This is a genomic window from Synechocystis sp. PCC 7509, from assembly GCF_000332075.2.
Lineage (GTDB): Bacteria > Cyanobacteriota > Cyanobacteriia > Cyanobacteriales > Chroococcidiopsidaceae > Aliterella.
Window position 1 is genome coordinate 2521478 of the sequence record NZ_ALVU02000001.1, and the last position, 57671, is coordinate 2579148.

Annotated in this window: 58 protein-coding genes and 1 tRNA gene (2 of these 59 running past the window's edge); 30 read left to right on the forward strand and 29 right to left on the reverse strand. The window is 41.5% G+C overall.

Going from position 1 to position 57671, the window contains the following annotated elements:
* The 4 genes from carB to mutT all read left to right on the forward strand — a co-directional run.
* Window positions 1-2134, forward strand: partial view of a carbamoyl-phosphate synthase large subunit gene (gene carB, locus SYN7509_RS0212630; RefSeq protein ID WP_009630498.1) — the 3' portion only. It extends 1148 nt beyond the left edge of the window; the window shows 2134 of its 3282 coding nt (coding positions 1149-3282); its start codon lies off the left edge, out of view; it ends in the stop codon at window positions 2132-2134.
* Between the two features lie 288 nt (window positions 2135-2422).
* Entirely contained in the window at window positions 2423-3382 is a 960-nt protein-coding gene (locus tag SYN7509_RS0212635; RefSeq protein WP_009630499.1) for an RNA polymerase sigma factor, RpoD/SigA family, read from the forward strand.
* 110 nt (window positions 3383-3492) lie between these two features.
* Window positions 3493-3882 (forward strand): DUF760 domain-containing protein, encoded by a 390-nt coding sequence (locus SYN7509_RS0212640; RefSeq protein WP_009630500.1) that lies wholly within the window; start codon window positions 3493-3495, stop codon window positions 3880-3882.
* A gap of 69 nt (window positions 3883-3951) precedes the next feature.
* Window positions 3952-4344 (forward strand): 8-oxo-dGTP diphosphatase MutT, encoded by a 393-nt coding sequence (gene mutT, locus SYN7509_RS0212645; protein ID WP_009630501.1) that lies wholly within the window; start codon window positions 3952-3954, stop codon window positions 4342-4344.
* Here mutT and SYN7509_RS0212650 read toward each other — a convergent pair.
* The 7 genes from SYN7509_RS0212650 to psbD form a co-directional block, all read right to left on the reverse strand.
* Window positions 4332-5516, reverse strand: a complete 1185-nt coding sequence (locus tag SYN7509_RS0212650) for a histidine kinase (RefSeq protein WP_009630502.1) — start codon at window positions 5514-5516, stop codon at window positions 4332-4334. The genes mutT and SYN7509_RS0212650 overlap by 13 nt on opposite strands.
* 222 nt (window positions 5517-5738) lie before the next feature.
* On the reverse strand, window positions 5739-6770 hold the full coding sequence (locus SYN7509_RS0212655; RefSeq protein ID WP_009630503.1) for a M42 family metallopeptidase: 1032 nt from the start codon (window positions 6768-6770) through the stop codon (window positions 5739-5741).
* A 19-nt stretch (window positions 6771-6789) separates the two neighbouring features.
* Window positions 6790-7725, reverse strand: a complete 936-nt coding sequence (locus tag SYN7509_RS0212660) for an SGNH/GDSL hydrolase family protein (protein ID WP_009630504.1) — start codon at window positions 7723-7725, stop codon at window positions 6790-6792.
* 79 nt (window positions 7726-7804) lie between these two features.
* Window positions 7805-9085 (reverse strand): S-layer homology domain-containing protein, encoded by a 1281-nt coding sequence (locus SYN7509_RS0212665; protein WP_009630505.1) that lies wholly within the window; start codon window positions 9083-9085, stop codon window positions 7805-7807.
* 305 nt (window positions 9086-9390) lie between these two features.
* Complete coding sequence (gene nblB / locus SYN7509_RS0212670) at window positions 9391-10053, reverse strand: phycobilisome degradation protein NblB (protein ID WP_009630506.1); 663 nt, start codon at window positions 10051-10053, stop codon at window positions 9391-9393.
* Between the two features lie 26 nt (window positions 10054-10079).
* Entirely contained in the window at window positions 10080-10544 is a 465-nt protein-coding gene (locus SYN7509_RS0212675) for a CBS domain-containing protein (RefSeq protein ID WP_009630507.1), read from the reverse strand.
* A gap of 710 nt (window positions 10545-11254) precedes the next feature.
* The gene (gene psbD, locus SYN7509_RS0212685; protein WP_028954285.1) at window positions 11255-12310 is read right to left on the reverse strand and encodes a photosystem II D2 protein (photosystem q(a) protein); all 1056 of its coding nucleotides are present in this window, start codon (window positions 12308-12310) and stop codon (window positions 11255-11257) included.
* 352 nt (window positions 12311-12662) lie between these two features.
* Between psbD and SYN7509_RS0212690 the strand changes: the two genes are divergently transcribed.
* Entirely contained in the window at window positions 12663-12938 is a 276-nt protein-coding gene (locus SYN7509_RS0212690; RefSeq protein WP_009630956.1) for a hypothetical protein, read from the forward strand.
* A gap of 14 nt (window positions 12939-12952) precedes the next feature.
* Window positions 12953-13630, forward strand: a complete 678-nt coding sequence (locus SYN7509_RS0212695) for an ABC transporter ATP-binding protein (RefSeq protein ID WP_009630957.1) — start codon at window positions 12953-12955, stop codon at window positions 13628-13630.
* A 48-nt stretch (window positions 13631-13678) separates the two neighbouring features.
* Here SYN7509_RS0212695 and SYN7509_RS0212700 read toward each other — a convergent pair whose 3' ends face one another.
* The gene (locus tag SYN7509_RS0212700; RefSeq protein WP_009630958.1) at window positions 13679-14026 is read right to left on the reverse strand and encodes a hypothetical protein; all 348 of its coding nucleotides are present in this window, start codon (window positions 14024-14026) and stop codon (window positions 13679-13681) included.
* A 213-nt stretch (window positions 14027-14239) separates the two neighbouring features.
* On the opposite strand from SYN7509_RS0212700, the gene SYN7509_RS0212705 reads away from it, so the two are divergent.
* The 6 genes from SYN7509_RS0212705 (at window position 14240) to cutA (ending at window position 18614) form a co-directional block, all read left to right on the forward strand.
* Window positions 14240-14788 carry an NYN domain-containing protein gene (locus SYN7509_RS0212705; protein ID WP_009630959.1) on the forward strand — a complete coding sequence of 183 codons (549 nt, stop codon included), beginning with the start codon at window positions 14240-14242 and terminating at the stop codon, window positions 14786-14788.
* A gap of 111 nt (window positions 14789-14899) precedes the next feature.
* A tRNA-Asn gene (locus SYN7509_RS0212710) sits at window positions 14900-14971 on the forward strand.
* Between the two features lie 479 nt (window positions 14972-15450).
* On the forward strand, window positions 15451-16110 hold the full coding sequence (locus SYN7509_RS0212720; protein ID WP_009630960.1) for an Npun_F0813 family protein: 660 nt from the start codon (window positions 15451-15453) through the stop codon (window positions 16108-16110).
* Window positions 16111-16279: 169 nt separating this feature from the next.
* Complete coding sequence (locus tag SYN7509_RS0212725; protein WP_009630961.1) at window positions 16280-17158, forward strand: hypothetical protein; 879 nt, start codon at window positions 16280-16282, stop codon at window positions 17156-17158.
* A 14-nt stretch (window positions 17159-17172) separates the two neighbouring features.
* A complete protein-coding gene (locus tag SYN7509_RS0212730) occupies window positions 17173-18234 on the forward strand; it encodes a hypothetical protein (RefSeq protein WP_009630962.1) in 1062 nt (353 codons plus the stop codon).
* A gap of 23 nt (window positions 18235-18257) precedes the next feature.
* The gene (gene cutA, locus SYN7509_RS0212735) at window positions 18258-18614 is read left to right on the forward strand and encodes a divalent-cation tolerance protein CutA (RefSeq protein WP_009630963.1); all 357 of its coding nucleotides are present in this window, start codon (window positions 18258-18260) and stop codon (window positions 18612-18614) included.
* 55 nt (window positions 18615-18669) lie between these two features.
* Here the strand turns inward: cutA and SYN7509_RS0212740 are convergent, their stop codons facing one another.
* Together SYN7509_RS0212740 and SYN7509_RS0212750 are read right to left on the reverse strand one after the other, a co-directional pair.
* The gene (locus tag SYN7509_RS0212740) at window positions 18670-18882 is read right to left on the reverse strand and encodes a DUF2839 domain-containing protein (protein ID WP_009630964.1); all 213 of its coding nucleotides are present in this window, start codon (window positions 18880-18882) and stop codon (window positions 18670-18672) included.
* 279 nt (window positions 18883-19161) lie between these two features.
* The gene (locus SYN7509_RS0212750; RefSeq protein ID WP_028954288.1) at window positions 19162-19428 is read right to left on the reverse strand and encodes a hypothetical protein; all 267 of its coding nucleotides are present in this window, start codon (window positions 19426-19428) and stop codon (window positions 19162-19164) included.
* A gap of 652 nt (window positions 19429-20080) precedes the next feature.
* Here SYN7509_RS0212750 and SYN7509_RS0212755 point away from each other — a divergent pair.
* Complete coding sequence (locus SYN7509_RS0212755) at window positions 20081-20338, forward strand: hypothetical protein (RefSeq protein ID WP_009630965.1); 258 nt, start codon at window positions 20081-20083, stop codon at window positions 20336-20338.
* A 254-nt stretch (window positions 20339-20592) separates the two neighbouring features.
* The gene (locus SYN7509_RS0212765) at window positions 20593-22170 is read left to right on the forward strand and encodes a response regulator transcription factor (RefSeq protein ID WP_009630967.1); all 1578 of its coding nucleotides are present in this window, start codon (window positions 20593-20595) and stop codon (window positions 22168-22170) included.
* Here the strand turns inward: SYN7509_RS0212765 and SYN7509_RS0212770 are convergent.
* The 3 genes from SYN7509_RS0212770 to cofH form a co-directional block, all read right to left on the reverse strand.
* Window positions 22167-23708 (reverse strand): family 10 glycosylhydrolase, encoded by a 1542-nt coding sequence (locus tag SYN7509_RS0212770; RefSeq protein WP_202807230.1) that lies wholly within the window; start codon window positions 23706-23708, stop codon window positions 22167-22169. The genes SYN7509_RS0212765 and SYN7509_RS0212770 overlap by 4 nt on opposite strands.
* A gap of 263 nt (window positions 23709-23971) precedes the next feature.
* Entirely contained in the window at window positions 23972-24373 is a 402-nt protein-coding gene (psb27, locus tag SYN7509_RS0212775) for a photosystem II protein Psb27 (protein WP_009630969.1), read from the reverse strand.
* A gap of 114 nt (window positions 24374-24487) precedes the next feature.
* On the reverse strand, window positions 24488-25654 hold the full coding sequence (cofH, locus tag SYN7509_RS0212780; protein WP_432205685.1) for a 7,8-didemethyl-8-hydroxy-5-deazariboflavin synthase subunit CofH: 1167 nt from the start codon (window positions 25652-25654) through the stop codon (window positions 24488-24490).
* 135 nt (window positions 25655-25789) lie between these two features.
* Here cofH and SYN7509_RS0212785 point away from each other — a divergent pair, with 135 nt between their 5' ends.
* Window positions 25790-27472 carry a glycosyltransferase family 39 protein gene (locus tag SYN7509_RS0212785; protein WP_009630971.1) on the forward strand — a complete coding sequence of 561 codons (1683 nt, stop codon included), beginning with the start codon at window positions 25790-25792 and terminating at the stop codon, window positions 27470-27472.
* A gap of 14 nt (window positions 27473-27486) precedes the next feature.
* Here SYN7509_RS0212785 and SYN7509_RS0212790 read toward each other — a convergent pair whose 3' ends face one another.
* Window positions 27487-28158 (reverse strand): DUF3318 domain-containing protein, encoded by a 672-nt coding sequence (locus tag SYN7509_RS0212790; protein ID WP_227501499.1) that lies wholly within the window; start codon window positions 28156-28158, stop codon window positions 27487-27489.
* Between the two features lie 194 nt (window positions 28159-28352).
* On the opposite strand from SYN7509_RS0212790, the gene SYN7509_RS0212795 reads away from it, so the two are divergent.
* Window positions 28353-30557, forward strand: coding sequence for a M48 family metalloprotease (locus tag SYN7509_RS0212795; protein WP_009630973.1), 2205 nt, complete (start codon window positions 28353-28355; stop codon window positions 30555-30557).
* Between the two features lie 503 nt (window positions 30558-31060).
* A complete protein-coding gene (locus tag SYN7509_RS0212800) occupies window positions 31061-31567 on the forward strand; it encodes an RNA recognition motif domain-containing protein (RefSeq protein WP_009630974.1) in 507 nt (168 codons plus the stop codon).
* 72 nt (window positions 31568-31639) lie between these two features.
* Here the strand turns inward: SYN7509_RS0212800 and SYN7509_RS0212805 are convergent, their stop codons facing one another.
* Complete coding sequence (locus SYN7509_RS0212805) at window positions 31640-32035, reverse strand: hypothetical protein (protein ID WP_009630975.1); 396 nt, start codon at window positions 32033-32035, stop codon at window positions 31640-31642.
* A 440-nt stretch (window positions 32036-32475) separates the two neighbouring features.
* On the opposite strand from SYN7509_RS0212805, the gene SYN7509_RS0212810 reads away from it, so the two are divergent.
* Complete coding sequence (locus SYN7509_RS0212810; protein ID WP_009630976.1) at window positions 32476-33762, forward strand: glycosyltransferase family 4 protein; 1287 nt, start codon at window positions 32476-32478, stop codon at window positions 33760-33762.
* 292 nt (window positions 33763-34054) lie between these two features.
* On the opposite strand, the gene SYN7509_RS0212815 is transcribed toward SYN7509_RS0212810, so the two are convergent.
* Window positions 34055-34555 (reverse strand): DUF3850 domain-containing protein, encoded by a 501-nt coding sequence (locus SYN7509_RS0212815; protein WP_009630977.1) that lies wholly within the window; start codon window positions 34553-34555, stop codon window positions 34055-34057.
* Window positions 34545-35660 carry a GNAT family N-acetyltransferase gene (locus SYN7509_RS0212820; RefSeq protein ID WP_028954291.1) on the reverse strand — a complete coding sequence of 372 codons (1116 nt, stop codon included), beginning with the start codon at window positions 35658-35660 and terminating at the stop codon, window positions 34545-34547. Before SYN7509_RS0212820 ends, SYN7509_RS0212815 begins: the two co-directional genes overlap by 11 nt.
* Before the next feature lie 76 nt (window positions 35661-35736).
* Between SYN7509_RS0212820 and SYN7509_RS0212825 the strand changes: the two genes are divergently transcribed.
* On the forward strand, window positions 35737-36921 hold the full coding sequence (locus SYN7509_RS0212825) for an RNA-guided endonuclease InsQ/TnpB family protein (RefSeq protein WP_028954175.1): 1185 nt from the start codon (window positions 35737-35739) through the stop codon (window positions 36919-36921).
* On the opposite strand, the gene SYN7509_RS0212830 is transcribed toward SYN7509_RS0212825, so the two are convergent.
* Window positions 36911-37402 (reverse strand): GIY-YIG nuclease family protein, encoded by a 492-nt coding sequence (locus SYN7509_RS0212830; protein ID WP_009632660.1) that lies wholly within the window; start codon window positions 37400-37402, stop codon window positions 36911-36913. The two genes, SYN7509_RS0212825 and SYN7509_RS0212830, sit on opposite strands and share 11 nt — an antisense overlap.
* A gap of 384 nt (window positions 37403-37786) precedes the next feature.
* Here SYN7509_RS0212830 and SYN7509_RS0212835 point away from each other — a divergent pair, with 384 nt between their 5' ends.
* The 3 genes from SYN7509_RS0212835 (at window position 37787) to SYN7509_RS0212845 (ending at window position 38892) form a co-directional block, all read left to right on the forward strand.
* Window positions 37787-38104 carry a hypothetical protein gene (locus tag SYN7509_RS0212835; protein ID WP_009632659.1) on the forward strand — a complete coding sequence of 106 codons (318 nt, stop codon included), beginning with the start codon at window positions 37787-37789 and terminating at the stop codon, window positions 38102-38104.
* A 65-nt stretch (window positions 38105-38169) separates the two neighbouring features.
* Entirely contained in the window at window positions 38170-38463 is a 294-nt protein-coding gene (locus SYN7509_RS0212840; protein WP_202807231.1) for an aspartyl protease, read from the forward strand.
* A gap of 33 nt (window positions 38464-38496) precedes the next feature.
* The gene (locus tag SYN7509_RS0212845; RefSeq protein ID WP_009632657.1) at window positions 38497-38892 is read left to right on the forward strand and encodes an ACT domain-containing protein; all 396 of its coding nucleotides are present in this window, start codon (window positions 38497-38499) and stop codon (window positions 38890-38892) included.
* A 45-nt stretch (window positions 38893-38937) separates the two neighbouring features.
* Here the strand turns inward: SYN7509_RS0212845 and SYN7509_RS30475 are convergent, their stop codons facing one another.
* Window positions 38938-39099: a hypothetical protein gene (locus SYN7509_RS30475; protein WP_009632656.1), complete on the reverse strand. Its 162-nt coding sequence runs from the start codon at window positions 39097-39099 to the stop codon at window positions 38938-38940.
* Window positions 39100-39137: 38 nt separating this feature from the next.
* Between SYN7509_RS30475 and SYN7509_RS0212855 the strand changes: the two genes are divergently transcribed.
* The 6 genes from SYN7509_RS0212855 (at window position 39138) to SYN7509_RS0212880 (ending at window position 44795) form a co-directional block, all read left to right on the forward strand.
* Window positions 39138-40190, forward strand: a complete 1053-nt coding sequence (locus SYN7509_RS0212855; RefSeq protein ID WP_009632655.1) for a dipeptide epimerase — start codon at window positions 39138-39140, stop codon at window positions 40188-40190.
* Window positions 40174-41214 carry a DUF1611 domain-containing protein gene (locus tag SYN7509_RS0212860; RefSeq protein ID WP_009632653.1) on the forward strand — a complete coding sequence of 347 codons (1041 nt, stop codon included), beginning with the start codon at window positions 40174-40176 and terminating at the stop codon, window positions 41212-41214. Before SYN7509_RS0212855 ends, SYN7509_RS0212860 begins: the two co-directional genes overlap by 17 nt.
* Window positions 41215-41268: 54 nt before the next feature.
* Window positions 41269-42465, forward strand: a complete 1197-nt coding sequence (locus SYN7509_RS0212865) for a 4-hydroxy-3-methylbut-2-enyl diphosphate reductase (RefSeq protein WP_009632652.1) — start codon at window positions 41269-41271, stop codon at window positions 42463-42465.
* A gap of 165 nt (window positions 42466-42630) precedes the next feature.
* Entirely contained in the window at window positions 42631-42855 is a 225-nt protein-coding gene (locus tag SYN7509_RS0212870) for a hypothetical protein (protein WP_009632651.1), read from the forward strand.
* 171 nt (window positions 42856-43026) lie between these two features.
* Complete coding sequence (argH, locus tag SYN7509_RS0212875; protein ID WP_009632650.1) at window positions 43027-44418, forward strand: argininosuccinate lyase; 1392 nt, start codon at window positions 43027-43029, stop codon at window positions 44416-44418.
* The gene (locus SYN7509_RS0212880; protein ID WP_009632649.1) at window positions 44415-44795 is read left to right on the forward strand and encodes a lysozyme inhibitor LprI family protein; all 381 of its coding nucleotides are present in this window, start codon (window positions 44415-44417) and stop codon (window positions 44793-44795) included. Before argH ends, SYN7509_RS0212880 begins: the two co-directional genes overlap by 4 nt.
* 63 nt (window positions 44796-44858) lie before the next feature.
* On the opposite strand, the gene SYN7509_RS30480 is transcribed toward SYN7509_RS0212880, so the two are convergent.
* Window positions 44859-45023 carry a hypothetical protein gene (locus SYN7509_RS30480; protein ID WP_009632648.1) on the reverse strand — a complete coding sequence of 55 codons (165 nt, stop codon included), beginning with the start codon at window positions 45021-45023 and terminating at the stop codon, window positions 44859-44861.
* A gap of 336 nt (window positions 45024-45359) precedes the next feature.
* Between SYN7509_RS30480 and SYN7509_RS0212890 the strand changes: the two genes are divergently transcribed.
* On the forward strand, window positions 45360-46364 hold the full coding sequence (locus SYN7509_RS0212890) for an aldo/keto reductase (RefSeq protein WP_009632647.1): 1005 nt from the start codon (window positions 45360-45362) through the stop codon (window positions 46362-46364).
* Between the two features lie 42 nt (window positions 46365-46406).
* Here the strand turns inward: SYN7509_RS0212890 and SYN7509_RS0212895 are convergent, their stop codons facing one another.
* From SYN7509_RS0212895 to SYN7509_RS0212930, 8 genes are all read right to left on the reverse strand, one after another.
* Entirely contained in the window at window positions 46407-47129 is a 723-nt protein-coding gene (locus tag SYN7509_RS0212895) for a glutathione peroxidase (protein ID WP_227501558.1), read from the reverse strand.
* Window positions 47130-47235: 106 nt separating this feature from the next.
* Window positions 47236-47886: a peptide-methionine (S)-S-oxide reductase MsrA gene (msrA, locus tag SYN7509_RS0212900; protein ID WP_009632645.1), complete on the reverse strand. Its 651-nt coding sequence runs from the start codon at window positions 47884-47886 to the stop codon at window positions 47236-47238.
* A gap of 175 nt (window positions 47887-48061) precedes the next feature.
* Window positions 48062-49960 (reverse strand): cation:proton antiporter, encoded by a 1899-nt coding sequence (locus SYN7509_RS0212905; RefSeq protein ID WP_009632644.1) that lies wholly within the window; start codon window positions 49958-49960, stop codon window positions 48062-48064.
* A 103-nt stretch (window positions 49961-50063) separates the two neighbouring features.
* Entirely contained in the window at window positions 50064-50726 is a 663-nt protein-coding gene (locus SYN7509_RS27655) for a hypothetical protein (protein ID WP_009632643.1), read from the reverse strand.
* 187 nt (window positions 50727-50913) lie between these two features.
* A complete protein-coding gene (locus SYN7509_RS0212915; protein ID WP_009632642.1) occupies window positions 50914-51897 on the reverse strand; it encodes an RNA polymerase sigma factor, RpoD/SigA family in 984 nt (327 codons plus the stop codon).
* Between the two features lie 386 nt (window positions 51898-52283).
* Window positions 52284-54005 (reverse strand): helicase HerA domain-containing protein, encoded by a 1722-nt coding sequence (locus SYN7509_RS0212920; RefSeq protein ID WP_009632641.1) that lies wholly within the window; start codon window positions 54003-54005, stop codon window positions 52284-52286.
* A 98-nt stretch (window positions 54006-54103) separates the two neighbouring features.
* Window positions 54104-54895 carry a glutathione S-transferase family protein gene (locus SYN7509_RS0212925; RefSeq protein WP_009632640.1) on the reverse strand — a complete coding sequence of 264 codons (792 nt, stop codon included), beginning with the start codon at window positions 54893-54895 and terminating at the stop codon, window positions 54104-54106.
* Between the two features lie 254 nt (window positions 54896-55149).
* A complete protein-coding gene (locus SYN7509_RS0212930) occupies window positions 55150-55428 on the reverse strand; it encodes a GlsB/YeaQ/YmgE family stress response membrane protein (RefSeq protein ID WP_009632639.1) in 279 nt (92 codons plus the stop codon).
* A 435-nt stretch (window positions 55429-55863) separates the two neighbouring features.
* Here SYN7509_RS0212930 and SYN7509_RS0212935 point away from each other — a divergent pair, with 435 nt between their 5' ends.
* A complete protein-coding gene (locus SYN7509_RS0212935; protein WP_009632638.1) occupies window positions 55864-56589 on the forward strand; it encodes a fasciclin domain-containing protein in 726 nt (241 codons plus the stop codon).
* 277 nt (window positions 56590-56866) lie between these two features.
* Here the strand turns inward: SYN7509_RS0212935 and SYN7509_RS0212940 are convergent, their stop codons facing one another.
* Window positions 56867-57671: the 3' end of an alpha/beta hydrolase gene (locus SYN7509_RS0212940; protein ID WP_009632637.1), read on the reverse strand. The gene runs 839 nt beyond the window's last position; only the last 805 of its 1644 coding nucleotides appear in the window; the start codon falls outside the window, past its right edge — the gene reads right to left on this strand; it ends in the stop codon at window positions 56867-56869.

Here is a 57671-nt window from a genome sequence, read left to right on the forward strand (position 1 = left end):
AGCAATGGCAATTGGACGCACCTTTAACGAGTCCTTTCAAAAAGCTTTGCGGAGTTTGGAAACTGGACGCGCTGGTTGGGGTTGCGATATTAAAGAAAAATTACCCAGTGGGGAGCATATTCGCCCGCAATTACGGACTCCTAACCCAGAGCGGATTTTTGCCGTGCGTCAAGCAATGCTCCTAGGAATGTCTGTACAGGAGATTTACGAACTAACAGGTATCGATCCTTGGTTTTTGGACAAGATGCAGATTTTGATCGAAACGGAAAAGTTTATCAAAAAAACGCCGTTAAATCAGTTGACTAAGGCGCAAATGTATAATGTTAAACGGGAAGGATTTAGCGATCGCCAAATAGCTTTTGCCACTAAAACCACTGAAGACGAAGTAAGAACTTATCGCAAGCAGTTGGGGGTTATTCCTGTTTATAAAACTGTAGATACTTGCGCGGCTGAATTTGAAGCTTTTACTCCTTACCATTACTCTACCTATGAGGAAGAATCGGAAGTTAGACCCACCGATAAGCCGAAAGTAATGATTTTAGGCGGTGGGCCAAATCGGATTGGACAGGGAATTGAGTTTGATTATTGTTGCTGTCACGCCAGTTACGCCCTTAAAGCGGCGGGATTTGAGACAATTATGGTCAACTCCAACCCCGAAACAGTATCAACAGATTACGATACAAGCGATCGCTTATATTTTGAGCCGCTAACTTTAGAAGATGTCCTCAATGTCATCGAAACAGAAAACCCCATCGGGATCATTGTCCAATTTGGCGGTCAAACTCCCTTAAAACTTGCTTTACCATTGCAAAGATACTTGGCTGCAAATAGTGACACCTTATCCACAACTAAAATTTGGGGAACTTCTCCCGACTCTATCGACACTGCCGAAGATCGGGAACGGTTTGATCAGATTCTTAACGAGCTAAATATTGCTCAACCAGCCAATGGTATCGCCCGTAATTTTGATGATGCTTTAATTGTGGCGGGAAAAATCGGTTATCCCGTAGTTGTGCGTCCTAGCTACGTTTTGGGAGGACGAGCAATGGAAATTGTTTACTCCGACGCAGACTTAGAGCGCTACATGGCTTATGCCGTAAAAGTAGAACCCGACCATCCGATTTTAATTGATAAGTTTTTAGAAAATGCTATTGAAGTCGATGTAGATGCGATCGCCGACCATACAGGAAAAGTTGTGATTGGCGGCATTATGGAACATATCGAGCAAGCTGGGATTCACTCCGGCGACTCGGCTTGTTCTTTACCTACAATCTCTTTGCCGACGGCGGTTTTAGACAAAATTCGTACCTGGACAACGCAACTAGCTAAAGCCTTAAATGTCATCGGTTTAATGAATATTCAGTTTGCGGTTGTCAACGCCCACAGCTACAACCCCCAAGTCTACATTATTGAGGCAAATCCCCGCGCTTCGCGGACTGTACCCTTTGTCTCAAAAACAACGGGCGTACCCTTAGCAAAACTCGCCTCCTTAGTCATGTCGGGTAAAACCTTAGAATCCCTCAACTTTACGAGCGAGCCTACCCCTACCCATATTGCTGTTAAAGAAGCCGTTTTACCCTTTAATAAGTTTCCAGGGACAGATACAATTTTAGGCCCAGAGATGCGCTCTACCGGGGAAGTAATGGGCATTGATAGCGATTTTGGACGGGCATTTGCTAAAGGCGAATTAGGCGCAGGACAGGTACTCCCATTAAGCGGAACGTTATTTGTCTCCATGAGCGATCGCGACAAAGTTTTAGTAGTTCCAGTCATCAAAGAATTTATCGAACTAGGCTTTCACATTTTAGCCACCGATGGAACGCGCCGTGTCTTGCAAGAGCATGGCTTAAAAGAAGTTGAATTAGTGCTAAAACTCCATGAAGGTCGCCCCCATGTCTTGGATGCGATGAAAAATCACAACATTCAACTGATTATCAATACGCCTTCAGGAGAAGAAGCTCAAACCGATGCTCGTTTAATTCGTCGCACTGCCATCACTTACAAAATTCCCATTATTACAACTATTGCCGGGGCTAAAGCTACGGCGGCGGCGATTCGCTCCATGCAAACTACACCTCTAGATGTCAAAGCATTACAAGACTACTTGCAACCTAATATTGCGGCAGCCGTCTAATTGCATAGGGGAGAATTAGTCAAGTTCTCCCCTGACCAAAAAGGAGTAGTCGTAAATCCTAAGAAATGTTACAATTATTAATATTGCCAAACCAATATACGAGTCAAACAAAAAAGCAACTTAATGTATAATTGACGCTCCCCCTATAGAAGTTTTCTGTTAAATGATAATTTATTTGTAATCGGAGTTGACAATAATACATAATTATTGTAATAAGACTGCAAAAAATTGAACTATAAAGCGCTCTCGTTTTCCTGCCAAGCCCATTAATAATAAAAAAGTAGCGTTATGAAGACCGCTCAGACTGCCACCGATCTAGTACGTACATACTTGCGTGAAATTGGTCGCGTACCCCTGCTAACCCACGAGCAGGAAATCTTATACGGAAAGCAAGTACAGCGTTTGAGCGCCTTACAAACAGTAAGAGAAGCGTTACTCGCTGAATATGGACAAGAACCAACTCCTGATGAATGGGCAAAAGCCAGCGATTTAGCAGATAGTGAAGAACTAGCAAAAATTATCGCCGCCGGAGAACTTGCCAAGCGCAAGATGGTAGAAGCTAATTTGCGTTTAGTCGTATCGGTTGCTAAGAAATATATTAAGCGCAATGTAGACTTGCTAGATTTAATCCAAGAAGGCACCATTGGTATGCAGCGTGGGGTAGAAAAATTTGACCCGACCAAAGGCTATAGGTTCTCAACCTATGCTTACTGGTGGATTCGCCAAGCCATCACTCGCGCGATCGCCGAAAAAGGGCGAACAATTCGTTTACCTATTCATATCACCGAAAAACTCAACAAAATTAAAAAGGCTCAACGCCAACTTTCCCAAAAACTAGGACGCGCACCTACAGCCGGAGAATTGGCGACAGAACTAGAATTAACTACTAAGCAAGTTAGAGAGTATTTAGAACGGGCGCGTTTACCACTATCTTTAGATTTGCGCGTGGGAGATAACCAAGACACTGAGCTTGGAGAATTGCTAGAAGATACCGGCGCATCTCCAGAGGAGTTTGTGATGCAATCTTCTTTGGCTACAGACTTAGATTTATTAATGGCAGATTTGACTCCCCAGCAACGGGAAGTATTAATCCTGCGTTTTGGTCTATCCGACGGACAAGCGCTAACTTTAGCTAAAATAGGCGATCGCTTAAATATTAGCCGCGAACGAGTTAGACAAATTGAGCGCGAAGCCTTGACCAAACTCCGCAAACGCAAAGCCGATATGGATCAATACTTAGCAAGCTAAAGCTAAAAGGAAGAAATTACACCCAAAGAAGGTTCGGTTTCATCTACTACATCTCCAAACACTGCCTGTTACATTAGTTAGCACAACAAATAAATCCTACAGTTCAAAAGATGGCGACCGCAGCCCAAAATCAAGCTAAGGAAGCCAAAACCAAACGGAGGTATCAAGTGAGCAATTCACCCAATCAAGTCTCAGAGTTTTTCAGTGGCGAATCAGAAAATAGCAATTTGCTATGGCATTACGTTCAATCTCTGAGTCCAGAAACCATTACTCAACTGTCTAAGCCTACTTCTGGTGATGTTTTCCAGGTGATGGAACGTAATATTGTGGGACTGTTGGGTGGCTTACCCTCCGAACACTTTGATGTCACCATCAGCACTAACCGGGAAAATTTGGGCAGGCTTTTAGCTTCAGCAATGATTAGCGGCTATTTTTTACGCAACGCCGAACAAAGAATGACCTTTGATAAAGCCTTGCAAGGTTCGGAAATTAGCGAATAGAACTGGTAAAGCTTAATCTAAATAAACAAGGACAGACAAATTTTTAGTCTGTCCTTATTTTTATAATTTATGAATCAAAAACTTATTGGTGTCGGTGTAATTTGGAACGATAGAGGACAGATTTTAATCGATCGCCGCCGCCAAACTGGGGTATTTGGAGGTTTTTGGGAGTTTCCAGGGGGCAAAATTGAACCAGGCGAGACGGTAGAAGAATGTATTAAACGCGAAATTTGGGAAGAATTAGGGATTTTAATTGCCGTTGGTCAGCACTTAATAACTATCGAACACACTTATTCTCACTTCCACGTTACTTTAATTGTCCATCACTGCCAACATCTAGACGGCACACCGCAACCCTTGGAGTGTGAGGAAATTCGCTGGGTGACATTAGAGGAAATAGATAAGTTTTCTTTTCCCGAAGCAAATTTTCAAATTATTGCTGCTTTGCGTCACGCCGGATAAATGGGAATTGTAAAGTGGAAGCAACTACCGCCTGTAGGTGGTGAATCTACCCAAATTTGTCCATAATGAGCATGAATAATGCCTTGACATAGAGATAACCCAATTCCGTAGCCATCAAGCGCTTGATCACGTTCTAAGCGCACGCGCTCCGCAAAAATGCGATCGCAATCTTCTGGCGGAATCCCAGGTCCATTATCGCAAATACTTACTTGGGCTTTTTGACTTGTGCGGTGTAGCACTGATAAGCGAATAGTGCCATTTTCTGGCGTGTACTTAATTGCGTTATCTAATAAATTGCTTAATACCTGGTGTAGCCTTTCACTATCGGCATAGACATAGGGTAAATCACTCGGCAAATCGGTTTCTATAGTTTGACTCTTGGCTAACGCGCGATCGCACTGATGACTTAAAACTTCATGGCAAAGCGCACTTATATCTAACTTAGCGGGTTCAATATGCAATTGAGCGCTCGTATCGCGAGCTACCTGCAATAATCCCGCAATCATGCGATCAATATTTTTAGTTTGATTGCGAGCTTGCTTAAACAACTGGGCGGCTAATTCCGGTTTGAGGCGAGGAATTTTGTTTTCTTGGGAGACTAAATAATTTGCTTCTAAAGTTTCAATTGCAATTGATACCGCCGTTAAAGGATTGCGGAGATCGTGAGCCAGCATAGCAATTACTCGATCTTTAAACTGTAACTGCTCAGTAAGTTTTTCTTGTTCTTGCTTTAAATGGAAAATTTCATCAGCAAGTTTTATTAGTTCAGCAGAATTACTCACAGAACGAATCGGTGATGAGGGTAAGTTGATATTATAGTCTTGGTCTAAAATTTTGGGAAGTTGGTCTACTTTTAAGTACGCTTCTGCCGATTGTTGCCAGCGCAGCCACCAAGTTTTTAATTGCGCGTCTAAATTGCTACCCGCTAAAACTTGCAAAGGTGTGGGGTGAATTTTGACCAAAGCCGGAGTTGCTACCAGTTTAAAATGCTCTACTAAATAAGGCTGTTCGCCCACATTAATAATTTGCAGTTCAAACGGGTAATTGGCTTGTAACTGTTTGAGATAGCAACAAATTTCCGACACTTGATTTCGCGCACTCGAACGTTCGTCAACAAACAGTAATAGTTGAAGTGGTAATTCGGAGTAGGTTGGTTGCGACGAAACCTGCATGCAAACTTTTTTCAGCACTGAAAACAGGCAACTTTTTGAGGGTGGGCGGAGGTATAAACTAACAATGTATTAGATTTACTTCTTTAATAAATTTAATATCAATTTAAGATTTTGCCTATAGGTAGAGTTTAATAATTTGGTTTAATTTCTGATATTTAGAGTTTTTTAAGTGCCAATAGCCACTTAGCGAAGGCTTTTGCAGCTACACGCCGTTAGTTAAAACTAAGGAGTTTCACAAAAAACTTGGAGTAAATGAGCGCAATTGGAAATTGCCCCCAAATGGGCAATCTCAAACCCGTGAGTATTTTGAGTAGGAAATGCCAAACACGCAGCACGGGCAACATGACCTAACTTCATGGCAATTGAGCCATCACTACCAAAGCCGCTAATCGTCGCTAGTTGTACGGGCATATTTAGCTGTTTGGCAGCTTGACGCAACTGAACGTTTAAGCCTTCGTCGTAGATGCCGTAACCATCTTGAGCCAAAATTACTGGATTTGATCCAGATTCAACAGGGTATTCAGGTGCTAGAGGGCAAATTTCTAAAGCAATTAAGGCATCTAGTTTTTGCTGTCCGCTAAAATAGAGCGCTCCAATTGCGCCGACTTCTTCTTTAGCAGAGGCGACTAAATAAGTATCATAGACGGGCTGAGTTAAGTTTTTTGCTAAAGCCAGCAATATAGCTAAGGAAGCTTTGTTGTCTAGGGTGTAACTTGCAATATAGTCTTTTAATCGGATTGGGCGTTTGCGGTGCTTGCCAACTACTACGCGCGTTCCAGGGCGTATACCAGCTAGTTCTAATTCTTCTAGTGTGCATTTAGTTTCAATCCAGGCATCTTCCCAACGTACCGCCGTATCTTCTTGCTGTACTTTTTGGGGCGATTCGTGGGAGACATGACGCGAACCAAAGCTAAGAATTCCGCTAATAGTGGCGTTATCTCCCAGCAAATCGACAACTCCTTCCCCATAAACCCAAGGAAAAGAGCCGCCTAATTTGCGCACAGAGACTTTACCATCAAATTCGATAGTTTTGGCGATCGCTCCTATTTCATCTTTATGAGCAGTAATAGCGACAGATCCAGCTTCTCGCCCTGGAAGGAAGGCAATAATATTATCTGCTTTGTCTTGCCAAACTTCTACCCCAATTTCGGCAAAGCGGCGTAGCAATAGCTGATTTATTTGCGTTTCTACGCCACTAGGGGAATGGTGCATTACCAGTTCTTCAATGGTAAGAAATAACTCGTCGTAGTTCAAAAAATTATTGCTCAAAAGACTAGCGGGTGATTGTTATTTTTTTAAATTTGCGTTGAGCCATTATTCCTATACCTAACACGCCAAAGGCTAGTATCCCAATTCCACTACTAGGTTCGGGAATTGGTTGAGAACTCAACCTTGTTAAAGCTAAATTACCAATTTGTTCGTGCGCCGCCGTTGTGGGGTGTAAATCATCCCAAAATAAGTATTCATTTGGGTTTTGACAACTAGGATCTGTTAAGCAAGCATCGGTTACATTTGTAAATCCAAATAAGTCGGGTTGAGCGATCGCGCTGGCAAATAACGAACTAACATCAACATCATAAATATCAATCCCATAACTTAAGCTCAAGCTATTAAGGACGGTATCCAAACCTGTATTATGAGCGTCAGTTAGAGCCGTAAAGCTGCTAGATAAAACACTACTATTTGTTGCTGGAAGTTGCCCCAAATCTGGTAAATTGAGAACTAAAAAATTCTCTGCTCCAGAGGCAGCAAGGGAAGTAATAGAACTTGCTAGATTACTTACAGGTACGCTAGGGTCAGTAATCCCCGCGCCAAGATAGTCATTAGAACCTGCCCAAACTACATAAAGTGCGTTCGGATCGGCAAAGGAATTAGTAGCTTGAAAATTAGTAATTTGCTGTTGTAGTCCAATTAAACCGGGGATAAATGTATTATCGCTGCCAGTAGTTGCACCAGCAAAAGCATAATTGGTTGTATTTGCGCCCAAGTCTTCAGTCAAATATTCTATCCATAGGCGATCGTTAGAAGCACGTCCTGGACTGTAGGGCGGACTAGGAGGAAACGCACCCCCTGTAGCCGTAAACAAATTGCCCGTATCTGACAAACTATCGCCAAAAACATAAATATCTGTAAAGCTGACTGCAAAGGCTCGTAGCGGCAAGAAAAAAGATAGAAAAACAACGCTTGTAGCCAAAAATTGCTTTTGCATACTAAAACTTATCCAGTATTTTTACTGAATTTACCTTAAATTGGCGTTGATTAATCGCAAAAATAATTAAATTTTTATCTTATTGTGGGGATGGTTCCGTCGTTTCTGGCGTACTGTTAATTTGCAATACTTCCTGGGCGGACAAGCCCTCAGTAGCGTTGCCAAAGTACCATAAAACTGCGGCAGCTTCCGCACGGGTGACGGGTTTTTTGGGTTGAAATAGGGTTGTATAGCCAAAAGCGCGGCGAATATTGGATCTGTCGCTATTTTGAAAGTCGGCAAAAACTGCCCGTAATGCTTTAGGTTCAATTTTGGCTACATCTTGAAAGCCCCAACTATCTTTTATAGACTCTACCGACGCATTAGGTAAGGCTTGGCGGCTATCTAAAGGAACTTTCCATACAATCAACTGTTCGCGGGTTAAAGGGGCGTTAGGGCGAAATAAAACGGCGCTGCTATCTCCCGATAACGCACTAGGAATTAAGCCAGCATCGGCTAATCCTTGAATTGCTGCAAAATCGCGATCGCTTGGAGGTACATCTTGAAAAGTTTTTTGACTATCTTTGGCGGCTTCCCGAATCTGCAACGCCGGACGGCTGCTATTAATTTGATTATTGGCAGCAAATAGCAAGCGGGCATATTCGCGGCGAGTAATAGTTTTTGCTGGGTAAAACAGCGAACTAGAGCTAGTTTTATTACCTGTAGTTGGAAGCGACAATACACCCAAGGCTGCCAAGTCTTCAATATACGATCGCAATTGTGGAGATGCTTTATCGATATCTGTAAATACTTGGGTTGTAGTTGTACCTGTGTTTGGTGCAGGATTTGATTGTGGTAAAGGTCCAACAAAGTTTTCGTCGCCGCTTTGTGGCACTGGTGATACTGTTGCCTCTGGAGTAGCGGCTTGAGTTGTATCCCCATTACGAACATACTCAATAGTAAATTCTGTTGTCCCTGTTGAATCTTGGATTGCTACTGTTACTTGCAAATTGTTTTGACGAGCTATCAAAGCGTTGCTTTCGGGCGTTGGCTGGCTAACAATTTGCCAGTTTTGGGCTAGTAACTGGTTTTGATAGAAGCTTTGAACGGCGTTAGCAGGATCGGCACTAACCCAAGTAGTAAATATAGTTGCAGTATTGGCGGTTGGCGTTGGTGGTACAGTCCCTTGCAATTGCGCATTGGGATAGAGCGGAAAATCCGTAGGTAAGCCAGAATTGCGATCGCTTTGTTGGTTTTCTGTCGCCGACAACCGAGGATCGGCGCTTAACAAATTCTCTAAATTACTGCCTGTGGGACTGTTTGCACAGGCGCTCAACGTCAGCACTAATAAACTAATAATGGCAGTAAATCGGTGGAACACGGCAATTATTTAACAAAAAAACGCTTCTTTATCTACGCTAACGCACAGACAACGCCGTTATGAACTAGAAAAAATAGGGTTACGTGGCAAAAAGCTTGTCCGTAGCAAAAACGAGGCGTTGCCAAAGTTCTAATTACGCTCCACTACCAAGATTTGGTTGAGCAAGAGAACCTCTATAGTAAAGGCTGTCTTACTCTACCTTAAAGCGATCGCTCTAGGCGGCTATGTCTACTAACCGCCCAGAGCGCTAAATGATTAGCTGCCAAATATAAAGATGTGCAAATCCTCTAAGCAAAAACGACGATTTAATGCAAATAGCTCCGGGCTTCAGTAGCTACAGCTTCTACATCATCTTTTGCTAAGACTTCTAAAGTAGCACGAGCGCGATCGCCACCCAAGTTATTCATAGCTTGAACGACTCGATAGCGAATTTGCCAATCAGAATTTGTAGCATAAGGAACTAATAGCTCCACAGCACGACTTTCTCCCAATTCTCCTAAAGAGCTAATCGCCGCCGTTTGCACTAAATCGTTATCCGAATTTAAAGCTTCACTTAGCAAGTCAAAGGAGCGCGGATCGCCAAGTTCGCCTAAAGTAGCTATAATGCTAAACTTCACAAGCCATTCCGGCGTATTGTAATAAAGTTGCTGTAAGTCTTCAAAGGCTTCGGTAAGCTTCAAAGCACCCAAGCAATCGGCGGCGGCGGCTTGAACATCAGGTTCTGGATCGTTATGCAACCTTTCGCGCAACACCTCTAAAGATCGCTCTAAATCTTGTCCTCCTAGAGTATCCATTTGACTTACCGCCGCGTAACGCACGCGAGTATTGCGATCTTTGATGGCAGTTTGAGCAAGTTCAAAAGCAATTTTTTGATCTTCTAGTTCCCGAATTTGATTTACCGCCCGCAATCTGTCGCCCAAATCTTCCGAGGCGAGCATTTGCTTAATAGATTCAGAATTGGCACTCATTTAGTTTGTCTGGTTGTAAGGATAAGTTAGTCTGAACTTGCTGCCATCGCGCGGATAATATCACCACGAGTTAGAATCCCAACTACGAGGTTGTTCGCATCAACTACTGGCAAGCGTCGGATATCGCGATCGTGCAGCAATTGAGCCGCATTTTTAAGGGGTTTGTCGGCAGAAATAGTAATAGGATCGGTACTCATAACTTCGCCTACAGTTTGCCCTAAAGCCTTATGCAAGTCGCGCTCGTAGGTGGCAGGATTTTGCAGAAAAATCACGCTATCAAGAAACATAATGTAGGCAGGAGGCGTGACTCCCGTTTCTTGCCACATGAGATCAGTTTCGGAAATAATTCCTACTAAGCGATCGTCATCTCCGACTACGGGAAGTCCGCTAATTCGACGCTCTGCCATGATTTTAATTGCTTCATTTAGGGGCGTTTGGGGCTTAACGACAACGGGCAATGAAGTCATCGCCTCAGCAACGGTTTTAGGCATTTTTGGGGCTGCTACCTGTGAAAAAACTTCTCTACAGTTTCATTGTAGAAAATAGCGGCGATCGCCCGGATTTAATTTAATGATTATTACTACTTGGTCAAAGCTTATTTTTTGGTTGTAGGGCAAAAAATGGTATTTTCCCTTACGTCCAGCTCAAGAGAGTTGCTGAATTGGTAATGCAATATGAAAACGGGTGAGACAGGAGAGTTGTAGACAAGAAAAAACATCCTACTTTCCGCTACTCAACCAAATCTCTACAGTGCTTGCATAATTGGCATTTCTGCCACTGTTTTCTGTCTTCACAAGCTTTTTGTCACGCCACCGATATCCCTATAAAAAGCTATCCGCTCCTACCAAGGTTAGTTAACCTTAAGTAAGAGCGGTGTAGTGGATCTTCAAGTTGAAATCAGACTGCCGGAAGGAACTCCAAGCAAGCCTAAGCTTTATTTAGAGAACAGCCCCGGCGCGCAGCCGGCTCATTTCAACTTGATGACCCAAGGATATACTACTTTCTATCATGGGCATCACCTCCTTGTTGCCTTTACGGCGTAAATCTCAAAGGGACAAAGCTTGTTGCTTTGGGTGTTTGTCACCTTCATTTAAGATAACACAACATTTTGTAATTGTTGCCTGCAAAAAGAAAAAACCCCTACTTTTTTAATCGGGGTTTTTTTGATTTTATTTTCTAAACCTAATTGATCCAAACCGAGTTAGAGAGCGTTACCCCGTGGTAGAACCTCTTCAGGGAATTGGAATTGTTCGTGAGGCTGATCTTGAGGAGCCATCCAAGCGCGGATGCCTTCATTCAGCAAAATGTTTTTGGTGTAAAAAGTCTCAAACTCTGGATCTTCCGCCGCCCGTAATTCTTGGCTAACGAAATCGTAAGCGCGTAAGTTTAGGGCTAAACCAACTACGCCCACCGCACTCATCCACAATCCAGTTACGGGTACAAACAACATAAAGAAGTGCAACCAACGTTTGTTGGAAAAGGCAATTCCAAATATTTGCGACCAAAAACGGTTTGCCGTGACCATCGAGTAGGTTTCTTCCGCTTGAGTGGGATTGAAGGCGCGGAAAGTATTGGATTGCTCGGAATCCTCAAACAAGGTATTTTCTACGGTTGCGCCGTGAATGGCACACAATAGCGCTCCTCCTAATACTCCGGCTACTCCCATCATGTGGAAGGGGTTAAGTGTCCAGTTGTGGAATCCTTGGAAAAATAGCAAGAATCTAAATATTGCTGCTACCCCAAAGGATGGCGCGAAAAACCACGATGATTGTCCCAAGGGATACATGAGAAATACACTCACAAATACCGCAATCGGGGCGCTAAATGCTAGGGCGTTGTAAGGACGAATCCCGACCAAGCGGGCAATCTCAAACTGACGCAACATAAATCCGATTAAGGCAAAGGCTCCGTGCAGGGCGACAAATGCCCATAGTCCCCCTAGCTGACACCATCGGGTAAAGTTCCATCCAGCTTCTGGTCCCCATAAAAACAGCAAGGAGTGTCCCATGCTGTCGGCGGGGGTTGATACCGCTACGGTCAGAAAGTTTGCTCCTTCTAAGTAGGAACTAGCGATGCCGTGAGTATACCAAGAGGTGACAAAGGTTGTCCCTGTTAACCAGCCGCCTAGAGCCATGTAGGCGCAAGGGAATAGTAGGATTCCGCTCCAGCCTACAAATACAAATCTGTCGCGCTTTAACCAGTCGTCTACGGTATCAAATATGCCGCGACTCGGTGCGCTACCAACTGCAATTGTCATTACAGTAAAACTCCAAATATTATAAGTACGACAAGAGAATCGCCCGACAGAATAATGTAAGTTGTAAATAATACAAATAATCCATCGGTTGACAAGTTTAGTTTACGATTCTTTACTTGTTCCTAATCTAGTTGTACAACCAACTGCCAATATGTGGCAAGATAATTAGAAAAATTTAATCTTTACATTATTAATAAAAATTAACTTGCTTATACTGTAGTAAGTTAATTTTTGTCAACGAAAATAAATTTTTATGAGAATCTAAGTAGAGATACTCAGGGCGATCGCCCGCGATTGTCCTAGCGCAAGCAAACGTTAGAATGGATTATACATAGCGCTTATTGCCAAAAACATGATTTTTATCGACTTAACCTTAAAAAGCACAGCCTTCCCCGTATCAGTACAGCGAAAAACTAGCGAAGAAGCGGAGGCAGTTTATACCCAAATAGTGGAGGCGATGCGTTCCGGTCAGCCAGAGATTATCGAATTGACGTGCGATCGCCAAACAGAAAAAAAAGCTGCGGTGCGTGTAAGTGAAATTCTCAGCGTCCAGATAGCTCAAAAAGATGGTTCTGCCGTTGGTGGTGGTAGACCTCCAGGATTTTTTGCTTTATCCGAATCCACCTAACAACTAGAGTCAAAATGGCGGAGATTGCCGTTCAAGTCAGCAATTTAGATTTTAGTTGGCATCAAGGAGAGCAAGTTTTGACCTCTTGCTCTTTAGAAGTACCAAAAGGTGAATTTTGGATGCTTTTAGGGACAAATGGCAGTGGCAAATCTACTTTACTCAAATTGTTAGCAGGGTTGCTAACACCTAAATCGGGACTTGTACAAGTTCTGCCTCCAGTGGGCTTCGTCTTCCAAAACCCCGACCATCAATTAGTCATGCCCACGGTGGGCGCAGATGTAGCTTTTGGATTGGTGGAAGAACAACTGCCAATATTGCAAGTGCGGCAAAGAGTGGAAGAAGCTTTAACCGCCGTCAATATGCTGGCATTACAAAGAAGACCAATTTATGCTCTTAGTGGCGGACAAAAGCAACGAGTAGCGATCGCCGGAGCGATCGCCCGCCAGTGCGAAGTGTTGCTATTAGACGAACCTACAGCTTTACTCGATCCTGATAGCCAATTGGAATTAGTAGCTCAAGTACGAAATTTAGTTAAAAGTCGCGGTTTAACAGCCTTGTGGGTGACTCATCGCTTAGAGGAGTTAAATTACTGCGATGGTGCATTTTTGCTAGAGCGAGGTTGTTTAGTAGATCGTGGCGACGCGCAACGCTTAAAGCAACGTTTGATCCAAGAACCACCGCCCTTAGATTAAGACATTAAAACCCCAAGACTTGTCTTGGGGTTTTTTGCTAGTTGTAACTTACTCTTGAGGAGCAGTTTCAAACTCAGACTGGGGTTCAGAGCTTGACTCTACCTGCTCTGGAGTAGCGGCAACTACTGGAGGCTTGGTTTTTGTGGGTTTAGGACCGCGCATCAACGCCATATTCATTGGCGGTGCGGTGGTTTCTTCCCGATTAGAGCCTTTGCCTCTACTTTTAGTTTTCTCTTTACCTGGTACCGAAGGAATCACTTTGCGTTTTTCCGGTGATGTGGTTGTAGCTTCAAGATTATCCTCAACAGCTTTGGGTTGAAGTTCTTGTATTTCTTCTCCAACCTCACTAGGGGGATCGATTTGACGCTCTGATTTCTTAATGGGACGTTCCACCATAAATTTTGCACATTTATTTATTAGTATTTTTGCACTGTCCTACTATTTTAAGGAAGCTTAAGTGCAAATAAAGTTGTAGCATGGGCATTGCTAACTCAAAACCTTAACTTTAATCTGATAGCGCTGGGCTTGAGAATGTTAGAACCGATACTTCGATTACGATTAGAATTGTGAATAAATATATGTAACTTCAGCACTCAGTGAGAATGTATCATGCCACCCTCTTTACCCGAAGCTGTTTTGTTAGTAGACGGCTATAACATGATTGGCGCTTGGTCTTATTTAAAAAAAACTCGCGATCGCCTTGGACTGGAAGCTGCACGCGGGGAATTGGTTTCAGCACTCATAAACTATAGTGCTTTACAAGGCTATGCAACTCAAGTTGTATTCGATGCCCAGTATCAAAATACTTGTAGCAGCCAAGAAACAATTAACGACAATTTATTAGTACACTACACTGATTTTGGTCAGACTGCTGATACTTATATAGAGAAGTCCTGCGCGGCGTTGCGTCCTTATTTAAAACAATCTCACCTCTGTCGGCTGATTGTCGCCACCAGCGACCGCGTCCAGCAGCTAGTAGTAGTCGGCTATGGGGCAGAATGGATGTCTGCCCAGCAATTAAATTATGAGGTCGAATCGACCCTCAAAACTTCTCTGAGCAAGCATAAGCAACGCAAACATTCCGCTAGTCGGTTTTTGGCTAATTCCATTGATGCCAAAGCTAGGCAAAAGCTCGCTGAAATGCGCCGGGGCTTGTAGTAAGCTTCTCAAATATTTTTATAATTAAATTGGCAAGGGACAGATTTATAAAAAAATTTGGCAACCCCCTTGCAAAATACCACTGCTTACAGTTAATATAAATATTCGCAGTCCTCAGTAGCTCAGTGGTAGAGCGATCGGCTGTTAACCGATTGGTCGCAAGTTCGAATCTTGCCTGGGGAGTTAACTAAATCAACAATTATTGCTTAAAGCGATCGCAGTTTTGCTTAATGGTGGCTAAGAAAAGTTTGTTAATTTTAAACAGGCTTTACAAAAAGTTTGCCAAGGTAGAAAACCGGGTGTTTTTACAACCTCTCCCGCAACTATAGCAATCCTATTTGATGCATAAACATTATCTCGTAGGGGCGCAATGCATTGCGAAGGCATCTTTTGGGGAGAATCCTTCTTCCCAAAAATGCCGCCCCCTACAACGTTCACAATTGATTTAGGATTGCTATAACCTTTAAAATAGGAAGGTTGGGCTCTGCTATTCTCCATAGAATAGGTTTTCTATTTTTAGCTTGCCTAAAAATAGAATTCTACAAATTGAATTTAAATAATAAAACAGTGTTAAAAATAATTACTAAGCCATGGGCAGTCTATACTTCATGATTGAGTAACTTATACTACCAGCAAGCTATAAGCCGTTAAGTATTAATATTATGTTTATTTTGAAAAGACAAGATGTAGAAATTTTTAACATCAAACACCCAACCCTCAACCAACTTATTCCGATTATTAATTATCAAAGGCAGACTTTTCGTTTGCTGCAAATATTCCCTCTCAACCAGGCACAAGAAGCTTTAGCTTTATGGCGAGACTTGACAGATAACAAAGGCAAAGCCTGCATTCTGCTTGAAGAACCTGATCGCTACACACTTTGGGGAAAAATTAAACCAGAACAGCTAAATATTAGCAACAAAGTTGGTGAAGTCTCTCATAAATCTTTAGTTAAAGGCAGCTTGTTATTGTTGCAAGCAGTTTATACAGATATTGAAGACCTTTTAGGCACTAAGCAAGCAAATTTATTTCAAAAAGATTTTAAAGACTTTCTCGACAAAGTAGATTTAATTGAAAAATCTCCCGAAGCAGTCAATTACTTACTAGCTATCGATCCGCTTAGTGTCGAACAATTACCTGTTTGGCAAGAAGCTCAATTACTCAACCTTTTGCAAGAAACTCATCGCCTTGGTAAAAGATATTTTGGCGACAGCGAATTTACTAAAAATGCCCTAGACAGCTTAGAAGATATGTCAAAAGATGAACAATCGGGGTTTGTACAGTGGCTAAATCAATCAAGCCTTGGTAAGCTGTGGCAGTAACAAAAAAAATTAGGAGCAGGCGATCGCCTATTAATTGCCTTTACTTGTAGCAAAAAGATAGATATAAGTAAAAACTTACATCTTCAAAATTTTAACCAGTAAAAAATAGATATGACTATAGTATCAAATCATAGCCTTGGTCGCTGCTTACCTTGCGACAGGAATTTTTATGAATAAACCTATAAATAGTTCAAAATCCCGGTTATCTCTGCAAACTATTGTTTCGGTTGCCCTTTTTTGGGGTGTACTCGCACTTTTATTAACTTTATTATTTAGTTTACCTGTAGAAAATTCTGAAGGTGTGGCAAGACGCGCCCAGTGGTATGTAATTAGTGCTTATATATTTCAATCGGTAGCTTATTTAAGTGCGATAATATTGTGCTTTAGAAATATGCTCAGTCCCACAATAATTAGCGGGCGTAGCGTCTGGTTAGGAATCGGGTTTGGGCTGATGTCTTACCTAATTGGTAACTTAATTTTAGGCTATTGGGAGCTAATACTTCAGCAAGAGCCAACTAATGTATCGCCAGCAGATTTATTTTTTGTAGGTGCGTATTTATTTTTGGGTGGGGGGATGATTTCCGCTTTGAGCGCTAGACGAGTGCATCTAGAACGCTGGCAATGGGGAATAGTTGCAGTAATTGCTGTAGTTGGCATTGGCATCGGAATTTGGGTTTCTAACCCGGCAACAGGTACAGCCGTTGAAACTTCTGCACCGATGTGGTGGTCAGGTTTAGAAAAATCTTTATTATTGTTCTATACCGTTACTGATGTCTTGCTATTAATTATCGCTACAATGGTACTGCTAACTTTTTGGGGTGGTCGTTTTGCTCAATCGTGGCGATTGATAGCGGCAGCAGTGTTCTCGCTCTACATTGGAGATGTGTGGCTTAGTTATGCCCAAAATCACATTGAAAACTACCAAAGTGGAGCGCTGCTAGAAGTATTTTGGGTATTTAGTGGCGTGCTATTTACTATGGGCGCGGCGGTGGAATATGAAGTATCAAGTCGTTCTCGGCGAGAAAAGCGTGGGCGGAAGCGGGCTTAAATAAAAATTGAATTATGACTGGAAAAAAAATTTCTGAATCGATAAAAAATGACATTATTCACTTGTATAAACATACAGGGGAAACAACTTCAACTTTGGCAGAACGTTACGGGGTGAGCAATTCAACCATTAGTCGGATGTTGAAAAGTACGTTGCCAGAACAAGAGTATGAGGTATTAATTGCGTCTAAAAGAGCGGCGAGAGTACCGGGAAACGATTTAGGTACACAAGTAGCGGTTAACTCAAAAGAGGTAGATCCTGTAGAAGCATTAGTCTCACCGCCAATAGAACTTAAATCAATTATGCGGCTAGAGGAGAAAAGTGTTACCCCTACGCCAATTATCAAACGCCGCAGTGTTAGTAGCCGTGCGGACAATTTACCTGTATCTATAGATGATGCTCCCACGCAACTAAATAGTACGCCAACGGCAATAAGCGATGCGGATAAGAGTCATGTTAAAGGCGATCGCCAATCCACTATTATTAGTCAAAATCCTGAAATTAATAATCTCCTACCAATTAGCAAAGTTATACCCTTATCACCGGAGTCACCAACAACTAACAACTTAAATTTTCCCAGCGACGAAGAAACTAGCGCCATCGTTGCCGAAATGCTCGGCGAAGATATGTTGGAGGAAGCTGAAGATAGTGAAGACTTGGAAGAAGATGAAGATTTAGATTACTTAGATGACAATGACGATGACGACGAGGAGGAAGAACCGACTAAAATAGTCAAAAGGCGTTCATCAAGTAATGTTTTAATTCAAGTGTTGCCGTTATCAGAAGCTAATTTACCTAAAACTTGCTATTTAGTAATCGATCGCTTGTCAGAGTTAATTACTCGTCCCCTCAGAGATTTTGCCGACTTGGGGCAAATCCCGGCTCAAGAGACTAATCAAAAAACTTTACCAATATTTGATAATCATCGTGTAGCCCGTCGCTTTTCTACTAAACGCGATCGCGTAATTAAAGTCCCGGATAGTAAAATGCTGCAAAAAGCGTGTTCCCACCTCCAAGCAAAAGGGATTACAAGGCTATTGGTAGACGGTCAAGTTTACTCTCTTTATCCTAGTTAAGCAATATTGGTAGTGAGTTTTGCATGGACAATAATCCTCAACTTCTCTCTAGCGCTAGTTATGGTGTAGTCCTAGTCAGCGCCAGTTCGCAAATTGAAGCAGAGAAAATTGCTACAGCTTTGGTAGAATCTCAACTAGCAGCTTGTGTTAGTTTAATGCCGATTACTTCTATTTACACCTGGCAGAACAAACTACATCAAGACCAGGAATGGCAACTAATAATTAAAACTAAGCAAGCAATGTTTGCCGCAATTATCAATACAATTCAAGAACTACATTCCTACGAAGTGCCAGAAATTATTGCCCTTCCCTTGATTGCAGGCTCTCAATCTTATCTCCAGTGGATTTCAAAACAAGTCAAGCAGTCTGAAGAAGTATAAAAAAAGACAAGGGAAAATAGCGTCTCCCTTGTCTAGATTACTTTGACTTTCGTGCCTAGTTGACTTGCCACCAGCCTAAAGCTGGTCCAAAAAATAATACTGTCAACCACCACACAACCAACAAACCAATCCCAATCCAAGCACCACGAGTACTCCAGTCTACAAACTGTTGTGCTTTTCCTTTGCTAATTGGCAACCAGGGCAAAAATCTTTCTTCTTGCCCGTATTTTTCTTTTAGTGCAGTCTTACGCCGTTTTGATTCGCCCATAACTCTAATAAAATACGCCTTCTGTGCCTGATGATAGCGCTACAGGTAAAGTTATTGCTAATTTTGCAAATTAACTTGACAACAAAATAGAGGTAGCTACCTAACTTGGAGGCTAAGGGAAAAATCAAGCTCTTTGCTGCCGCCGCAAAACCACTATGACCTCTAGTTTTATGGCGCACCACAAAATTAAACAAAATTGACCGTTTTTAGAACCAAGAATAATTTTAGCTTTAGAACCAATATATTTAATATGTACAACTTTTTCTTGGTTCAACAACTCTATGGTAGGGGCAAACCAATGAACTTAGCAAAAATTGTGATGCTATCTATGGCTTTAGTAAAGTTAAATTGAAAAACATCTTTTGTAAAGGGTAGCATCATCCTCGACAGCGCTCTATGATAATGTATGTAGCAATCTTTAATATTGTTTATAGTTAAAACTTTTAGCATTCTATCTAACTTGTCAATAGCATCTTTAATAGTCGTGCCAATATTTAAGTTGATAATTATAGAACTTCGCAGTTGGCACAAGTTAGCTGCTTGCAATGTCTCTAATTGAGTTCTCCATGCTGTTGATAATCTACAATCAAATGTGTCATCCGAGACAATATTGTGGCTTTAGCAATGAAATAATGGGAGTCTTGAGACGAATACAAGAAGCCTTGGGGGTAAGCTTCTCTACCTAAAAAGATGGAGTAAAAATTTCCTTCCGTACACCGTAAATTACCTAAACCCAAAATGCTTGACCATGAATTTTGGGTTTATCAGCTATAAAAAACCAATGTTTCTTGCTCAAATTTGTGCAGGAAGCCTAACGTGGGCTTCAATCAATTAATATCCCGCGTCAATTAATAGATAGTTAAAAAACTTTGATACTAATGTCTAATCGCCAGTCAAATTATTAGAATAGCCGACATAAATTGCTGTCTTTTGTTTCAAAGAATGCACAAAAATTGATGATTATAGTGTAAAATTATGGGAGTTTATGTCTATACGGTTTTTTGTGAATAAATATTTACTAGCATTCACTATTTGCATATAAATTAAATTTAGATTAGGGAAAAGCACCTAAAAAAACAAGCTGGAAAGTTAATAATTAAGTGTTTATACGGTGTTTTTGTCATCGAAATAGCGCTAAAAAATCAAGTATACGAAAACTTAACTACAAGGAAAATGACTTACCAGTCGTTTTATTGATGTGAATAATTATCAGCGTCAAGCTGTGTTAATACCTCGAAATTTAAGTATTTTAGAGCCTTGGGGTTTTTGTTTAACACGTACTGAAGGCTGGACTGGGAAAGCACCAGTATCGCTGCGTACCCTAGCCACCAACCGCGCCTCACTCAATGCCTTACCCGACTGGATACTACAGATTAATAGGTGGGGGATTGTCAATAGTTTAGTTGCCAAAGGCGATCGCCTAACTGCCAACGATTTTGCAGGCAAACCACCTTGACAAAATTCTGCCAGCAGGCGATCGCTGGGTCGGCAGAACTGATTGAGACAAACGGTTTTGAGTAGACACAGAGGAAAAAAAATCCCCATTTATTACCAACTCAATCTAGCGTTGAACCTATGCCGCAATTATTAAACGATCCATTGTTAATTGGTTGGATAGAAGTGGGAAAACTAGAGTACAGTCGCAGCGACATTGATTTAATTTAATAACGTTTACAGTTATCCTCCCATTTGGACAAACCGTATAAATCTATGACAAAAATTTTAGTAATTGAAGATGAGCAGTTAGTTCGAGAAAATATTTTAGACTTGTTAGAAGCTGAAGGCTTTGATGGTGTAGGCGCAGAAAATGGTCATGTAGGCGTAACTTGGGCGTGGGATTGCAAACCCGATTTAATAATTTGTGATGTCATGATGCCAGAACTTGATGGTTACGATGTCCTCAAGCTACTCCGCAAAGAACCCGTTACCGCCACAATTCCCTTTATTTTTCTCACTGCCAAAGCCGATAAAGACGATTTTCGCCAAGGAATGCAACTAGGAGCAGATGATTATTTAACTAAGCCCTTTACTAGCGCTGAATTATTGGGAGCGATCGCTGCGCGGTTAGAACGAAAAGCTGCTACTGCTAGGCAAGCAGAAAAAAGACTAGAAGAATTGCGTAAAAGCCTAACCAGTAAGCCAAAATATACCAGCACGGCGGTTTTTGATAATGAATTTGCTGCTCTTAAGCAATCTCAGTTTACCGGACAGTTGACGGTTAAAGGGGACGGCGATATTGAGTGGATATTTTACCTTTACTTGGGGCGGCTTTTGTATGCAACAGGTGGGACTCATCCCCTACGGCGTTGGCAAAGAAATATCTCAACTTACTGTCCGCACATCACCTCCTATCAAGAAAATGTGCCATCGGCTACATATTTGCCTACCGAGTACTCATTATTGACTTTATGGCTCGAACGCAAACAAATTAGTAGAGAACAAGTAGCTCAAGTAATTCGCGCGATCGTTCAGGAAGTCCTGTTTGATAGTATGCAGGCAAAACAATTAAACTATCAAATTCAACCAAAAGAAAATTCCTCCGCTCAATTACTATTAATTGATGCCGAACAAGCGACGGCGGCGGCGAGGCAAAGTTGGCAAATCTGGCAAAGCGCTAAGTTTGCTGACATATCTCCCAATCAAGCCCCAATCATCAAACGACCAGAAGAATTACAGCAAAAAGTCTCTATAGCTGCCTATCAACAGCTAACAGTTTTACTCAACGGACAGCGTAGTTTGCGGGAGTTAGCTTTACAGATGAAGCGTCAAGTTGTCGAAGTTACATCCTCTTTGCTGCCTTACATTCAGTCTGGCGTAGTAGAATTGACGGATATTACCGACTTGCCTATTTTAACTACTGTGCCGCCCAATTCTGCCACTATTGGACAGCAATCAAACCAGCCTTTGATTGCTTGTATTGATGATAGTCGCTTGGTTTGTCAAACAATGGAAAAGATTTTAACGGCAGATGGCTACCAGTTTGTATCCATAAATGACCCACTTCGAGCCTTAGCAACGCTCCTTTCCCGCAAACCAGATTTAATCTTTTTAGATTTGGTAATGCCTAATCTTAATGGTTATGAGATTTGCGGTCGTTTACGCAAAATTCCAACTTTTAGCAATACGCCGATTATAATTTTGACTAGCAATATTATCGATCGCGTCCGAGCTACGGGGGTGGGTTGCTCTGACTATCTAAGTAAGCCTGTAAAAGCTGAAAGCGTACTGGCGATTATCTCTAAACACTTGTCGTGTGCTATTGAAAACCGCCAAGAGTTCGCACTCTAAATTCGCCTTGCTTGGCAAGACTTTCGTTCGCTGTCTAGCTGGGGTTCTTGCCAGGAAAAAGCAAAGTGACTTACACCGCGCACTTGGGGCGCAACAGTGCGAATTGCTTGCATTTGGGCTTCTAGGGAGGGGCGATTGGAGATGGTTTTTCCCCAAACTCCAGCGATCGCCGGAATGACTTGGGCTTCGGGAGCTTGGGTTGTCACCTTTTGGACTAAAGCTGCGATACACGCTGCGTTGCCGCAGTTAGCATAAGCCATAGCGTGCCACTCTAAAGTCTTAGGAAATCGATGCCAAGGTTGCAAGCGCGAGTCATAACCTTGACCTACAGTTTGATTGGCATCAGGGAAAAATACAGCCCCAGCTTTGATTCCTTGACGCTGTACAGGCCAAGCAGCCACCGCTAAAAAGTCCAAAACACCTTGAATTGCATGAGCAACGCTCAACTGCCACAATTCCCATTGCAGGCGCGGCTGTCTTTGGGCAGCACTAGGTAAAACGATCGCCTTTGGGGTCGGGGTTGACGGTACATCTTCTTTGGGGGAGGCGATGATAGGCGGTGGAGCGGGTGGCGTGCGCCCTTGCCACAGGGGTTCGCTTTCTTGAGGATACAGTTTGTCTACGGCGGCAACATCAGCGACTGATATAGAGCCTTTTTTGGCGTAGCGTCCGATTAGCTCTAGTCCTTTAGAATTTAGCGCTCGTTTGGACAAAGCAAGTTGGGCCGCGTCGCCATAAATCCAGAGGTCTTGAACTTTGGTAATCACAGAATTTGCGCCCAAACCTCGTGGATAACGGACGTAATCGAATAACACTCCATCTGGGCGACGACGCGCGATTTCGTTTACCAATTGGTAATAGTCTCTTTTGGCTTGCAAGTTGTAAGGATCGACAAAAACTTGGCTTTCATTATCGACAAAATATAAACTTGTTTGCCCTTTGCCGTTTCGAGCTAGTACCGATTGGCGATCGCTTCTTTGACCATAGGAGTAGCCAAAATTCATCATAAACATCCAAGCGTAAACCTTTAAGCCTCGCTCGTGACCTTTTTGGATTGCTTGAGCTAAAAGGTCTACTTTTTCGCTCCCAGGGGCGCGAACCACTGATGGCCAAGCGGTACGATTAGATCCCATTGGTAGCAATACTTGCCCATCGGCAAAAACTTCAACATAAACTTGGTTATAGCCTAGGTTGATAATCCGATCCATAATTTCGTCTAGTTTGCCTGCTTGCAAATCGCAAGGATATAACCTTAGCCATATAGCTTGAACTTGCGGCCAAGTCCGACTGCGACATTCTTGCAGTTGCCTAGAGTGTTGATTTAACAACCCTTGGTAGCGATTTTGAGCCTCTGTGTCGCCTTTTAGTGTTGCTTGCAATAAATTTTGTTTTTCTAGCTTTGCCGATTCTGTAAACTGGCAGTAGGCAGCAGTTTGAGCTTGGGCTGGGTAAAAACCAATATTTGTAGCCACTAGACTACTAGAAATACTTGTGGCGATCGCCTTTCGCCAAGACAATATAGTTTTTTTTAATTTCACAGGATATTTGGTTATGCACAAAAGCACAAATAAAGGTATTAATCTAATTAAGCTAACTTTTTAAACTCAGATCCCTTGTTAAACTGTGCAACTACCTTTATTTGGAAGCTTTGCCTAAAAATGACAATATAGTCATTGAATAATGACTAATTGCTAGGAGGTAAAATTTTCTAAACAGCCAGTAATAAGCATTTAGTAAGTTTTCCTCTGCTTTTCACTGACTGTTTCCAGCTTGTATAAAGTTCCCATTTTGGGCAGCTAAATTAGCCACCTCTAGAAAGACTTGCTTCTACTTGCTTAAATTCTTGTTGTAGGCGTTGCTTGAGCTTCTGCGGTACAGGGCGGTTGGGATAAGAACTATAGTGTCCAGCTAAAGAGTTTAATGCTGTCCGCATAGTAGTAAAAGAGTTAAGAACTGTAATCGATGTATCTCTTTGGTAACGAGCAGAAAATTCATTAATTTTTTCTCTGGCTACGGCTTGAGACTGGGCTTTTTCGGGGTCATCTTCCGGCAAATCTAAAGCAGTTCTTAAAGTATTGACTACGCTTAAAGTGTCTTGACGATAATCTCCACTTAGGGAATTAGAGCCATTATTAGAACAGCCCATTAAGCCAATGACGGCAACCAAAACCAAGGCAATTAGACGCGACCAGTAGCGCTTCATAAGTTTTTAAGTAAGTAGACATTAAATTAACGTCTATCCTATCAGTGATTGGTGCAAAGGCGATCGCCTTTGGTGCAACGCCGTCGGTAGTTAAGCGCCGAAACCAAGCAACTCTTACAATGCCTTGTTAGTTGCAATCGGGTGGTACAGAGTATCTCTTTGCTGATAAGGGCGATTGTTTAACGAAGAAATTGCCTTTTGGAGAGTTTCTACTTCCATGCACGTACCCCCCAAAGCGCCAGCCATGGTTGTAATGTGTTCTTCCATCAATGTGCCGCCAATATCGTTACAACCCCAGTTAAGCGCTTCTGTTGCTCCGGTTAGCCCTAATTTGACCCAGCTTGGTTGATGGTTGGGAATCCAATTACCTAACATAATTCGCGCTACGGCGGTAAGGAGTAAGGCATCTTCTAATACTGGTTGGTCGCGTCCTACTCGTTTGCGTAATGGCTTAGGAGCTTCTTGACCAACAAAGGGCAATAAAATAAATTCACTAATAGTTGCAGGGTAGGCTTTTTCTAAAGCGGTTTGTTGCAGAGTTCGTAATTTATCTAAATGCTCTATTTGTTGCTCTGGGGTTTCGATATGCCCGGAAAGCATAGTGCTAGTTGTGGGTAAACCTAGTTTGTGAGCGATACTAACAATTTCTAACCAAGTAGCTGTATCAGTTTTTTCTGGGCATAAAATGCGCCGTACTTCATCGTTTAATACTTCCGCCGCCGTACCGGGCATCGAATCCACCCCCGCAGCTTTTAAGGCTGTAATTACATAGGCGTAACTAAGGTTGTCTTCTTTAGCGATAAATTGAACTTCTTGAGGAGAGAAGGCGTGGAGGTGTAGCTGGGGGTATTTGCCTTTGATAGTTGTAACTAAACGTAAATAATAATTTAGACTTAGCCCGTTGATTTTAGCGGCGGGGTTTAAACCTCCCTGCATACAGATTTCTGTAGCATTACGCTCTACTGCATCGGTAGCTTTAGCTAAAATTTGCTCCCAGTCCAACCAGTAAGAACCCTCCGCATTAGCATCACGCCTAAAGGCGCAGAAACTACAATGCTGTTCGCAGATATTTGTATAGTTAATGTTGCGGTTGATTATATAAGTAACTGTATCGCCTGCTTGACGCTGGCGGAGTCGGTCGGCGGTGTGTTTGATTGCAGACTTGACATTGGGATCGGTCTGCTTTAGTAACATTACTCCTTCAGTGGCTGACAAATCGCACCCATTCAAGGTATTTTCTAGAATTGACTCAATAGTTTTAGTCGTCACGAGGCATCCAATAAATAATTTCTGCTATAACTTTAATTTTGTCAGAATTCTTGGCAGAAGGTAAAAGTTAGCATGATGCTTCCGCAGTTAATCAGACTATATTGCTAACTAAATAGGTTAGAGAATTTACCGAAAAAATGGTGAGGCGTGAAACTTAAAACTTGTTTACTGCTGCTACTGTGGACAACTATAGCCCTAGGTTTGCGTTTAACTCAACTTACTGCTAAGTCACCTTGGACTGATGAATTTTCGACTTTGGTGTTTAGTTTGGGGAATAGTTATCGCACTGTGCCTTTAGATAGCGTGGTTTCTCTCGATCAACTATTGCAACCATTACAAATAAATCCTAATGCTGGTGTAGCTCAAGTTATTCATAACTTACTGACTGAAAGCAACCATCCACCGCTTTACTTTATGCTGGCTCATTGGTGGATGCAATTATGGTCTACAGATAGCGGATTAGTCTCTTTATGGGTAGCCAGAAGTCTGAGCGCTATATTTGGCGCGTTGTCTATTCCCGCTATTTATTTTCTCAGCGCTTTTGCTTTTCGCTCCTCGTTGGTTGGATTGCTGGCGGCGGCGATGATGGCGGTTTCTCCTTATGGCATTTTTTTAGCTCAAGAAGCCCGTCATTATACCCTTGCCATTTTGTGGGTAATTGCTTCTTTTGGTTGCTTGGTAGCTGCTACAAAGCATATTCAAGAGCGCACAAAACTACCTATCTTAATCGTTATAAGCTGGATAGTAGTCAATACTTTAGGTATTGCTACCCATTACTTTTTTGTTTTAACTTTAGCGGTGGAAGCTGTGATATTGCTTTTTTGGCAATATCGCCAGAGGAAAAAAGCTTTTACTGCTCCCTGGGGACAAATTTACGCTGTGGCGCTAGGTACGGCTATCGGGGGAATAGTTTGGTTGCCAATATTTTTACAAAATAATAGCAAGTTGACAGAATGGATTGAAAATGGCGATAAATCGAGTATTTTGGCGCTATTAAATCCTATTTTTCAAGCATTAGCTGCCTGGATTACGATGTTGTCGTTGCTACCTGTTGAGGCTTCAGCGTTACCAGTAATTATTGCTTCCGGTTTAGTGATGATTAGTTTTTTTGTTTGGGCTACGCCTTTACTCAAGCATGGCTTAGTAACTAATTTACGGCAACCAAAAACTCGTTTAATTACTCAGACATTTATGGCAATTGTCGGCAGTGCGATCGCCATATTTTTCTTTTTCACCTATATTTTAGGTATCGATCTTACTCGTGGCGCTCGTTATAACTTCGTTTATTTTCCCGCCGTAATAATCTTAGTGGCGGCAAGTTTGGCTACCTACTGGAAAAATTCGGCAACTAAACTGCCAACAAATAATTGGTCATCGGGGAAAACTGCTGTAGCCTTAATTTGGTTAATGGGATTTATAAGTGCGATCGCCGTTATTAATAACCTAGGGTATCAAAAGTATTATCGTCCAGACTTGTTTTTGCAGTTGGTACAAAAAACAAATCCTTCTATCCCGGTTTTGGTTGCCACAACACATAAAACTCACGTCCAAACTGGCGAAATGATGGGAATTGCGAGAGAGTTTAAACTTGCTAAAATGCCTAATAATCCTGAGTTTCTTTTAGCCCATCAAACTCAAGATCCTGCTACTTCAACCGCCGTTTTGCAAAACACTGTAAGTAAAAAACTTTTACCCTTTGACTTATGGTTAGTTAATTTTTATGCTCCTGTAAAGCTCGATAGGTGTGCTTTGCAAGACTTAAAAGTTCCGGTAGACGGTTATAATTATCAACTTTATCATTGTCAAGATAGGGTAGTCAGTAATTGGTAATGGGGAAAATTATTTTATTTTTGTAAAAAATCTGTTCTTTCTGAAGTGGGTACGCTTACAGGAGATAAACCAGAAATTGCTCGGAGATTTTGGCAGCGAATTAAATCTACAAAGTTTAAGCTTGAACGCTTTTCAATTTGCGCTACTGCTTCAATTGCTGATAATAAATATTGTGCCGCTTCTGCTTCGGAATAACCGCGTCTTTGGGCTACTTTGATCGCTGCTTCGTCTGCTTCTAACTCTACTTTAGAACTGCGACTATTACGCCAAATCTGAGCCGAGGCAAAAGCACTCAATCCTGCACCAATAACTACACCCACCGGATCGCTTTGCACTAACTCCACCGCCGCTCCCAGTAGCCCAGCTAATACTACGCCTTGGGAGATATCTGGTTTAAACCATTTAATCCCTGTTAGCCAACTAATATTGGTTAACAGTAATAAGTCTCGCTGCGGTTTAGATAAACGCCGCCACAAATCAAAATTAATATATACTTGCCGTTGTTGCTGCCAAGGAAGGGGCAAAGGACTATTAATTATTTGTCTTTGCTCTGGTTTACTAACAATTTTCGTCATCATTCGCCCAGAGGCTGGCATTAAATCTAACAGGCGGCGAATTTCAGCGTTTTGCTCCATAAAAATAGTTTTTGTGCGATCGCCAACTAAGTAATATCCCTTATTTAACACCCTACACCCTTTTAAGGCTCTGCTTGATGAGCAAATACTGGCAAAAGTCAAAAACAGAGTGGTCATTCATTACTAAATTTGGGTAATTGAGGCAACAGGTTAATATTTGCATGGGTTTTCCTGTCTTTCGATCCCGATTGTTAGACTAAAAATTGAAAAATGCTCTTAGTAAACTATGAGCCGGAGAATATTTTATGGCTGCTGTTCCTGAATCGTCGCTTGAAGCTGGTTTGACGGCATTAGAACAAGGTAATTTTAATAGGGCGATCGCTATATTAAAAGTTGTCTGTAAAAATTCCTCCCAGCCAACGGCTACCAAGGTGCAAGCACAAAAAGGTTTAGTCACAGCTTACCTAAGCAAGGGAGAAAATAATCAAGCGATTTCCCTATTACAAACTCTTAGTCAAAGTAGCGATCCTGACGTGAGAACATGGGCTATCAGTAATTATCCTCAACTTGTAAATACATTACCTATCGACGCAACCGGATTTATAGCCTTTGTCGAGGATATAGAGCAAGTTACTAAGCAAGAGGCAATAGTAGTAAAAGTTGAGGCTGTACCCGCGCTTTTGCCGCCCCTAGCAGACAAAGAAGAAAATTTATTAGTTGTGTCACCTTTTGAGTGGCGACACGCACCTAGGGCGCAACGGTGGCAACCTTTAAAAGCAGTGAATTTTGTGCCTTTGTGGCTGTTAATGGCGGGAAGTGCGATCGCGCTTTTTTGGCTGCTGCGCGAAGTGACAATATTTGTCATGAGCTTTATTAACGATCTGCTGGTTAAATTACCTTATTTAGAGCCATTTCAACCTTTTTATCACGATCCATCAAACTTACTGCGTATCTTGCTTTTATTACTAATAGTTTTCTGTCCTTGGTTGCTAGACAGGCTTTTGCAACTAAGTTATCAAATCCAACCTTTATCTATAACTCAGCTTGCCGAATATAGCCCCGAATCAGAGCGATTATTACAACGCCATTGCCGTCAACAAGGCTGGCTTTTGCCTCAATTAGTTATTTTGTCTACTGCCGCGCCCGTAGCCTTCAGCTATGGCAATCTCCGGCGCACGGCTCGAATTGTCGTTAGTCGAGGGTTGCTGACACAATTGGCGGCGGATGAAATTGCTAGTATTTATGCTTTGCAACTTGGACATATTGCTAGTTGGGATTTTGCCCTTATGTCCTTATTTATAGTGCTAACTCAAGGAGTTTACGCTGTCTATCGTTATGTAGCAACTTGGGGCGATCGCCAAAAAAATGCAAACATTAAAATTGCGGCGGTGATAATTTCTAGCACTGCTTATGGTTTATGGTGGCTGCTATCGATTCCGGCTTTGTGGTTGTCTCAATTACGGATATATTATAGCGATCGTTTTACGGCTAGTCTTACAGGCAATCCCAACGGCTTAACTCGCGCTTTAATTAAAATCGCGATCGGGATTACCACTGATGTACAGCAACAAGAATGTACTAGCTGGTTGCTGGAAAGTCTCAATTTATTTATGCCTATAAGTTTTTACCAAGCTATTACTTTGGGTAGCCTCTACCCAAAAATTGAGCCGATTCTAGCTTGGGATTGTTTTAATCCCTATCGTTACTTACTCACTATCAATAATACTCATCCTTTAATTGGCGATCGCCTTCAACGTCTAAATGCTTTTGCTCAATATTGGCATCTAGATCCAGAACTAAATTTAGCTCCTAACTCCAAATTAGAGCTAACTTTGTCAAGCTTACGACTGCAATTAAAACCCCTGTTTAATTACCGTACCTTATTACAATTTACTGCTGTTTTTGGGTTGCTTTTTGGATTGCTAATTGGAGCAATATCTTGGCTAATTGGGGCAGTTACGCATATAATCTGGATTCCTCAGCTTGCTTGGATGTATGGCGACTGGTTGCTAATTAAAGCTTTTATTCCGATTGCTTTAAGCATCAGTCTATTTTTGCGGATAAATTTTTTGTTTCCAGATATTACCCGGACGACGCTTCGCTCTACTCCAAGTTTAGCCGACCAATTAACAAGCTCTACGGCTTTACCTATCGATAGTAACCCCAATCGCTTAAAAGGTAAGCTTCTAGGGCGACGGGGTATAGCTAATTGGTTAGGACAAGATTTACTGTTAAATTCTTCTCAAGGTCTATTTAAGCTGCATTATGAGTCCCCATTGGGTTCTATTGGTAATATCTTTTTGCGCCAATCCCTCAACCCCATGGATTTGCTAGGAAGACATATTTTAGTTACAGGTTGGTTTCGTCGCGGCGCTACTATATGGATAGACCTTAGTACCTTGCAAACCCAAACAGGCAAACTTAGCAATAGTTTTCAACCCCTGTGGGCTACTATTATGGCAAGTGCGATCGCTTTATATGGCACTTCCATAATTGTTTTGGGTAGATAAAAATATATCATTTCAGTTTTTCTAAAAATGCTATAAAGCAATTATTACTCAAACAGACTAACCGCAGGTATTTGGCTACTTACGTTTGCTAAACTTAATAAATTCAAAAATACCCGTATTTAGAAAGATGAAATCAGTCAAAGCCAAGCACAAGTATTGCTAAAGGCGGAATTATAAGCAATTAGCTACCCTACTATCCCTGGGCGTGATATTGTAAAAAATAGTGTCACCGTTACAGGCAAGTAGCATTAGAAGCGTTACTCATGGCAAAGAAGCTATCAACTGAGCAATCGTCAAAAGAAAAACCAGTTGTGAAGCCAAAGTTTTTTCAGGAGATTAATAATTGAAATGCTGAATTAACAAACTGTACCTGTACTGCAAGGATTAGCTAGATAAAATTAGTTGATGACAGCGTATGTCAATTTTTAATTTATTATCAACCAATCTATGCTAAATGGTTCGATGCCAAGTTATTTTTGTGTCAATTTGTAGAGGAATAGTTCATGTCAGTTCGTTTATATATTGGTAATCTGCCCAAAGAAGAAGTAGAACGTCAAGACCTGCAAGCAGTGTTTGCAGAGGAAGGCGATTCAGTGGTTACAAAAGTAATCAAAGACCGTAAAACAGGCAAATGCCGTGGTTTTGGTTTTGTTACAGTTAATGACGACGAACACGCTGACAAAATAATTGAAAAATTTAACGGTTATTTATTCAAAGATACTCCTATAAAAATAGAGAAAGCTTTACCACGTACCAAGGGTGCAGAAGAAGAAGGTGAAGGGCGCTCGGTGGACAATGAGGGTAGTCCAACGACCACTAATAGCAATGTAGACAAACCAGCCCCCACTCGCCGTAGTAATAATAATAATAATAAAAAATCTCGTCGCCCAGCTACTAGCACTACAACTAGCACCAGCGAAAGCAGTGAAGGAGTCCAACCAGATCCTCGCTGGGCTGCGGATTTAGAAAAACTCAAACAAATGTTGGCAGCACAGACTACAAATGGGTAATGGGTAATGGGTAATGGGTAATTATTGCCCACTACCTATTATTTCGAGAAAATATTTTGCCAGTAGTCTAGATTAAGCAGTTGGCAAAGGAACTTGTAGCCAAGATCCTAAATGCGATCGCAATTGACTAGCAAAATCGGCACGTTGGCTAAATAGTTCGGTACGAATAGGTTTGCGCTCTTTGTCCAATGTCCAGCCATAATCGCTACTCAGTCTTAATTTATTTTGCCAATCGGCTACCGATACTACTAATTTTGGTGCGGGGCTGTTGTCGCCATCACTAACAACAAATACATAATTAAAATTATTTTGGGTAGCTGCGGCAATCGTTGAAGGTTCTCCACAAACAAACTCTAAACGCGATCGCACTTTCTCAACCAAATCCTCATCACCAATATCTTCCAATGGTCGCACTGCCAGCGTCAAAGCAAAATAAAAATCTTCAATTGGCACAAACTCTAATTGCATAGCTGTATCGTAATACTTGAATTAAACTTTTTATTAATTACTACTAAACTTAGTATTAACTGATGAAGTTAACTAATTAAGCATACTGTGATTAATTTTACTTATACCCAATATAAGATAGAATGTAAATAATTATCCTTGTGTTACTTTATAATCAATGTATAAAAGTTTATACCAATAATTGCGATAAATAAACTTAAAATACTCTAAATGTATGAGTATTGGGGGATTGACAAAACTTTATAAATGCACTCTAGCCCTAGAAAAAAATCCCAAGACGGACATAGAGAGCTAACAAAAATATTTCCCGCAGTGGATGCCCAGAACATAAGACAAAATTATATTAAACAATAAGAATAAAAAATATTCCGCTCTCACCATAGGAAATCGCCCAGAGCGACTCTATCCAAAACTTAGTTAAAATCCGGTAATTATCAGCTATGAGTATCTCTAATCGAAAGCATATTGCCTTAATTTCAGTTCACGGCGATCCTGCAATTGAAATTGGGAAAGAAGAAGCTGGTGGACAAAATGTTTACGTGCGTCAAGTAGGCGAAGCTTTAGCTCTCCTTGGATGGCAAGTAGATATGTTTACCCGCAAAGCCAACGCCGAGCAAGCCGCGATAGTTCAGCACTCTCCTAATTGTAGAACAATTCGTTTAGTAGCTGGGCCAGAAGAATTTGTACCAAGAGATAATATATTTCCCTACGCCGCCGAATTTGTCCAACAAATATTAAAGTTTCAAAAAGATAACGGCATTAAGTATGCTTTAGTTCATACCAATTATTGGATCTCTGCTTGGGTAGGAATGCAGTTAAAGAAAATCCAAGGTAGCAAGCAAGTTCACACTTATCACTCCTTGGGTTACGTTAAATACAAATCAGTTTCGACAATCCCTTTAATCGCTAAGACGCGCTTGGATGTGGAAAAAGCAGTATTAGAAACTGCCGAAAGCATTGTAGCCACAAGTCCCCAAGAAAAAGTTCATATGCGACAGTTGGTATCGAAACAAGGGAATATTGATATCATTCCTTGCGGTACAGATATACATCGTTTTGGCTCGATAACTAGAGCGCAAGCAAGACAAGAATTAGGTATAGATACCGAATCGGCGGTAATTCTATACGTAGGTAGATTCGATCCGCGTAAAGGGATTGAAACACTTGTTAGAGCCGTAGGTCAATCGAAACTACGGGGCAAAAAAGATATAAAATTAATTATTGGCGGTGGTTCACGTCCGGGACAAAGCGACGGGATGGAACGCGATCGCATTGAGAGTATTGTAGCTGAACTAGGACTAACAGACATTACTATTTTCCCTGGTCGTTTGGGTGACGAGACATTGCATACTTATTATGCGGCGGCGGATGTATGCGTTGTTCCCAGTCATTACGAACCTTTTGGATTGGTAGCTATTGAAGCAATGGCGAGTGCAACCCCAGTAATTGCTAGTGATGTAGGTGGATTGCAGTTTACAGTAGTTCCCGAAGAAACAGGCTTACTAGCACCAGCAAAAGATGATGCGGCTTTCTCCCAAGCAATAGATCGTATTCTGTCGTTATCTCCAGAAGAACGTGAAGAAATGGGCGTTGCAGCGAGAAAACGTGTAGAAAAACTATTTAGCTGGGAAGGTGTAGCCGCTCAATTGGGCGATTTATATACTGATCTAATGCAGCCAAAAACCCAGCTTATCCCTGTAAAGCAAAAAGAAGCTGTTAGTGCTTAGTTATCTAGTTTGGCAAACCCAAGTGAAAATTACTACAGTAATTTTCACAAACCTCTAAAGCTTCCATTATTCGGGCATTAGAGGTTTATTATTGCCTTCGTGACTACCAATATTATCAAAAGCGATCGCGGTTTCCGGGTACAGTAGCAGCAAATGCGATCGCCCGTTGCAGATGTACAATATCGCTCATATAGCAATTAGAGTAAAGAGAATTATTTAGGAATCAATCTACACCTAACCCCAATGTACGAATGCTCATGTCTTAACAATTAATGTTTTCAACGCCGACACTTTATTGATATGCAAGGAGGTTAAGTTGTTCACTCAAAAGCCCTTCTTGCATCAGTTCGTATCTTCCTCTATTTAACGCTTCTACCCACTCGGATTGAATGTGCCAGTTTTTACGCCAATTGATTGTAGCTTGTGGTGGTACAAAACCAGGGCAGAGTTTATGTATTTGAGCCAAAGACAAACCACTAAAACAAAAGCTTTGATAAACTAAGGTTCCGTAAGCAACTTCGCAGTTATCAAAATAACTATCGTAAAACTCTTTTTCTACGCCCATCACAGAATTATATTGAACCCACATTTTGGCAACAGGCAAGGATACTGTTTTATCTGCTATAAATCCACCTTTAATAATAGAATCAGGAGCAGTTTCATAGAGAAGAATCAGATCGCCTAATTCCATCCCAATTGGACGCTTTCGTAACTCTATATTTTTTACGCCAGAAACAATACGTTCTGCGTAAATACGTTTAATACTTAGAGCTTTGATGTACTTAGCCTGCATAAATCCCTCCAATCTCAACAGCTTTTTTATACCGATATAGAGGAAGACTGTGCATTTTTTGTGGCGTTCCCTTCAGAATACTATTGCTGAGTAAATCCTTTAGACGAATCACCTGACGCAAGGGCATAAGGCGATCAAATTCAATAGCTTGTTTCCGTTGTCCTTCAATGCCAATTTCTTGCAAATCAAGAATGCCTTTCATGCCTAAATCGCTGTAAAGTTGAGTAGGAATCCCCATGTATCGAGCGACAATTCTAGCAATAGCTACTACTCCAGAGACAGGTCTGCTGGCATAAAACATCACTAACGATCCTCTCATATCGTCTTGAGTACAGCTACATTGGCCGTAATAAACTGTTTTACCTGCTTGAAATATCTGAATCAGAAATTGAGGACGAATTGGTATAACGTAGGCTGTTTGAGACGTAAAGATAGACTCTGCTGGATAAGTCAAATTAAGCCAAGAATCGAGAGAACATTGGTTAATTAGAGTTTCATCCGCAGCCTTTAACTTAACTACTGCTTCGCTAAATTCAATCTGCTTAACCTCTTTTCTGCCTAAAAGATTGTAAGAAGATTGTATTATTGACGGGAATAGAATTTTGGCTTTAGTTACTTCATCTAAGCTACTTTCTTCTAAGTTGTAAAACAGCAATTTTGTTAAAAACCACTCTGGTTGATTATCTTTTCGTTCATATATTTCACGCCCTATACCTTCGACCCAAAAGCCATAACGTTCAAAAAATGGAACTAGCTCAACTTTTGCTGTAGTAACAAAAGCTCTTCTAATTCTCTCTTCTTTCCACTGTTCAAGACAAGTTAAAATTAAGTTTCGCCCAATACCACTACGCCGATAATCTTCAGTGACGAAGAGGGTTGATAACTTAGCTATTCTATTTCCTTTAGGCTTCCAAATTGCAACTCCAATAGCTTTTCCATCTCTATAAGCCACATTGAAGATAGTGTCTAGATTCTTAATTGTTTTAGATAACCATTGTGGAAATCCCGGATAAAGAAAAGATAATTCCTCATCAATCACTTTGATCAACTCGATTTCGTGTTTAAAGTCATCATAATTCTCCGGGAAACCCCGTTGCTTCAGCACGGGGAGGGATAGGAGGGGAATCGATGGGGTTCAACACCCCGGAGATTCCCACATATTTTGTGTTATAATGTGAGGTATGCAAAAAGCTTACCGTTACCGCGTTTACCCAACTTCCGAACAAGAAACCTTGTTGCGGAGAACTATGGGTTGTGCGCGTTTGGTTTACAACCGAGCGTTGGCTTCCCGGACGGAAGGTTGGTACGAAAGGCAAGAAAAGGTTGACTACATCAAAACTTCTGCCATGCTTACCCAATGGAAAAAGCAAGAAGACTTGCAATTTCTGAACGAGGTTAGCTGCGTACCTTTGCAGCAAGGACTTAGACACTTGCAAAAAGCCTTTGCAAACTTTTGGGCGGGACACGCTAAGTATCCCAACTTTAAAAAGAAGCATAATGGTGGCTCTGCTGAGTTCACTAAGTCCGCTTTTAAGTGGAAGGATGGGCAAGTATGGCTTGCCAAGTGTACTGAAGCGCTGCCGATTCGTTGGAGTAGGCAACTGCCCAAGGGATGCGAACCGTCTACCATCACGGTCAAGTTGGATGCGAGTGGGCGATTCCACGTTTCTTTGCTCGTAGACACAGTGATTGAACCATTGCCAAAATCCAATAAATCTATTGGTTTGGATATGGGGATAACTAGCTTGATTGCTACCAGTAATGGGGACAAAATCGCTAATCCCAAGCACTTTAAACGCAGAATCGCAAAGCTTAGACGAGTCCAGAAATCTTTGTCTCGTAAGCAGAAGGGGTCGAACAATCGACATAAGCAAAGGCTCAAAGTAGCCAAAGTACATGGACAAATAACTGATAGTCGCAAAGACTTTTTGCATAAGCTAACTACTCAACTGGTGAACGAAAACCAAACCATCGTGGTTGAGGATTTGGCAATCAAAAACATGGTCAAAAACCATAAATTGGCGCTCTCGATTAGCGATGCTAGTTGGGGTGAATTTGTCCGCCAGCTTGCTTACAAGTGCGAGTGGCACGGGCGAGAACTGATTAAAATTGACCGATGGTTTCCTTCCTCCAAAAGGTGCGGAAACTGTGGGCATATAGTAGACAAAATGCCGTTGAATGTACGTGAGTGGGATTGTCCTAAGTGTCAAACTAACCATGACCGTGATATCAACGCGAGTAGGAATATACTTGCCGCAGGGCTTGCGGTGTCAGTCTGTGGAGCGAACATAAGACCCGATAGGCAAGAGTCTAAAAGGCAGTTGCAAAAAACCCGAAAGGGAAAGAAACAGAAACCTAAGTCGTGAGTCTTAGGAATCCCCGTACCTTAAGGTCGGGGAGGAGGTCAATTCCGTTAAGCTTCTTTACTCCAAAGGCAGAAATTATCGATTCAAAGGAATTGCCTTGAATATCCTTTCGTCCTCCACCCAACTCTGAGAAGTCATCAATAATAACTGCTCTATAGAGTCTATCTAGGAAATCCTGTAGTTCTTTGTGACTAGGAAATTTAAACCATTCAATTCCCGGTGCTTCTGAAATATGATAACCCTGCTCCTTCAATTGGGAATGAATGGTTATTTCTACCCAATCGCCTGGTACTGTAACTGCACCCAGTAACTGTGGCTTTTCTGGATGCGAAGTTTTTTTAATTTGTGCTTTTATACGCTGAAATGCCAATTCTCTAGGATCGGCATCAATACTCCCAGAAGTTCTTCCAATTTTAACTCTTGGCTCTCCCCTTAGATACGAAGGGAATGAGTAGATGTAAAGAACCGTCTGTATTTCCATAAACCTTAAAATCTTACTCGTCTCAGTATAGACAAGCTGTTTAGCTTGCTTATTATAACCAATTCATCAGTCTTTCTGACTACAACCCTAAATTAATTCTGTTTTTTTGACAATGGATTAGTAAAGACTGCATTCTAAATTGCTCACCTAACTCGATATACTGCTTGTTCTCCAGAAACGAAGTCAGTTAACTATATAGTTAGTTTTTAGTTGCTGCGTTATGGGCATAATTATACTTTTAAACTAAGCCTACAAGTGGTGGTGAATATGGCGATCGCATTACTAACTAAAGAAACAGCTAAACTTACCTTTGTAGGGGTTAGATTGCGATCGCATTCCAACTCCATTCTTTTAAAATAGTAGAATAATCAAAAAATATTACCTATGACGCAATCTACACCTAACCCCAATGTACGACGCGGTAGAATTTTCCCAGAGATTCAATGGTCGGAAGAAAAAAAGGCAGAGAATCGAGCAAGAAGGGAAGCTTTCTATCAACGCTGCTGGCCGATTTTTGAGCAGTTGAAGCCAGAAATATTAGATAAATACTACGGTTGGTATATTGCTATTGAACCAGATAGCGGCGATTATTTTATCGACAAAGATCATGAACTAGCAAGTCGAAAAGCACGGGAAAAACACCCTAATGTCATTCACCATATTTTCGGCATTAATGAAACTGGTGTCAGTGGCAGTATATGATCCGAGGGCGATTTGGAGACAAAGGACAAATATACTTCGATATCAATTTAATAGATGCAGATGGATTGAGTCTTTCTGTAGAAGCTATGCTAGATACTGGTTTTACAGAACTTGTAGCAATAAATAAACAAGATGTACAGAGCCTTGATTGGGGGTTTTTACGTCAAAATAAATTAAAGACAGCCCAAGGGGAATCATTTTTTGATGTTTATTTAGGTAGGGTAGTTATAGATGAGCATGAATTTGAGGTTACTGTTTTTGCTGGAGATGAAATTAGAGAGATTTTACTAGGTTCTCAATGGCTCAAAGTCTTTAAATTAACAGCAGATTATTCAGAAAACAGCGTAACTTTAGAGTAGGTTTGCCATAGTAGCTTATTTAATTAATAAAAAATGATTGGAGAACTAAATTTAACCACTCTTTTGCGGTCAATGAAACCTAAGCTTTTTGAAGAAGATTATGTATTTTGCTCTGTTCCTACAGAGCGAGTTGCAACACTTAATCTAATTCCTGTTTGTCAGTTTAGAGAATCAGAGGGAATGACTTTAATAATAACTAAACAGCAAGCAGAGGAAGTCAATTTAGATTATGAATTTGTTTGCCAAATGATTACTTTATCAGTTCATTCTAGTTTAGAAGCAGTGGGTTTTTTAGCGGCTATAACTAACAAACTAGCTGAAAACGAAATTAGTGTAAATGCAGTTTCTGCCTATTATCACGACCATTTATTTGTACCTGCAAACAAAGCAGAAAAAGTTATGCAAATACTTACGGATATGAGCAAGTAGTTGAAAGGCATTTGTAAAAAGCGCGATCGCCTATTATCTCATTATTTAAGATTGTAGTTTTGCTGCTTTGCGTTTAGCTTCTGCCTTTTTTTGCCACTTGTATGCTATTTTTGTTGCTATTTCACTCATTTCTCTTGCTTTACGTTCAAAATCTTTGGCAAGTTCAAGAAGTTCTAGCAGTTTCTTTTCATCTGGTAATTCTTTCATAATAAATTCTCCATTGTGATCGCACCTCCCCCTAACTTATGCAAATAAAAATTGAAGTATTTACTGTAAATAAGCGTTTTCCTTTAACTATCAGTCGCGGTACAACGGCGCAAACAACAAATATTTGGGTAAAAATAGCTGATGATGGCATTGAAGGCTGGGGAGAAGCTTCGCCTTTTTGTTTAGGAAACCATAGCCAATCTACGGAAATGCTCATTGAAGCATTACAAAAAATCGCACCAATCCTAAGTAATTATCATCCCTTACAAAGGCAACAAATTTCTCAATTATTGCAATCTTACTCGATTCCATCTTCAGCGCAAGCGGGTATAGATATGGCTTTGCATGATTGGTTGGGGAAACAGGTACAGTTACCTTTATGGCAATTGTGGGGAGTAGATTGCGATCGCATTGTCCCAACTTCGGTAACAATTGGTATTAATTCCCCCGAAAAAGCCCAAGAAAGAACCATTGATTGGTTAAACTTCGTAGATGTAAAGGTGCTAAAAGTCAAGCTAGGAAGCACGTTAGGAATTGCAGCCGATAAAGCGATGCTGTTAGCCGTCAAAGAAGTAGCACCAAATCAAGAAATTTTTGTAGATGCTAATGGTGGTTGGAGTTTAGAAGATGCGGTAATAATGAGCGATTGGCTGGGAGAATTGGGAATTAAGTATATAGAACAACCATTAGCAAGAGGAGAGGAAAGTAAACTATTAGAATTAAAAATGCGATCGCCTTTACCAATATTTGTTGATGAAAGCTGCATGATTAGCCAAGACATCCCTATACTTGCAAACTCTGTAGCGGGAATCAATATTAAGTTAATGAAAGCTGGTGGTTTAAGCGAAGCGTTGCGAATGGTGCATACTGCTAAAGCTTATGGGTTGCAAATAATGTTTGGTTGCTATTCTGATAGTACATTGGCTAATACCGCCGCCGCACATTTATCGCCTTTAGCAGATTATCTTGACTTAGACAGTCACTTAAACTTAACAGACGATCCTTTTAGCGGTGCAACAATGCAACAAGGAAGATTGCTGCCTAATGATAAACCTGGTTTGGGAGTAGAATATCGTGCGGTTGGGAATTAACCAAAAAGTTGCTATTTTGCTTCATGATGGCGTTAAAGGTATTTATGGCAAAACAGGATTAGCATTACTGCGGTTTAGCGATGCTTCTATTGTTGCTGTAATCGATCGCCAGTGTGCGGGAGAATCTTTATCGCAATTGACGGGAATTAATCGCCATGTACCAATTGTGGCGAGTGTAGAAGAAGCTTTAAGTTATGCGCCAGAAGTTTTAGTAATTGGGATTGCACCTTCTGGGGGAAAATTACCCGTTGAATGGTTGCCAGAAATAAAGCAAGCTATAGAAGCAGGTTTGTCAATTGTTAATGGTTTGCATACACCAATGGCAACTATGCCAGAGTTTCAAGCATTGAAAGCTGGACAATGGATTTGGGATGTTAGACAAGAACCGAAAAATATAGAAGTTGCTAGTGCTAAAGCGCAAACTCTTTCTTGTCAGCGCTTTCTTACCGTTGGTACGGATATGGGAATTGGTAAGATGTCCACTAGCTTAGAATTACATAAAGTCTCTCAAAAACAGGGAATGCGATCGCATTTTATCGCTACTGGACAAACAGGAATCATGATTTGCGGCGATGGTGTCGCTTTAGATGCGGTGCGCGTAGACTACGCTGCTGGCGCTGTAGAACAATTAGTTATGCGTTATGGCGATTGTGACATTTTGCACGTAGAAGGACAAGGATCGTTATTACATCCCGGTTCTACAGCAACTTTACCTTTGATTCGAGGTACGCAACCAACGGCATTAATTTTAGTTCACCGTGCGGGACAAACTCATGTTCGCAACCATCCAAATGTATTGATTCCACCGCTTACAGAGGTCGTAAAGCTCTATGAAATGGTGGCGACGGCTGGGGGAGCGTTCAAAAAAGTTAAGGTAAGTGCGATCGCTCTTAATACGGCGCATTTGGATGAAAACGCCGCCAAACAAGCTATAAACCAAGTTCAAGAAGACACTAATTTACCATGTACCGATCCCGTGCGATTTGGTGCAGAAATTTTATTAGATGCTGGGAAAACGAATTAGTCTACAATTTGCATAGATTCTACATAATTCAAATTGCCTCTAGGCGTATAAATAATGGATACAAAAGCTTTTAAAAAGTCGCTCCAACACTCGGAAAACTACCACCGTAAAGGATTCGGTAAAGCTGCCGAAGTTGCTACATTGTTGAAAACCGAGTATCAAAGCAATTTAGTTCAGCTTATCCGCGATAACAACTACACTCTTACGCGCGGGGATGTCACTATTCGTTTAGCAGAGTCTTTTGGTTTTTGTTGGGGAGTAGAACGCGCTGTAGCGATGGCTTACGAAACTCGTCAGCATTTCCCCACCGAACGAATTTGGATTACTAACGAGATTATTCACAACCCTTCAGTAAATCAACGTTTGCGCGAAATGCAGGTGCAATTTATTGAAGTAACTAACGGTAATAAAGATTTTTCCGTTGTCAATTCTGGCGATGTAGTTATTCTTCCCGCTTTTGGCGCAAGCGTTCAAGAAATGCAGCTACTCAACGATTTAGGCTGTAAAATCGTCGATACTACTTGTCCTTGGGTTTCTAAAGTCTGGAATACCGTTGAAAAGCACAAAAAAGGCGATTATACATCAATTATTCACGGCAAGTATAACCACGAAGAAACGATTGCTACAAGTTCTTTTGCTGGAAAGTATTTAATTGTTCTCAATCTCGAACAAGCAGAGTATGTAGCCAATTACATTCTTAATGGTGGCGACGCTGGCGAATTTATGACTAAGTTTAGCCGCGCTCATTCCGAAGGGTTTAACCCCGATGAAGACTTAAAACAAATTGGTATTGCTAATCAAACTACCATGCTCAAAAGTGAAACCGAGCTTATTGGTAAGTTATTTGAACGGACAATGATGCGAAAATATAGTCCTAGTCAACTAACCGAGCATTTCCAAACCTTTAATACTATCTGCGATGCTACCCAAGAACGTCAAGACGCGATGTTTCAACTTGTCGAGGAAAAGCTAGATTTAATGGTAGTAATTGGCGGTTTCAATTCTTCTAACACCACCCATTTGCAAGAAATCGCTATAGAGCGGGGTATTGCTTCCTATCATATCGACTGCGCCGAACGCATTGATACTAATGGTATCGAGCATCGCTTACTTGATGGTAATTTACAACTAACTCCGCATTGGCTGCCAAAAGGTGCAATTACCATCGGAGTTACATCAGGAGCTTCTACACCGGATATAGTTGTAGCAGATACAGTAGAAAAGATTTTTGCCTTAAAAGCAAACAATTAAGTTTGGATATCACCTTATAAAAAGCTGAAGAAGTAATTGCGCTTAGTTAAAAACTGCTAGTTTCCTGTATATTGCTCAGAGACAGAGTTGCAAATAAGTCTCTATGTTCACCAATTGGAGACTTATTTACTTTGGACTAAAATTTTACATTAGGAGTTTAGAGTCATGATTGCATTTGTAAATAGTTTTAGTCACGGTTACGAGGGGGTGTCTCAAATACTATTGAAGCTACCTATTAATTGGACTATTGTTGCTCAGACTTTCAAACAAACAGACTTAGTAGGGGATGTGCAAAAAGCTTTCGATCATTTTGTCCAAACTGGACAAATTTGGGCAATGATTACAGGATTAATTATTGGCTATTTATTTCGGAGCCTAACTACCTACTAATTATTTATTCATTATTCATTTATTGTTGGGCGTAGCAGTAGATAAAGACAATTTTTCATTTGCTGGCGCAACGTTGCATCTATTTTGACAAACTTAAATAGATAAAACCTTTACAATTTACTGCTTATTTATTCTATTAGTCAGGGACGAAAAACGTTCTTATAAGGTGCTGTGAGTCAACAACAAACTTGGAGTCAGCGATTTGAATCAGCTTTGCATCCGGCGATCGCAATTTTTAACGCTAGTATCGGTTTTGATATTGAATTAATTGAGTACGATCTTACGGGTTCTATTGCTCACGCTAAAATGCTGGCTCATAGTCGGATTATTCCCCCAGAGGAAGCCGAGCAATTAGTTCAAGGATTGGAACAAATCCGCCAAGAGTACAAGAACGGACAATTTACCCCAGGAATTGAAGCGGAAGACGTACATTTTGCTGTCGAAAAACGGTTAACGGAAATTACTGGTGATGTAGGCAAAAAACTACACACCGCTAGATCCCGTAACGATCAAGTTGGTACAGATATTCGCTTATATCTGCGTGACAAAATTAAAGCAATTTGCACAGATATCCGCAAGTTTCAACAGACTTTACTGCAAATTGCCGAGCAAAATGTTGAAATTCTTATCCCCGGCTACACGCACCTCCAACGCGCTCAACCGATAAGTTTGGCTCACCACCTCCTTGCTTACTTTCAAATGCTTCAGCGCGACTTTGAACGCCTGCAAGATGTATATAAGCGAGTCAATATCTCTCCCCTCGGTAGTGGGGCTTTGGCGGGAACTACTTTCCCGATTGACAGACATTACACGGCGGAACTATTACATTTTGATGGAGTTTACGCAAATAGTTTAGACGGAGTGAGCGATCGCGATTTTGCCATTGAATTCCTGGGTGCAGCTAGTATTATCATGGTTCACCTCAGCCGCTTGTCGGAAGAAGTCATACTATGGTCATCGGAAGAATTTAGGTTTGTCAAGCTGACAGATAGCTGCGCCACAGGTTCTAGCATTATGCCCCAAAAGAAAAACCCCGATGTACCGGAATTAGTTAGGGGTAAAACGGGGAGAGTCTGCGGACATCTGCAAGGGTTATTAATGTTGATGAAAGGGCTACCTCTGGCTTACAACAAAGACTTACAAGAAGACAAAGAAGCATTGTTTGACACTGTAAAAACTGTTACGGCTTGCTTGGAAGCAATGACAATTTTGTTTGAAGAAGGAATAGAATTTCAGACTAAACGCCTAGCAGAAGCTGTAGCAGAAGATTTTTCTAATGCCACCGATGTCGCCGATTATTTAGCAGCGCGGGGTATTCCCTTTCGTGAGGCTTACAATTTGGTGGGAAAAGTCGTTAAAACTTGCCTTGCAGAGGGGAAATTGCTTAAAGATTTAAGTCTGCTGGAATGGCAACAATTGCACCCAGCTTTTAGCGAAGATATCTATGATGCGATCGCCCCTCGTCAAGTAGTAGCAGCGCGTAATAGCTACGGTGGTACAGGCTTTGAGCAGGTAAAAAGTGCGATCGCTAATGCTCGCGTTCAAATTGAGGTTCAATCATGAAGTGGTACTTACTAGCGGTAATTTTTGCCTCTTTATTTAGCGAACAAACTATTGCTACGCCCCAATTAGCTCAAACAATTAATTGTGGTAAAGCTACAAATACCGTAGAACTTAATGAATGTACAGGGCGAGAAGCAAAAGCCGCCGATCGCAAGCTTAACCAAGTTTATCAACAACTAAGACCAAAAATATCTACTAAACAAAGGCAAAGATTGACTCAAGCTCAGTTAGATTGGATTAAGTTTCGCGATCGCACTTGTGAGTACGAAGCTGGAGAATGGGAAGGAGGTACTGGCGCAAGCGCCGCTTACCTCTCTTGTTTAGCAAGAGTGACGACGCAACGCACCGCAGACTTGCAACGTTACTTGGATAGATAAAAAAGTGGCAGCGATTAGTTCGCTGCCACTTTTTTTTTAAATTAATCGCGCTTTTAGTGCTACTTAGTCCGCAGCCGTTGTAGCTGCTCCTTCGTCTTCTTCACTCTTAGGCGATCTTTGATTAAACCTTCTTTGGAACCGCCCTGTAGTAGTCCGTTTACGAAACTTCCGGGCATATGCCTGGTTCCGTAGCGCCTTTTCTTTCTTGGGGTTACGGCGCTTTGCCATGTTCACCTCGTTAATAAACAACCAACAACTGCTTCTCTAATTTTAGGAGCAGTGCAAATCATTCATTCTAGCGGGATTAGCGTGTGCAAGTCAAATACCGGGGGCAAAAATTCGCAATTTAATCAAAATTTGATTAAATTTTAGACTTCCTGCACAAATAATTTTTTGCCCCTAGCCCCCAATTTTGGGGGAAACTGGATCTGAAGTCCCCCAGATTTTGGGGATTTAGGGGGCTATCCGGGATTATTGCGCATAGGTCTATTCAGTAAAATTTTAGTCCAAGTTTCCCAAAGCAAACTTTTTAGCTTTAAAACAGTAATAAATATATAAAAAGTTATGAGATACAAATTACTCGGAAATAGTGGGCTGAGGGTTTCAGAAATATGTTTAGGAACGATGAGTTTTGGGGAAGATTTTGGCTGGGGGATTTCTGAGATTGAAAGCCGCCAAATTTTTGATGCGTTTGTGGAAGCGGGGGGAAATTTTATTGATACTGCTAATGAAATTTACAACGGCGGTAGCAGCGAGAAGTTTTTAGGAGAATTTATTGCTACCAACAGAGATCGCATTGTTCTATCTACAAAATATACTGATAGCTTGCCAACAACCGATCCCAATCTTGCAGGCAATCAGCGCAAAAATATGGTGCAGTCTTTAGAGCGCAGCCTCAAGCGGCTCAAAACCGATTATATCGATTTATTTTGGCTGCATTCTTGGGACTTTGTGACTCCCATAGAAGAAATTATGCGGGCTTTTGATGATTTGGTGCGATCGGGAAAGGTGCTTTATATTGGTATTGCTGATGCCCCCGCTTGGGTGATATCTCGTGCTAATACTATAGCCGAGTTGCGGGGCTGGACTCCCTTTATTGCCACTCAAATTGAGTACAGCTTAGTAGAGCGAACTGCGGAGCGCGAACTTTTACCAATGGCACAGGAGCTTAATATTGGCATAATTGCTTGGTCTGTTTTGGCAAGCGGTATTCTTTTAAAAGAAAACACTCTCAATGGGCAATTACCTCTAGACGAACTAACTAATAGCGAATTTGCGATCGCAAGTCTTGTGCAAAAAATAGCCCAAGAAACTAATCGTTCTCCAGCCCAAGTGGCAATCAATTGGGTACGCAGCAAAGGAATTATCCCCATTTTGGGTGCAAATAAGCTGTCACAGTTGCAAACGGATTTAGCTTGTCTTGATTTTCAGCTATCTACCGAACACTTAAAAGCTCTTGATGATGCCAGCACAATTGAGCTTGGCTTCCCTCACGATTTTTTAGCCATAACAAAAGAATCAACTTTTGGAGGGATGTTTAATTTAATAGGCGATCGCGCTAGTAGTTAATGTGATGTAGAGACGTTGCAGTGCAACGTCTTTCTACCCTACCTAGGAAGCGTGAAGATAAGCCGCTAGGGCTTCAGAATCGCCGATCAGCTTGCTATTGATAAACACTTGAGGAACAGTCATTGCTCCGGTAACAGCCCGTAAAGAGCGGTTGGTAATGTCTTTGCCTAATACAATTTCTTCGTAATCCATGCCATGCTCACTGAGCATTTCTTTCGCACGAGCGCAGAAAGGACAACCTACTTTTGTAAACAAAGACACGACTTTGGGCTTTACAGCTTCGGCATTGATATAACTGAGCATTGTATCCGCGTCCGATACCTCAAAAGGATCGCCCGGTACATTTGGCTCAATAAACATCTTTTCAATCAAGCCATCTTTTACTAGCATCGAATAACGCCATGATCGCTTGCCAAAGCCCAAATCTGTTTTATCTACCAGCATTCCCATCCCTTCGGTAAATTCGCCATTACCATCAGGAATCACTGTAAGATTGTTTGCCTGCTGATCTTTCATCCATTCGTTCATTACGAAAGTATCGTTAACAGACATACAAACAATATCATCTACGCCATTTTCCTTAAAAACTGGCGCTAACTCGTTATAACCGGGGAGGTGAGTTGACGAACAAGTAGGAGTAAAAGCACCGGGTAAAGAAAATACAACTACCGTCTTACCGCCAAATAAATCATTGGTAGTTACATCCATCCATTGATTGTCTTTACGAGTACGGAAAGTAATAGCAGGGACTCTTTGCCCTTCAATATTAGTCAACATCAATTTGTCTCCTTGTTCTTAGGCTATTTTGTAAACTTATATAAAGCGTACTCATTATGAATACGCTTGTCAATAGTTTTAGCCAAAGATAGATTTAGACTTGAACGCCAATCGGACAAGAAACATTTGTGCCACCTAAACCGCAGTAGCCACCGGGGTTTTTGGCGAGGTACTGCTGATGGTAGCTTTCAGCGAAGTAAAATTCAGGAGCATCAACAATTTCGGTAGTGATTTCTTTGTAGCCTGCTTTAGTTAAGGCTTCCTGATAAGCTGCAATGGATGCTTCGGCAGCAAGCTTTTGATTATCGGAATAAGTATAAATTCCCGAACGGTATTGAGTACCGACATCATTACCTTGACGCATTCCTTGAGTTGGGTTGTGGCTTTCCCAAAAAACTTTAAGCAAAGTTTCGTAGCTGACAACCTTGGGATCGAAGACAACTAAAACTACTTCATTGTGTCCAGTCATTCCCGAACAAACTTCCTCATAGGTAGGATTGGGGGTAATTCCGCCAGCGTAGCCCACCGCCGTGGTATAAACCCCTTCTACCGTCCAAAATTTGCGCTCCGCTCCCCAAAAACAGCCGAATCCAAATACTGCCGTTTCCATACCATCGGGATAAGGGGCTTTAAGAGGATTACCGTTGACAAAATGGCTATTGGGTACTTGCATGGATTGCGATCGCCCCGGCAATGCTTTTTCGGCGGTAGGGATGGTTGTTTTTTTGCCAAGTCCAAATATCATAAAGATTTCTCAATAGCGCTCTACTATACGAATATAACTTACTGATTTGTTGCCTAGAGTCTTACTTAGGGGCGGTAAAGCGATCTATAGAGTCGTAATTGCACTGAGATCGTCCAGAAATTGTTGAGCCAAAATCGCCTTGAACTTGCTTCACGAAATGATATTTTGTAAAGGATTAAGGAGGAGTTAAAAGCGTAATTGGAACTTCCTCAACTTCTGCCAACTTCTCCAGCGTCAAACGACTTGATTGCCGTTCGCCCGATAAACGTTTTAATAATATTGGTCTAGGATCGTGCAATAGATAAATAATGCGATCGCCTTCTAGCCATTGGTCACTAGAAACCGCTATTTGACTTCGTCCTTCTCTTTCGACAAATAAAGGCATTAATTCCCCTGCTCTAATCAATGCTTGCAAATGCGCCTGTTGAAACTCCAAACCTGGCTCATTCAGCGTTGTTGTCCCTAACTTAACTCTGCCATTGGTGAGATAATCATTCCAAGTTTTGATTGCCAATTCTGGTAAAAATGCTTGACTAATTTTTGTCGTATTATTCCCGTTATTGGCTAGGGGAGTGCGGGGAAATACTGCTAAAACTCTAGGTGGGTTAAATTCTTCCGCCGCTCTTTGCGCCAACACAAAATTCACCTCTCCATTACCCGTCATAGCGATAAAAGTACCTATGGAACTAAGTCCTGCTTCCTCTAATACTTCTGGATCTAAAGCACTACTCAAGAAAAAAGATATATTTTCCGCTTCTGCTTGTTGGCGAGTTAAGGGATCGGTATCAATGATCGCTACAGATTCTCCTCGCTCTTTAAATAACCGCGCAATTAAAAGGCTCAAAGGATTGCAACCTACAATTATCGCTCCTGTTGCTTCAGTAGAGGCAATTTTTAGCCACTTAGCTACCAATCCAGCGCTTAACCCTTGACAAAAAACTGTGATGATAATTGTTAGAAATACTAAAGCTTTGATGGAGTCGCCGCCATTGATTCCTCGCTCGGTTAATAAAATTGAAAATAAAGAAGCTACCGATGCTGAGACAATACCTCTGGGTGCAACCCAACATAAAAATAGCTTTTGCTGCAAGTTCAAGCCGCTATTCCATGTACACGCCGCAATATTAATTGGCCGCACAACAAACATTAGTACCAATACTGTAAACAAGCTACCCCAGCCCAAAGCAAATATGCTAGCAATAGATAAATCCGCCGCCAGCAAAATAAACAGTACCGAAACGCCAAGAATAGTTAATTGCCCTTTGAAGCGTCGCAATAACCTTTCTTCCGGGATGGAGGACGAACCGAGTACCACACCTGCTACCACTGTCGCCATTAACCCCGACTCGCTGCGAATTAATTGCGCCAAGGCAAATAAACCCCATAACCCAGCTAATACTACTAAGTTCTTTAGCTCATCTGAGATAAAATGAGCGTGTTTAAATATCAAACTTAATAACCAACCACCTGCTGCACCAATCCCACCACCAATACCCAAACGCAAAACTAACCCGCTCAATGCTAAGACGGGATCGGCTTCCCCGTTTAAAATTGTGTCTAGGACAACAACCGCTAGAATTGCTCCTACTGGATCGATTAAAACTCCTTCCCCCTCTAAAAGAGTAGCCACTTGACGATCTACTTTTACATGGCGCAATAGCGGACTAACTACCGTAGGCCCTGTAACTACAACTAAAGCCGCATACAAAAAAGCGATCGCCCAGGGAAATTCCCCCAACCAGTGCGCCGCCATTCCACCACCAATTAGAGTAATTAACGGCCCTATTGTCACCAGGTTACGCAGACTTCCAGAGACTTTCCCCAAGTCTCGCATTTCCAGATTTAGCCCGCCTTCAAATAAAATTACCGCCGTTGCTAGGGCGACAATTACCTCTAAGCCTGCGCCTAGTAACTGGGGATGTAGCAAACCCGTACCGTCAGAACCTAGCAAAATCCCAAATAACAGCAAAAATACAATGCTGGGTACTTTAAGATATTCGGCGATTACTTGAGCGCCAATACCTGCAATTACAGCGATTGCGATCGCTAAAGTTATTTGAAAAGATGCTTCCATAGGCTAGATTTTGGCATTTAGCAAAACCTTTCATATCAAGATAGTCAATCTTAACTTTAAAATTTGCTCTTTGTTTTATTACCTGCTAAGTGCTGTTAGCTCTTTACTCGCCACTACCACCTTGATAGTTACTTTTGCAAGCTGCCAAAATCTGCTGATCGCTAGAACCAACCGCCGATAGCTGATGATAGTTTTGCAGCGCTACAGAATAAGGAGTAGTAATTTCATTGCTGCCATTTTCGCCCATTGAGCGATCGCCGATTGCTGCAACTTGTCGACCATCCGTGTTATTGGTTAGTTCTGCTGGATAGGCTTCTGTTTCCGGCCCATTTGCTAGTAATAACGCCAATTTCCCTGCCTCAATCGTACCGTTAAAACAATTAAATTCTGAGTTAGGTAAATAAAATGCCCCCACTGCTCTACCCTTGTTTACCTCAATAACTATGTACTCGTGTCCTATTTGTTGAGGTTCGGCTGATTGACCGTACAAGTAAATACCGTCCTTTTGGGGTAATTTACCTTTGGTTTCATACGTGTTTTTACTTAATTCGTCTCCAAGCACAGAAATTTTATACGGACTTGTACTAAGTAACTCATTAGTCAACGCTGGTGGCGCTACGACAGTAAAAATACTTAAAATTATTAGTAAGCTGGCTAGAGGAGCTTTGCTGTGATGCCGCGCCAAAAACAAATTATCAATATAGTTAAGCATCATCGATTCCTTTTTATTATCTAGCGCTAGGCTGGGGGGTAATGGTTCAGCCATGATTACAGCATACCCAATTAGTTATGCTTTATTGATACTTCAAAAGGGATACTTTGCTTTCCGTAAAAAAGCTTAACTTTCTCTCAACAATTGCGGCAAAAATCTCAAAAAAGTTACCCATAAACAATACCTCCTAAGTTTTAGGAGGTACGCAATTTCATTGAAGCTAAAAAATGCGGCAGCTTCTTCAACTAGCAATGTACTCTTGCACGTTCTCACGACGGCGGCGCAAGTGAGCTAAAGCCTGATGTTCTAGCTGACGGACTCGTTCTCGACTGAGGTTGAGTCTCTCGCCAACTTTGGCTAAAGACAATTCGTTACCGTCAACCAAACCAAAGCGTAGGCTGACTACTGAACGTTGTTGGGGTGTAAGTTCTGCTAATAGATTATCGATATCTTGACGCAAGGCTTCTTGAGTCATGAAATGATCCGGCGATGGGCCGTCATCTTCTAGCAAATCTTGCAATTCGGTGTCTTGATTGTCGCCAACGCGGATATCTAAAGATACTGGTTGACGAGCAAGATTCAAGTATTCACGAATTTGGGCGGGTTCTAGCTCTAAGGCTATGGCAATTTCATTGGCATTAGGACTTCGCCCTAATTTTTGCGCTAGTTCTCGCTGGACTTTTTTAATTTTGTTGAGTTTTTCGGTAATGTGGATAGGTAGCCTAATAGTCCGGGCTTGTTGAGCGATCGCACGGGTAATGGCTTGGCGTATCCACCAATAAGCGTAGGTAGAAAACTTATAGCCGCGCATCGGATCGAACTTCTCCACACCGCGCTCTAGTCCCATTGTCCCTTCTTGGATCAAGTCCAAAAATTCCATGTTCCGCTTTTGGTACTTTTTGGCGATCGCCACTACTAAGCGTAAGTTTGCCTCAATCATTTTTTGCTTGGCTCTTTTACCGCGCTTAATAGTTTCTGGCAACTCGGCGGCGGCGATATCTACTTGAGTCGCCCATTCATCAGAAGTTGGTTCCCTGTGCAGTTGCTTTGCCAGAGCTTCTTTAGCTTCTAGGAGCGACATCATTTGTTGTACTTGCTTCCCGTAAATAATTTCTTGTTCGCGGGTTAGCAGGGGTACGCGACCAATTTCTCGCAGATAGGTACGAACCATATCTGCCGTAAATTTGGTTCTATTAGTTTCGGTAGTGGTGTTAACAGTAGGCATTTGTGCGTCGTCAACTCCGTAGAGAATTTGAATGCTAAAGGGCTAAAACCGGACAGGAATCAAAGCTTATATCTAACTGGACATTAACTAATTAGTGTTTGAACATACATCCTACAGAAGGTGTAGAGACGCTGCCTCTCTAGAATAAGTTTCCCGTCCACTTGGGCTTAGTTAACTTAATCGAAGTCGGTATGACTTTATTATAGTGTAAATTTAGTTATTTGCATAAGTTTTAGAAAAGATGCGTTGTTAATCGCCCTTTGAATTAAAGAGGCGATCGCACTTATCTTATATATGATGACTTGACTTGAGAAGAAATACGTGCATTACAGCTACCGGATAACCGTACTGATTTGCGCTTCAAGATGGGGAGATATTACGAAGTGCTAAAATCCTAGATCGGCTTGAGCCAATTGCGCGGCGGCAAATACTTCCTCATCGGGCTTTTCTTCCCAAGCAACATCACCAATTTCTGTATAGAAAGTTTGATCGTAAGGGCGCGTTCTGACTACTACAGGCATGGGTACGGCGTGACCGAGAATTAAAGCTTGTTGTTTGGAGTCGAGTTTTGCAAGAACGCTACGCAAGGCTTGACCGCCGGAAACTCCGGTAAAAATCGCCTCAATATCTTTCTCATCGTTGAGTAAAGCTGTGATCCTTGTGCCAATTTGTGACATTACTTCGTTGTCAATTCCTGATGGACGCTGATCTACAACTAATAAAGTGACAAAATATTTACGCATTTCGCGGGCAATAATCCCGAAAATGGTTTGTTTTACAGTGGCAGGATCGAGAAAGCGGTGAGCTTCTTCAATAGTAATTACTAATGGATGAGGGCGATCGCACGGATTTTTGCTTTGTAAGAATTTCTCGGCTTTGTGGACGTAAGAGTGATGGATGCGGCGAGAGATAGTATTGGTTGCCAGCATATAGGAAAGCATATTTGACTGCGAACCAAATTCAATAACTACGTGCTTGCCAGCGTCCAAGGAAGCCAAAATTTTATCTATATAGTTATGCGGGCAAGTAGTCCGCATATACTTAAGATCCTCTAGGCGTAATAGTTTGCGCTGTAATGCCATAATTGAGGACTTGTTACCCCGTTTTTCCTGGCAAAACATTTCTATTTCTTCGTTACCCATCGCTAAAAGTTGAGTAATCCAAGACTTACCAAACTCGTTACGCAAAATTGTGGCATTTTCTAAACTTGCTTCTGACAAGTTTAATTCGTTGCGTACCAGCATGATGTCTTCAACTTCAATTTGGTCGTAACTTAGATAAAGTTCTTGAGCATCTCGCACTCCTCGGCGCTTGGTAGAAGCCGGATCGAGGGTGTATACCTGAACTTTGCCCGGAAATAGCTGGCGCAAGCCTTTAACGGTGCTAAATTGCTTGCCTTCCGATACTGCCTCCCAGCCATACTCAGAGTGCATATCGAAAATTAAGTTTACCGCCGCCTGTTTGCGAATAATCCCCGACAGTAGCAAGCGTGTGAGGAAAGATTTACCAGTTCCTGACTTGCCAAATACGCCGTTACTACGTTCTACAAATCGATCTAGGTCTATACATATCGGTACGTCCATGTCAAGAGGTTGACCGATCGCAAAGTTGCGTTTTTGGGGGTCATCTTCCCAACCAAATACGGCTCTAAAATCGCGTTCGCTGGCATCGTAAACTTGACTAAAGTGGCTGGGAATAGTTTTGACAGGTAGCAGTTCCATATTGCTGCTACTTTGGGGTTGAAAAGATGCTAATCCGCTTACACCGTGATGTTCCGATTGACCATTTTTATGAAAAACTGGTTCGTCTGATTCAGGGGTAAACATCAACATCGGTGTAAGATCGATAGTTCCATAAGTACCGCTTCCCGCCAAAACTTCGCGCATAAAGTCGTCGCTAGGTAAAGGCGGATTGGCAACAATTCGCTGGCTAGAAGTTCCTAGACATACATCCGTCAGCATACAAAAGAAACGCGATTTCATTCCTTCGACAACTAGGAATTTGCCAACGCGCATATCTTCGACTAAGACATCGGGATGCAAGCGCACCTCTAAGCCTTCACTGAGCGAACCTTGTGTAACTGAACCTAATGGCTGTCCCAAATTCATGCGAGTTATTTGCACTGCGTGGGTTATTGGCTTATCTTAGAGCCAATTAGGGCAAGCTGTCAGCCATTAAAGCCGTAAAATAATATTTTTGTACTACTTTAGTCAATATTAATCGACGTAGGGGCAGAACCTGTAGTAGTAGAGCCTGGTGTAAGTTTGCGATATTGACTGTACAAGCGATCGCGCCAACTAAAAAATGGTTGATAAGCTGGATCATCGGCTAAACCTGGTACGCCTTTCCCTTTGACACTTAAGGGTAAATCTAAATAGGGGCCATCGGGGAACTTAATTAACATTGATAGCCCAGCTACCGATAAATCTGCAAGGGTAGTGCGATCGCCCACTAAGTAAGGACTATCAGCTAACAGCAAGCATAATGCTTCTAAGTCTTGTTTTAGGTCAGTTTCGGCGGACTTTACTATATCGGGACTTGCGCCAACTCCAAAACCTAAAATTTTCAATACATCGTTGGGGACGGCTTCTACTAAGCCTTTGAGTAAGTCTGGCGTAGTATTGGGTAACAAAGCTTTGCGGAAGTTTTGATCTTGACTTAACGCACCAAATAGAGCTTTACGGCTTTTTATCCCAATAGATTCATCCGCCCATTCTTCTATAAGCAAGCATAATCCTCTTTGTTTGGGGTCAGTAGGAAGTAACGGACGCGCGGGATACTTTTCGTCTAAATACTTAGCGATCGCCGTTGAATCAGCGACTATATTAGCACCGTCTTTAATTACTGGAACTTTGCGTTGACCAGTTAGCCGAAATAACTCTACTTGTCCGATTCCTGGAGTTACTTCAATCTTGCGATAATCCAATCCTTTGTAGTCTAGGATTAGCCGCACTTTTTCGCAATACTGAGATAGTTCAAACTGGTACAATTCAATCATTTTGCGTAGTGGCTTTGAATTAAAGCGTCAATAATTTACTTACTATATGATTCCTTAAAACCGTCTATTTTGACAATCTAACTGCAAATTTTTCCAAAAATTACTTCTTTCTACCTCTTTAGTTATTCAATTGCAGTTTTGTATTTAGTTGCTAGATTTTTGTCTATTTGAGAGCTATTTTATTAAAAATAAATACTCTCTCAACCTACAGATTGAGAGAGTATCAATAGTTATTTAGTTTTTGCACAATTTTGTTATGCAGTCCGGCGAGTTACTAAACCCCAGATGAATAGCAAAACGATTGCCCCAATTACTGCAAAGATGATGCTAGGCAATGTCAACGCTCCTACTGAAGCTGCTGTTCCCACACCGCCACCAAAGAACAATCCACCCAACCAGCCACCAACTAGCGCACCTAAAATACCTAAAATCATTGTGGCAAGAATACCACCGCCTTGATGTCCTGGATAAATAGCTTTAGCGATCGCACCTGCAATCAAACCTAAAACCACCCACGCTAAGATTCCAAACATATTTGTTTTCTCCTTTTGTTTTTTATATCCCTGTTTCCTTATGTATAAGTTATCACTATCAATTATCGATTTCACTCTATCGTAAGTAAGAACCCAAAGGCATAGAAATATTGTCTATTTATTATTTATTTTTAACGTTTTATCCAACTGTTTTATTTAGCTCACAAAAAAATAATTAAGCAGATTTTGTTAAAAAAGCTAAAGATGTTTATAGAGCAAAGCAATATTAAAATAATTGATAACTTTTTAGCTATTAACTAACTGTAAATAATTAGTTAAAGAAACGCGATCGCCCAATATTGATGTTAACTAAAATAAAATAAATATCAGTCTTTAGCTAGATGTGGGTTGTATTTTGTGTAAAACCTTTGTAAAGTTGTAGGCAAATGTTGTAAAACTTATCAAGAGTCGGAAATAAATAAGAGGAAAACAACAATGATTAAAAGTCAAAAGCACAATAGCAGCAATTCACTTAAAAAAGTTGCTTACATACTAGGGATTGCTAGTGCTAGCATTCTAATTGGATTTCCTTTACAAGCACAGCAGTCTGGGGGAGGAGCGCTTAATCCTAGACCAAGTATTTTTAACGAGCCTCCTTACAACCGCTCTGGTGGAGCCACAACAACACCAGAAGCTACTCCATCAACACCAGAAGCTACTCCAGAAACTAGCCCCGCTCCAGTTCCCGACGCTACTACCCCTGCACCAGCGCCAACAGAAGGTACTCCTGGTGCGTCAACAGGGAGCGAAAACTTAGTAGCATTAGCGGCTGCTAATGGTTCTTTCAAAACCCTCACGGCTGCTTTAAAAGCCGCAGATTTGACGGCAACATTAGAAGGTGCGGGTCCATTTACAGTTTTTGCTCCTACGGATCAAGCTTTTGCCGCTTTACCTCAAGAAGCGCTCCAAGAACTATTGAAACCAGAGAACAAAGCCCTGTTAGTCAAAATTTTGACTTATCATGTAGTTCCTGGAAAAGTGACATCTACGGACTTAAAGTCTGGAGCAGTAAAATCTGTAGAGGGTGGTTCGATCAACGTTAAAGTTGATTCGGCGACAGGTGTATCGGTGAACGAAGCCAAAGTAGTTCAGCCAGATATTCAAGCTAGTAATGGTGTAATTCATGTCATCGATAAAGTAATTTTGCCTCCAGACATCTAAAAGACTGTTAAGTGCTAGTTTTTAACTTAGGTGCGGAAGTTCCTACTCTCAGCATTACGGGGTAGGGAGGCAAAGTTGGGAATAAAAATTCCATTTTTGCTCGTGCTAGACGTAGTACGGCATTTTTTGGGGAAGGATTCTAACCAAAAGATGCCTACCCACCTAAGAGAATCCTAGCCCCGCAAGCTATTATCAATTTCTGCAACTTTCCTGTATCACCCGCTTTCGTACCAATTACCAATTACTAATTTTGCACGCTCAAATCGTCGGTATTTGCTCAAGGTTGATCGATAACTGATTTTGGTAGCTCGGTACTCAAACGCAAAGGTAGACTAGGGGTAGATAGCGATTGAGCGTAAGCAGGGGTAAGAAAAGCTTGATAGTTATTTGCTTCCGGTGTCAATTGGTTAATAAATGCCAAACTTACCCCAGAAATTAGCTGCCGCAATGGTTGCACTTCTACGCCTCGACGTTCTTTAATTACCGCAGTATCTGTAAGTGCTTGACTATTGGGATTACCAACACTTAAATGCGTACCACCGATCGCTGTAATTAAATACTTTTGATCGCCAAGCTGAGTGAAAGGGCGTAACTGATGGTTGAGTACAGGCGTTATCGCATCTTCCGTACTAGCTAAAATTAAAACGGGAACGCTGACTTTGTTTAAACCATTTTCCCCAAATAGTTGCCCAATTACTGGATTAAGGGCGATCGCATTTTTTACCCGTCGATCTTGCAATTTCAGTTTACTATCAATTAAATTTGCTGCTCCACATTGCAACCAATCGGCAGGTGATTGAGCTAAAGGATTTGGATTTTTACACGCTTGGCGCAATTGCTGCAAGTTTAGTTCTCCACCAGCCACCGCCAAAGCTGTATAACCGCCTAAAGAATGACCAATAACGCTAACGGTTTCCGTGTTTAGTTTGCCTTGTAATTCTCCTGATTGCCTATTAATATTGCTTAACTGGTCTAGCAAAAAGCTGATATCTTTAGGTCGATTAATAAACTCTGTAGCTGGTAAAACCTGATTAGGGCTGCTGATATTAGATAGGTTTTTTGTTAGACGATCGGGATGTTCT

Bases quoted from the DNA above. Each gene is read 5' to 3' on its own strand.
- psbD (WP_028954285.1), bottom strand. From the start codon at position 12,310: ATGACAATTGCAGTTGGTAGCGCACCGAGTCGCGGCATATTTGATACC.
- SYN7509_RS0212905 (WP_009632644.1), bottom strand. From the start codon at position 49,960: ATGGAAGCATCTTTTCAAATAACTTTAGCGATCGCAATCGCTGTAATT.
- SYN7509_RS0212815 (WP_009630977.1), bottom strand. From the start codon at position 34,555: ATGCAGGCTAAGTACATCAAAGCTCTAAGTATTAAACGTATTTACGCA.
- SYN7509_RS0212695 (WP_009630957.1), top strand. From the start codon at position 12,953: ATGGCGGAGATTGCCGTTCAAGTCAGCAATTTAGATTTTAGTTGGCAT.
- SYN7509_RS30475 (WP_009632656.1), bottom strand. From the start codon at position 39,099: ATGAAAGAATTACCAGATGAAAAGAAACTGCTAGAACTTCTTGAACTT.
- SYN7509_RS30480 (WP_009632648.1), bottom strand. From the start codon at position 45,023: ATGGCAAAGCGCCGTAACCCCAAGAAAGAAAAGGCGCTACGGAACCAG.
- SYN7509_RS0212855 (WP_009632655.1), top strand. From the start codon at position 39,138: ATGCAAATAAAAATTGAAGTATTTACTGTAAATAAGCGTTTTCCTTTA.
- SYN7509_RS0212795 (WP_009630973.1), top strand. From the start codon at position 28,353: ATGGCTGCTGTTCCTGAATCGTCGCTTGAAGCTGGTTTGACGGCATTA.
- SYN7509_RS0212930 (WP_009632639.1), bottom strand. From the start codon at position 55,428: ATGTTTGGAATCTTAGCGTGGGTGGTTTTAGGTTTGATTGCAGGTGCG.
- SYN7509_RS0212880 (WP_009632649.1), top strand. From the start codon at position 44,415: ATGAAGTGGTACTTACTAGCGGTAATTTTTGCCTCTTTATTTAGCGAA.
- mutT (WP_009630501.1), top strand. From the start codon at position 3,952: ATGAATCAAAAACTTATTGGTGTCGGTGTAATTTGGAACGATAGAGGA.
- SYN7509_RS0212800 (WP_009630974.1), top strand. From the start codon at position 31,061: ATGTCAGTTCGTTTATATATTGGTAATCTGCCCAAAGAAGAAGTAGAA.
- SYN7509_RS0212890 (WP_009632647.1), top strand. From the start codon at position 45,360: ATGAGATACAAATTACTCGGAAATAGTGGGCTGAGGGTTTCAGAAATA.
- SYN7509_RS0212675 (WP_009630507.1), bottom strand. From the start codon at position 10,544: ATGCCTAAAACCGTTGCTGAGGCGATGACTTCATTGCCCGTTGTCGTT.
- SYN7509_RS0212740 (WP_009630964.1), bottom strand. From the start codon at position 18,882: ATGGGCGAATCAAAACGGCGTAAGACTGCACTAAAAGAAAAATACGGG.
- SYN7509_RS0212845 (WP_009632657.1), top strand. From the start codon at position 38,497: ATGATTGGAGAACTAAATTTAACCACTCTTTTGCGGTCAATGAAACCT.
- SYN7509_RS0212805 (WP_009630975.1), bottom strand. From the start codon at position 32,035: ATGCAATTAGAGTTTGTGCCAATTGAAGATTTTTATTTTGCTTTGACG.
- SYN7509_RS0212835 (WP_009632659.1), top strand. From the start codon at position 37,787: ATGACGCAATCTACACCTAACCCCAATGTACGACGCGGTAGAATTTTC.
- SYN7509_RS0212830 (WP_009632660.1), bottom strand. From the start codon at position 37,402: ATGGAAATACAGACGGTTCTTTACATCTACTCATTCCCTTCGTATCTA.
- SYN7509_RS0212920 (WP_009632641.1), bottom strand. From the start codon at position 54,005: ATGAATTTGGGACAGCCATTAGGTTCAGTTACACAAGGTTCGCTCAGT.
- psb27 (WP_009630969.1), bottom strand. From the start codon at position 24,373: ATGAAGCGCTACTGGTCGCGTCTAATTGCCTTGGTTTTGGTTGCCGTC.
- SYN7509_RS0212720 (WP_009630960.1), top strand. From the start codon at position 15,451: ATGTTTATTTTGAAAAGACAAGATGTAGAAATTTTTAACATCAAACAC.
- SYN7509_RS0212700 (WP_009630958.1), bottom strand. From the start codon at position 14,026: ATGGTGGAACGTCCCATTAAGAAATCAGAGCGTCAAATCGATCCCCCT.
- SYN7509_RS0212650 (WP_009630502.1), bottom strand. From the start codon at position 5,516: ATGCAGGTTTCGTCGCAACCAACCTACTCCGAATTACCACTTCAACTA.
- SYN7509_RS0212935 (WP_009632638.1), top strand. From the start codon at position 55,864: ATGATTAAAAGTCAAAAGCACAATAGCAGCAATTCACTTAAAAAAGTT.
- SYN7509_RS0212925 (WP_009632640.1), bottom strand. From the start codon at position 54,895: ATGATTGAATTGTACCAGTTTGAACTATCTCAGTATTGCGAAAAAGTG.
- SYN7509_RS0212825 (WP_028954175.1), top strand. From the start codon at position 35,737: ATGCAAAAAGCTTACCGTTACCGCGTTTACCCAACTTCCGAACAAGAA.
- SYN7509_RS0212640 (WP_009630500.1), top strand. From the start codon at position 3,493: ATGGCGACCGCAGCCCAAAATCAAGCTAAGGAAGCCAAAACCAAACGG.
- msrA (WP_009632645.1), bottom strand. From the start codon at position 47,886: ATGATATTTGGACTTGGCAAAAAAACAACCATCCCTACCGCCGAAAAA.
- SYN7509_RS0212705 (WP_009630959.1), top strand. From the start codon at position 14,240: ATGCCACCCTCTTTACCCGAAGCTGTTTTGTTAGTAGACGGCTATAAC.
- SYN7509_RS0212730 (WP_009630962.1), top strand. From the start codon at position 17,173: ATGACTGGAAAAAAAATTTCTGAATCGATAAAAAATGACATTATTCAC.
- SYN7509_RS0212810 (WP_009630976.1), top strand. From the start codon at position 32,476: ATGAGTATCTCTAATCGAAAGCATATTGCCTTAATTTCAGTTCACGGC.
- SYN7509_RS0212660 (WP_009630504.1), bottom strand. From the start codon at position 7,725: ATGCAAAAGCAATTTTTGGCTACAAGCGTTGTTTTTCTATCTTTTTTC.
- SYN7509_RS0212690 (WP_009630956.1), top strand. From the start codon at position 12,663: ATGATTTTTATCGACTTAACCTTAAAAAGCACAGCCTTCCCCGTATCA.
- SYN7509_RS0212765 (WP_009630967.1), top strand. From the start codon at position 20,593: ATGACAAAAATTTTAGTAATTGAAGATGAGCAGTTAGTTCGAGAAAAT.
- SYN7509_RS0212635 (WP_009630499.1), top strand. From the start codon at position 2,423: ATGAAGACCGCTCAGACTGCCACCGATCTAGTACGTACATACTTGCGT.
- SYN7509_RS0212870 (WP_009632651.1), top strand. From the start codon at position 42,631: ATGATTGCATTTGTAAATAGTTTTAGTCACGGTTACGAGGGGGTGTCT.
- SYN7509_RS0212865 (WP_009632652.1), top strand. From the start codon at position 41,269: ATGGATACAAAAGCTTTTAAAAAGTCGCTCCAACACTCGGAAAACTAC.
- SYN7509_RS0212915 (WP_009632642.1), bottom strand. From the start codon at position 51,897: ATGCCTACTGTTAACACCACTACCGAAACTAATAGAACCAAATTTACG.
- cutA (WP_009630963.1), top strand. From the start codon at position 18,258: ATGGACAATAATCCTCAACTTCTCTCTAGCGCTAGTTATGGTGTAGTC.
- SYN7509_RS27655 (WP_009632643.1), bottom strand. From the start codon at position 50,726: ATGGCTGAACCATTACCCCCCAGCCTAGCGCTAGATAATAAAAAGGAA.
- nblB (WP_009630506.1), bottom strand. From the start codon at position 10,053: ATGAGTGCCAATTCTGAATCTATTAAGCAAATGCTCGCCTCGGAAGAT.
- SYN7509_RS0212725 (WP_009630961.1), top strand. From the start codon at position 16,280: ATGAATAAACCTATAAATAGTTCAAAATCCCGGTTATCTCTGCAAACT.